The following is a 56,362-nucleotide window of genomic DNA, read 5'->3' as shown; positions in this document are numbered from 1 at the left end:
CAATGGCGTGGTCGATGGTCGTCTCGATCTTTCGGTCGCCCTTTCCAATCTGCCACTGGCTCTCGCCAATACGTTCAAGCCGGAACTGGGGCTTGGCGGCACGGTCAACGGCACAGCCCGCATCACTGGTACGAAAGAAGCGCCCAATGTCGCTTTCGACATGGCGGCGCGAGGCGTGACGGCAGCAGAGCTCAAAAAGCAGGGCATTGCGGCTCTCAATGCCGATGCCAAGGGCACCTCGGCCAATAATCGGCTCAATGTCGATGCGCATGTAACCGGAGGGGGCGGCATCGATGTCCGCGCCAATGGCGGCGTGCCGCTCAGTAAGGGCGATCTGGCCATCGACGTCAATCTCGCCAATCTTCCGCTGACGGCGCTGAACGGTGCGGTCAAGGGACAGGATCTCGCGGGCAATGTGACCGGAACGGCGCGTGTCACGGGCCCCCTCACCAATCCTGCGGCAACCTTCAATCTGCGCGGTACAGGTCTTGCGGCCAAGCCGCTGCGCGATAACGGACTTGCGCCGCTCACCCTGCAAGCTGCAGGCAGCTATGCGGCCATGGCTATCGACTTCTCGTCACTGACCGTCGACGGTCCGCGCGGCCTCAATGTCACCGCCAATGGCAAGGTTCCGTTCTCGGGGCAGGGGCTTGGAGTCAATGTCAATGGCAGCATTCCGCTGGCGCTCGCCAACCGCTTCCTGGCGGATCGCGGTGCGCAGGTAAACGGTACGCTGACGCTGACGGCCAGCGTTTCGGGCGGCTTCAACCGTCCGCAATTGCGCGGCATGTTCTCCACCAATGGCGCAACCTTTGTCGATCCGGACACCAATGTTCGCCTGAACAATATCAATGTCATGGGCAGCCTGGATGGCGAAACCGTCACGCTGCGTCAGGTCAATGCCGCGCTCGGCAGCGGCGGATCGGTTTCCGCCAGCGGTACGATCTCGACCAATGCCGAAGCGAGTTTCCCGGCCAATATCGAGATCAAGCTCAATCGTGCCCGCTATGCCGACGGCAAGCTGGTTGTGGCGACCGTCGACGGCGGGATCACGATCAGCGGGCCGCTGATGCGAGATCCTTTGATTTCAGGCCGCATCGATGTCGACAGGGCTGAAATCTCGGTGCCGGAAAATCTGGGCGGCGGCGCAGCCTATGTTCCGGTTCGCCACAAGAACACGCCGAAGAACGTTCAGGTGACGCTTGATCGCGCCAAGGTCGAAACGCGTCGCAGCAAAGTGCCGACGCCGACAGCGCGTCCGACCGTGCCGCGCCTCGACGTTGTCATCAATGCGCCCAACCAGATTTTCGTGCGCGGTCGCGGCCTCGACACGGAGCTGGGTGGACGTCTTCGCCTGACCGGGCCTGTGACCGATATCAAGCCGGTCGGCGCATTCGACATGATCCGCGGCCGCATCGGCATTCTCGGGCAGCGCATTACCTTCGATGAAGGCAATGTCACGCTGGTGGGCGATCTTAATCCGCAGCTCAACTTCGTCGCCCGTTCGGAAGGCAATGAAATCACCGCAATCGTGACGGTGACGGGCACGGTTGATAATCTCGACATCAAATTCTCGTCGACGCCGGAACTGCCGCAGGATGAAGTGCTGGCGCAGTTGATCTTCAAGCGCTCCATCGGCGAGTTGTCGGCCTTCCAGATCGCACAGCTTGCCGCTGCCGCCGCCGAACTTGCGGGCGGCTCCAACAACTCGCTCATGAACAAGCTGCGCGCCGGGACAGGTCTCGACGATCTTGATGTCGTGACGGATGACAAGGGCCAGACAGCAGTTCGTGCCGGTCGCTATATCCGCGACAATATCTATCTGGGCGTGGAAGCGGGTTCAGGCGGTTCGACCAAGGGCACCGTCAATCTCGACATCACCCGTAACCTGAAAGCCAAGGGTTCACTGGGAGCGGAAGGCGATTCAAGCGGCGGTATCTTCTACGAAAAAGATTATTGATCGCCGCAAATTATTGAAGGCAATCAAGGCCGGGTTTCATGACCCGGCCTTTTGCTATCCGGCTACAATTCAGAATAGCGGTTTTGAGACAAAGCCACATTTTCGCCAATAAATAGCCATGAGATACATACGTTCACCGCATTTGCCATGAAGCTTAAATCGATTGAATTTTCACATTCACTGCAATTTATGCTTTCAAACGGAATTTTCAGACACGTTTGCGCGAGTTGTTTAACCGTTCTTCAACCATAAGAACGCAAATTGCTGTTGAGTATGGCGGTCGCTTGACGGCTGTGTTTCACCCCTTCTGTCCGGGTAATTTGCATGACCAAGTTCATTGACGATCTGAGCCGCCGCCGCTTCCTTTTCGGCACCGGTGCCGTCCTCCTCACCGGTGCTGCCGGTTGTAACCAAACGATGGATATGTCGGCCTTCCAGATGAATGTCGATCCGATGTCGACGGGCGGGATTACGCCGATGCGTCCGCAGATCAGCGTCGACCGCGATATCACGACGCCGGATGTCATGTACGCCGCCGTGCAGGAAGGGCCGTATTCACTGCCCGCAATTCCATACGAGAAGGTGCCGAAGCAATTCCGCCGTCAGATCGTGCCGGACCCGACAGGGCAGGCGCCGGGAACGATTGTTGTCAGCCTCAAGGACCATCTTCTCTACTACGTTCTGCCGGGCGGAGAAGCGCTGCGCTACGGCATCGGGATCGGCAAGGCGGGCTTTGAGTGGTCGGGCACTGCCAATGTCCAGTACAAGAAGCAATGGCCGGTCTGGACGCCTCCACCGGAAATGATCCAGCGCAAGCCGGAACTGGCAAAATATCGTAACGGTCAGGAACCCGGCCCGCAAAATCCGCTGGGTGCGCGCGCGCTCTACATTTTCCAGAATGGGCAGGACACCGGTTATCGCATCCACGGCTCGCCGGAATGGTGGTCGATCGGCCAGTCCATGTCATCCGGCTGTATCCGCCTGATGAACCAGGACATCATCGATCTCTATAACCGCGTACAGGGTAAGGCTCCGATCATCGTCGGATAACCGGACCGGATGAATTCCGGCTCTGACGGCCTGCAAATGGCGTTGTGCTGCGCTTCCGGTGCTCATGTACCTAAAAGTACACTCCGTTCCGGTGCTCGCACTCCACCATTTTCGGCTCGTCATAACCGAAATCTCAACGGTCCGCACGGTGCATCAGCGTCTGTTGGAAATTGAAGCGTTTCTGCTGCAAATAAAAAGGCCACGCCAGATCTGGCGCGGCCTTTTTGTATCAGGTTCGATACGATTACTCGTAGCGCACCGACTTCGGCATGGCTTCGCCGAGATTGACGAAATGGCGTAGCTCGGCGCGCAGATTTTCTGCCGAAGCCATATGAATCTGGCTCTTTGGCACCACATCGTTCTGCACGATCTGGGTGGATACGCCCGGCATGACAAACGCTCCTGCGGTCAGGACGAGGGCGGCGGCAATGCCGAGGCGTCGTTCGGTTCTGGCCTGCATTTCTATCTCCTTGCGCCGGGTGACGGCGACTTGAAATCTGGAATCACATTCATTCGCAAAACGCTGGGACTTTCCGGCCAAGGATCGATCTGGGGCCAATCAGTGAAAAGTCGCGCGCGGCGTAAAATTCAAAGCGCTGTCGATGGCATGGATCGGTATTGGCAACAAAGTCTGGCCGAAATCAGCCAGCGTGTCGGCAAAATTGCGGGCAGCCCCTGCCACATCGTCGCAGCGGCGATGACAGGCAATGGCTTCAAGGCAGGTATCAAGCAGCAGCGCGTCCTGATTCTGGATGCCGGAAATCAGCCCCAGCGTCAGGCATTCCTCGCGGCAGACATGGTGCGAGTCGAAAGGGAAAGCACGCAACTGGCAGCTGGCGCAATGGCGCAGCACGCGGATGAAATGCGACAGCTCGCCCACCGCGCGTTTTGCTTCCGAAGGCCCAAGCACTTCCGAATAGAGGCCCCAGGTCATTTCCCACGGGATGATCGAGCCTGTCTCGAAACCCGCAGTCCAGCGGCGATAACCTTCCAGCACCAGCTTTTCCGGCAGGCGATCGAAATAGCCCGCAGTGTTGGCGCCGTTCAGTTGGGATATGCGCATATTCATGTCCGCCTCCCGTAGAAGCTACGGAATGAAGACATGCATGCGGGGCGTGAACCCTGCATTTTTACAGAGGGACGTTCGGTTTCCCCCCGCACATTGCAATATCCGGTCGGCAAGAGACTGAGCTGCCAAGGCAGGCCGTCGACATTTGCGGACCGGCATTCGCCGAGACCAATCATAGGGTCCTCCAATCGAAAGGGTTCAAGGCCCAGACATCAAAGGTTGTGAATTTGCACCATGCATAAAAGCCAGAAAATCCATCTGGAGTCAATTACTCAAGTTTAAAATCTTATTAGATTTCAATTGTTTGGAATTATTCTAGACTTTAATACTCATGTTTACAGCATTCGAGAAGGAACGCAACCGCTGTGGGGGAGCAGCGGTTGCGGCAAACGGGCGCATAATGCGCGAAGGAGAGAGGACGCGGATCATTCGCCCCTTTGCTAACACCACAGTCGCATTCTTCGTGATGCCGGGTTGCAAAGAGCAATCTTCCCCGTTCCGGTGCTCACGTAGCTTTCTCTGGCGCTTAGCCTTATCCGAAAAGTCCGCAACTTTTCGGGACTATGCCTGGAAGCACGCTCCGCTCCGGTACTCGAAAATCACTCTTCTCGCCACGGCCTGACGAATTTGCAACTGTAGTGCTGGAGCGCATCCCGCAAAGTATGAAACGGTTTTCAGGATGCGCTTTAGAACAAAAAGCCGAGACGCGCTGATCTGATTCAGTCAGATCGAAACGCGCTCTAGTGACCCGAATGCTCTCCATCTTTCTGGCCGCCCTTTTGACCGCTTTGGGCGGTGACGGGGAAGTCGATTGTGACCTTGCCGGCCTTTTCGAATTCCAACGTGACAGGAACGGTCTCGCCTTCCTTGTATGGCTTTTCCGGCTGGATGAACATGAGGTGATAACCACCGGACTTCAGCTCGACCTTCTCGCCTGCCGGAATATCCAGACCGCCTTCAAGCTGGCGCATCTTCATCACGTCGTTCTGCATCGACATCTCATGGATTTCGACGCGCTTGACGCCACCGGTGGTGACGGAAACCAGTTTGTCGGCATCCTTGCCGTCATTGGCGATGGTCAGGAACCCGCCTGCAACCTTGGCACCGGGAACCATGGCGCGCACCGAAGGGGCCGTGATTTCCAGTTCGCCAAGCTTCGTCGGCATTGCTGCCTGCATGGAGGCCCCATCCATCTGGCCCATCTTGTCGTGCCCACCATGGCCGCCGTGCCCATCGTCAGCGCCCGCGGCCTTCACGAGCAGCTGCGGTGCCGGATGCGCCAGATCGTGCGGGTTCTGGCCATCCTTGGGCACTTCCGTCCACGCAACCGAAGCGTCGCTTCCGCAGACCTGCGTCACGGGAAAGGAGAGGGTGGTATCCTTGTCGAACTTGGCGAGCTGGCCGACAACGGTGAACTCGTCGTAGAAATCACCGGGCAGGTTGCCATCGGTGAAGCGGACTTCGCGGACGCCGGAAGTCACATCCTTGCCGTGCACCTTGTAGCTCTGGGCATAGTCACCCTTGACGGTCTCGATCTTCCAGCCCGCCTTGACCTGCGGCTGGGCTGAAATGAAGCCTTCAGGCAGCTCGACCTTTACTTCGGTCGTGGCCTTGCCATCGCAGCCATGCGGTACGCGGAAGGTTGCCTTGTAGAAGCCGCCTGCCTTGGCTTCGCTCTGGTCGAGGGAGGAGTGGGCTTGGGCCAGGCCAGCAGAGGCGCACAGTGCGGCAATCGAGATGGCAGAGGCGAAAAGACGATAGTTCTTCATTGTGTCAAACCTGAATAATCATTGGAAGGCACACCGGTACCAAGTTCGGGGGAACAGGGTTCGGGCGTGTTTCATTTCCGAATGCGATCCGGGGAACGCATTCGCTCAAACGATATTATTCAGGCGAGAGGCGGCGCTTGCGGCGGTGCCGATGGCGGATAGGTGTTGTGCTGCAGGATCGGTTGCGGCGGCACGATGCCATCCGCCATGGCGATATGCGGGGCAGCACCGGTTGAACCCGCAGGCGCAGGGCACAGGAAGGCCGATGAAATCCGGCAGGCTTCGCAACTATTGTTGCTCAGATGCTTGTCGTGACCCTGATGGTTGGGATCGGAACCATGATCGCCGATGCAGAGCACCGGGTAGGTTCCGTCAGGCAACTGGTATTGGGCAAGCAGGTAGCTGTCGGGCGCATTGAGGTCGATGGGCTTGTGCGCAAAGGCGACGAACATCAGGGCGAATACGCTAAGGACGCGTATAGCCAGGGATATCCGATATTGGCCGATGCTTGTCTTCAACTCAAAGCTTCTCCATTCAAGCCGAATTTACCTAGCCTAAAGGAGCTGTCTTTGCCAAGCATCAAACAGAAACGGCGCGAATTGGTCGCGCCGTTTCTGTTTTCCATCGGTCGGGAGAATAGATATGGAGGTCAGATCGCCCGCTTCTTCATCTGTTCCGCGATGTAATCAGCCTGACGGATAGCGAGAGCCACGATGGTCAGGGTCGGGTTTTCCGCGCCGCCGGTTGTGAACTGGCTGCCATCGGAAACGAACAGATTCTTGATGTCATGCGTCTGTCCGTGCTTGTTCACGACGCCATCCTGCGGCTTTTCGCTCATCCGGTTGGTGCCCAGATTATGCGTTGACGGATAGGGTGGGGTCGGGAAGGTACGGACGGCACCCACGGCCTCATAAAGCGCCTTGCCCTGCGCATAGGCATGATCGCGCATGGCGATATCGTTCGGGTGATCGTCGTAATAGACGTCGGGAACCGGCAAGCCGTGTTCGTCCTTCACGTCCTTGCTCAGCGTGATGCGGTTTTTCTCCTGCGGCATGTCTTCGCCGACGATCCAGAGACCGGCCATGTTGACATAATCGTCGAGTGCCGAGGTGAAGCTGCGCCCCCAACCGCCCGGATTGAGGAAGGCAGCCATGAAGGGCAGGCCAAGCGAAACGGTTTCCATCTCATAGCCGCCGACGAAGCCTCGTTTCGGATTATGCGCAGCCTCATCGCGGATGATGCCTGCCATGGTGGTGCCGCGATACATATGAACCGGCTTTTCAAACGAGGCATAGACCGAACCGGTGGTGTGGCGCATATAGTTGCGCCCGACCTGTCCTGACGAATTGGCGAGGCCGTCCGGGAATTTCGACGAAGCCGAATTGAGCAGAAGGCGCGGGCTTTCAATCGAATTGCCTGCCACGCAGACGACGCGCGCCTTCTGCAAGTGCTGCTTGCCATCCTTGTCGGCATAGAGCACGCCCGTCACCTTGCCAGCTGCATTGTGCTCGATCTTGAGCGCCGTGCATTCCGGGCGAACTTCCAGCCTGCCGGTTTCCTCGCCCTTGGGAATTTCCGTATAGAGCGTCGACCATTTCGCGCCCCATTTGCAGCCCTGAAAGCAGAAGCCGGTCTGCTGGCAGGCCATGCGGTCGTCGCGCGGCGCTGAATTGATAGCCATGCGACCCGTATGGCATTCCTTGTAGCCGAGCTTGTCGGCACCGGCTTTCATAACCTTGAAATTATTGTTGCCGGGCAGACCCTCAATGCCGTTGGTGCGGGTGACCCCCATCTTGTCCTCGGCCTTGGCGTAGTAAGGCTCCAGATCGGCCAGCGTGATCGGCCAGTCGAGCAGATTTGCCCCTTCGATCTTGCCGTAATGGGTCAGGGTCTCGAACTCGTAATCCTGAAAACGCAAGGATGCACCAGCCCAGTGGGTGGTGGTGCCGCCGACAGCCTTCACGATCCATGCGGGCAGGTTCGGGAAATCGTGCGCCACGCGCCAGCTGCCCGATGTCGTGCGCTTGTCGAGCCAGGCGAGCTGGGCAAAACTATCCCATTCATCATTGATAAAATCTTCGAACTCGTGGCGTTTTCCGGCTTCGAGAATGACGACGTCGATGCCTTTCTGGGCCAGTTCGTTGCCGAGCGTGCCGCCGCCAGCGCCCGAGCCGATGATAACGACGACCTTGTCGTCCTTGAGATTGTATGGAGCAGCCATTGTTTCCTCCCAATGCTTTCCCGTTTCCGCAAAACGCAAGGCGCTTGCAGGACGGTGGTGCCGCTTTGAAATTGGTATGTCCTGCGCCGGGGGCGCCTAGAGCCATTCGATATCGTCGAAGCCGCGCTGGATGTAACCGCCCTTGGAATAGGCTTCGCCCTCGTAGCCGAAGAGCGGCCAGATATCCTTCTGGTTATAAAGGCCGGTCACAAGCCCGCTGCGCACCTTCTGGAAGAAGGGGCTTTTCTCGATCTCGCGCAGGATCGCGACGCGCTCTTCCTCCCAGCCAAGCCCCAGATAGCCTCCGGCTCCAGCCCGCTTGTTCAAATCGGCAACACCGTCCTCGATCAGCTTTTTGAGCGTCTCGTCCTTGGCGGAATCCGCGTCATAAGGTTTGACGGCAATGGCATAGAAACGGTCGGGAAGCTTGTCATGCGGATAGATGTCGCGCGCAAGCTGGATCAGGGTCGCCATGGTTTCGGGCTTGAGCGTGGTGGTTTCAAGCGCCCATGCGAATTGCGGGCAGATAACGGCATTGCCGCTGACAACGAGCATGGCGCCGAGGCTGAGGCCTGCGCCGCGCTTGAGAATATCGCGGCGGGACAGTGTCTTTTTCTCTCGGGTGGAAAGACCGTCAAAAACGGTAGTCATTCGGTTCTCCTCCTTTGCTTGCCCGTCCGGAATGGGCGGGCTGGCTATGCGTTCCCGGAGATTCTCACCACCGGGAATGCTGGCTTTCCCGTCTTCCATGGCCGCTCCTCCCGGCCAGAAAAGACGATAGGGAGCGGCTCACTGGTAGCGGCCACCCCGTTGCAGAACTTCGATCTTGTAGCCGTCCGGATCTTCGACGAAGAAGAAGCGGGCAAGCTGCACGCCGTTATTCTTGAAATCGACAAGCTTGCCGACCTTGAAGCCAAGTTCCGTGAAACGGGCATGTTCGGCATCGACGTCATCGACCGCCACGGCGAGATGACCATAGCCGTCGCCCAGATTGTAAGGCTCGGTACGGCCCTTGTTGACCGTCAGCTCGACTTCGAAATCGGCTTCGGCATTGCGCAGATAGATCAGCGTGAAGGTTTCGAAATCAATGCGCTCGGCAATATCGAGGCCAAAAGCTCGGATATAGAAGGAAACGGATTTTTCCTCGTCGAGAACACGGATCATCGAATGAATGGCTTTAGCCACAAGCTACTCCTGTTTCTTTTGCCGCTTCCTCAAAAGCGGCTTGCGATTGTCTTGCTGGTTGTCGATTATGAAAGAAAAAGCGACGGCGTGGTGGCAATCGGCTACCACAGCCAAGTTCGTGCTCTTAATGAAGGGAGGAACCCATGTGCAAGGTTTTCGCCGAGCAGGACCCGGAAGGCTACCGGCAGATCAATCGCTCCGTGCGCATAGGCGGCCATTCCACCAGCATTCAGCTGGAGGCCACCTTCTGGCGCCTGCTGGATGAGATCGCGGCCAGCCAGAACCTGACCACGCCCCGCTTCATATCGACGCTTTACGACGAAGCGCTGGAGGCCAATGGCGCGATCCCGAATTTTGCCTCCATGCTGCGCACCACCTGCGCGCTCTATCTCATGGGTCATCGTCCCGAGGCTGCCGTCTGCGAGGAGGCAGCCTGACAGAGGCCTGAAACGGGCATTGGCCTTTTGATGAAAAGGGAATAGGGGAGTAGGGCAATATGTTCTTACATCGGACATACTTCCTTACTCCGGTATTCCCTTGCTGCCTTCATTAAAGGAATCGAAATGACAAGCGTAACACGCGAACAGGTTCAGGAACGGCTGAAGACCGTGACGGGACCGGATTTCGAAAGCGATGTTGTGTCGCTCGGACTGGTGTCGGATATCTTTATTGCCGACGGCAAGGTTTTCTTCTCCATCACGGTTCCAGCAGCGCGCGCCGATGCGCTGGAGCCGATGCGGCTTGCCGCTGAAAAGGCCGTGAAGGAAATTCCGGGCGTCACTGGCGCGCTGGTCACGCTCACCGCCGAAAAGAAAGGCGGACGTACCAGCGACGATGCGCCCCCACCACCAAAGCCGCAAGCCAGACCTGCAGCCGCACCGGCGCAGCATCGCCACCCGCCACAGCCGCAGCGCGCAGCGACGAAGCCCGGCATTCCAGGTGTTGGCGCGATCATCGCTGTTGCATCGGGCAAGGGTGGCGTCGGCAAGTCCACCACCGCAGTCAATCTTGCGCTCGGTCTTGCCGCCAACGGGCTGAAGGTCGGCATTCTCGATGCCGATATTTACGGACCATCCATGCCGCGCCTGCTCGGCCTTTCCGGTCGTCCGGAAACGGTTGAAGGCCGCATCCTGAAGCCGATGGAAAATTACGGCATCAAGGTCATGTCGATGGGCTTCATGGTCGATGAGGAAACGCCAATGATCTGGCGCGGGCCGATGGTCATGTCGGCGCTGACGCAGATGCTGCGCGAAGTGGCCTGGGGCGAACTGGACGTTCTGGTGGTCGACATGCCGCCGGGCACCGGTGACGCACAGCTCACCATGGCGCAGCAGGTGCCGCTGGCGGGTGCCGTGGTCGTTTCGACACCACAGGACCTGGCGCTGATCGACGCGCGCAAGGGCTTGAACATGTTCCGCAAGGTGGATGTCCCGCTTCTGGGCATCGTCGAAAACATGAGCTACTTCATCGCGCCCGATACTGGCGCGCGCTACGATATTTTCGGCAATGGCGGAGCGCGCAGGGAAGCGGAGCGTCTCGACGTGCCGTTCCTGGGCGAAGTGCCGCTGCATATGGATGTGCGCGCCTATTCGGATGCGGGCACGCCGATCACCGTCCATGAACCGGACAGCGAACACGCGAAAATCTATCGCGAGATCGCCCGCAAGGTCTGGGACAACATGAAGGGCGGCAAGGGGGCTGGAAAGCCCGCGCCGGCGATTGTCTTCGAATGAAAAAAGGGCCGGAAACGGCCCTTTTTCTTTTGTCAGGTGATAACGCTCGGCTCTGTCCGCCCGCTGCGCTTTTTCACCTCGGCGATCTGTTCTGCCGCGTCGATGAATGGGGCCAGCGTTTCCTGCGTGTCGAGATTGTGCCTGGTGGTATCCGCTTCATAGCGCTCGACATAGATGCGGATGGTAGCACCTGACGTACCGGTGCCGGACAGGCGCAGCACCACACGACCGCCATTCGGGAAATAGATGCGGATGCCCTGATGTTCGCTGATCGAGCCGTCGACCGGATCGTGATAGGCGAAGTCGTCGGCCTTCTCGATTGTGAGGCCATTGACAGTCGTGCCGGGCAGGCTTGCAAGCTTGCCGCGAAGATCGGCCACCAGTTGTTTGGCGATATCGGAATCGACAGCTTCATAGTCGTGGCGGGTGTAATAATTGCGCCCGAAGCGCGCCCAATGTTCCTCGACGATGTCTTTCACGCTTTCCTTGCGCACCGCCAGAATATTGAGCCAGAGCAGTACGGCCCACAGGCCATCCTTCTCGCGCACATGGTCGGACCCGGTGCCGGAGCTTTCTTCGCCGCAAATCGTGACCTTGCCATTGTCGAGCAGATTGCCGAAGAACTTCCAGCCCGTCGGCGTTTCAAACATGCCGATGCCGAGCTTGTCAGCCACGCGGTCGGCGGCAGCACTTGTCGGCATGGAACGGGCAATGCCCTTGATGCCGTCCTTGTAGCCCGGCGCCAGATGCGCATTGGCGGCCAGCATGGCAAGCGAATCGGATGGCGTGACGAAGATGCCGCGCCCGATGATGAGATTGCGATCCCCGTCGCCATCGGAGGCGGCGCCGAAATCCGGCGCATGGTCGGACATGAGCAGATCATAGAGATCTTTTGCGTAGACGAGATTCGGATCCGGATGGTGGCCGCCGAAATCCGGCAGGGGCACGAAGTTCATCACGCTGCCTTCCGGCGCGCCGAGACGGTGCTCGAAGATTTCCTTGGCGTAAGGCCCGGTCACTGCATGCATGGCATCGAATTTGAGACCGAAACCGCCCTTGATCATGGCGCGGATTGCGTCGAAATTGAACAGGCTTTCCATCAGCTCGGCATAATCGGCGACAGGATCGAAGATGACGACTTCGGTGTCGCCGATCCGGCTCGTGCCGATCGTGTCGATATCAATATCGGCCACATTGGCAATCTTGTACTGGTCGATCACTTTCGAGCGGGCGAAGATCGCCTCGGTGATCTTTTCCGGTGCCGGTCCGCCGTTGCCGATATTGTATTTGATGCCGAAATCTTCATTCGGGCCGCCGGGATTGTGGCTTGCCGAAAGTATCATGCCGCCGAAAGCCTTGTATTTGCGGATCATGTTGGAGGCGGCAGGCGTCGAAAGAATACCGCCCTGACCTACCATGATGCGCCCGAAGCCATTGGCGGCGGCCATCTTGATGAGCTTCTGGATCACTTCGCGATTATAGAAGCGTCCGTCGCCGCCCACCACAAGCGTCTTGCCTTCAAACCCCTCCAGCACATCGAAAACCGACTGGATGAAGTTTTCGGCATAATTGGGCTGCTGGAATACAGGAACCTTCTTGCGCAGGCCTGAAGTGCCCGGCTGCTGGTCCTGAAAAGGTTTGGTCGCGATCGTCTTGACGGTCATATCTTTCCCGTTCGATTCAATGAATTAAGCAGTCAATGTGTTGGCATTTGCGGTCATTGCAAGACAACATAGATCAAACTTATTGATTGAAAATAACAAAGCGTGTGTTTGTGCAGCGATGTGCTACAAATTTATCCGATGACCGACACGAACCACCATGGCCATGACGCCCGCGACATCATGCGCCTGAAACGCGACGATGCAACCGGCCTCGAAGCCGTTGCCGCGCGTTTCCACAGCCATGCCTATGACATGCATTTCCATGACGAATGGCTCGTCGGGGTGACCCATGAGGGCGTACAGGACTTTTTCTGTCGCGGAAAACGGCGGCAGAGCACGCCAGGGCGAGTGATTCTCATCGAGCCGGGCGAACGCCACGACGGGCAGGCGGTCGCGGCGGACGGTTTTGCCTATAACATGCTTTATATGCCGCAATCGCTGGTCAGAAGCGCGATGGGTGGCAATGATGCGCATATCGGTTTTCGCGAGACGCTGGCCGATGACGGACAGTTGTTTCATGCGGTCGCCCGCGCCTGCGAGGCAATCTTCCTCGAAGCGCCGCGCCTGATGATTGAAGACTGCCGCGATCAGGTGATGAACCATCTTGCCCGACATCTGGCCCGGCATCTTGGGCAGGACGTGACAGAAAAAGGGTCGGCTCCGCATCCGGTCGCAGCACGCGCGATGGACTATCTGCGGGCGCGCTTCGACGAGGAGTTCGGCCTCGATGAACTGGCGGAAGCGGTCGGGGCCGCCGACCGTTTCCAGCTTTCACGCGGGTTCCGGCGTGAATACGGCACCTCGCCACATGCCTGTCTGGTGCAGTTGCGCCTTGCTGAAGCACGGCGCCTGTTGCGCGAAAAAGTGGCGCCAGCAGAAGCATCCGCGCTCAGCGGATTTGCCGACCAGAGCCATATGGGGCGCTGGTTCCGCCGCGCCTATGGCATGACGCCTGCCGCTTATCGCAAGGGACGCACAAACGTTCCAGAAATTGCAGCGAAAAGCCGTTAGGCCTGTCCTCGAAAAGAGGAAAAGCTCATGATTTTCGATACAAAAGTAGCCATTCTTGTCCTGCATGATCTGCCTGTCTGGCAGAAGCTGAACGTGACTGCCTTTATCGCGACCGGCATATCCGGCGCTGTGCCGCACGCCATGGGCGATCCTTATGAGGATGCGGCAGGCCGCAAGCATACGCGTCTGCTCGGCCAGCCGATGCTGATCTTCTCGGCAACACCGGACGTTTTGCAACGGGCATGGCAGCAATCGATCCAGCGCGATCTTATCCGTGCGCCCTATGTGCGCGCCATGTTCGAGACCGGGCATGACGTCGCCAACCGCGCTGTATTCATGGCGGAAAATGCCGACGCACCCGATCTGGTCGGCCTTGCGCTTTACGGTCCAAAGAAAGATATCGACAAGGCGATCAAGGGAACTAACCTGCATCCTTGAACAGGACGCTCTGGTCGAACAGATAGCGGTTGGAAAGCGGCAGGCTTGCCGCGCCCATCGCCTTGGCGTGGACGCCAACCTTGCCCTCGATGATCTTCGGCGCGCGCAGGCCCTGCAAGTCGAGGCATGAAAGCTCCACGCGGGTCGCTTCCACGATGCGGTGACGCACATTACCCGGCAACCAGCCATCGATGACGGCGGCGGGAAAGTCGATCACGGAGGCGGCAGCTACCGTTGCATGGGCCAGCCCGCGTGCGGCAAGCGCTACCCATTCGTCGAGCGGCGTACCAAAGTTGCGCCAGTTTTCCGGTGAAAGCCACAGATCGTCGGAGGGCAGGTGCCGCTCCTGCAACATGCGTTCGAGGACGAACAGCGAAGCCGTATCGATGAGCTGCAAGGTTTCGCCGCGCTCCCACGTGCCGCGCATCCGCATCGGCATGGAGCCGAGCGCGCCCGCATTGCCCGTGCGGCCCGGATAGAGTGTGTTGTTCAGCACCACACCGCCGCCGATGAACGAGCCGATGAAGAAATAGACGAAGTCGGTGAATTCAGGCCCGCGACCAAAGGTCAGTTCCGCACCACAAGCAGCCGTTCCGTCATTCTGCACGAAGACCGGAAACGAAAACGCCTTGGCGAAATCGCCGACGAGATCGGCGCCGAGCCATGCATCCAGATCTTCGGCAGGTGCACCCACTTCCTCGACCCAGTTCCACAATTCGAAGGGTAATGCGATGCCGAGCCCTGCAATGCGGTCGCACTTGGCCGGTTCGAGGGCTGCCGTGAAAGCGGCGACGCTCTCGACGGCGAAGCGGCGGATTTCACCCGGTACAGGCCAGCGATAGGTAATGTGCCGCCGTTCGCGGATCGCTCCCAGAAAATCCATCAGGATGATTTCCGCGCTGCGCCGCCCGATCTTGAGACCGAAGGAGAAAACCCCGTCGGCGGCAAGGCGCATCGGCATGGAAGGCTGGCCGACACGACCGCGCACCCGTTCGCCCTGCGTAATGAGGCCGTCTTTTTCCAGCGCACGAATGATGACGGAAACCGTTTGTGCCGAAAGTCCGGTCAGGCGCGCAATTTCGGCGCGGGCCAAAGCGCCATGCCGGCGCACGAGCGCCAGAACCAGCCGCTCATTATAGGCGCGCACGCCGATCTGGTTTGAACCACGATTGACGCTCGCGCCCGGCCCGGCGAATTGCAGCATGGCAGGACCCGGAGTGCCGGAAAGGGTACCAGAAAGGGTGCTGGAAAGCGTATCGGCAGACCCGTTGTCTGGTTCGCCTTCAACTTTATGCCTGACCATAGCCTCTCCCAGATTCCGTGCCATGGAATGCAATCTCGAAATGCAGCCATGGAATGCCGGAATTCCTAAACCAACCATCGAAGGAGAAAAAGCCCTCATTGTGAGGGATATAAAATAAAAACAAACGCTTAAGATGGACCACGTAATGAAACGACCAGCCTGCTGTTCGCTTTGCCGGTCCTCTCTCCTCCGTCTCCCAGAGTGACACAGCATATTAATAAATCAAGTGGATTTATTAATTGACTCTGTTTTGAAGCCGTGTTTTGCTTCTCTTCTGCCGGGGGAAGAGGACCGGTTTCAATCTGGGAGGAGTCCATGAAGAAGACAGTTCTGTCGGCAGCCTTTGCTGCCTTCGCGCTTGGCGCTGCCGCGTTGCCTGTTGCTGGGCCAGCGAATGCCGCCGATGTCGGTGCGTGCCTCATCACAAAGACCGATACCAATCCGTTCTTCGTCAAGATGAAGGAAGGCGCTATCGCCAAGGCGAAGGAGCTGGGCGTCAATCTCAAGACCTATGCGGGCAAGATCGACGGCGATTCCGAAAGCCAGGTTGCAGCTATCGAAACCTGCATTGCTGATGGCGCCAAGGGCATTCTCATCACGGCTTCCGACACCAAGGGCATCGTGCCGTCGCTGCAGAAGGCACGCGATGCGGGCCTGCTCATCATCGCGCTCGATACGCCGCTTGAGCCTGCCGATGCGGCGGACGCAACCTTTGCAACCGACAATTTCCTGGCCGGTGAGCTGGTCGGCAAATGGGCAGCGGCAACGCTTGGCGACAAGGCCAAGGATGCGCGGGTTGCCTTTCTCAACCTCACCGCGTCGCAGCCGAGCGTCGACGTTCTGCGCGATCAGGGTTTTGCCACCGGTTTCGGCATCGACCCGAAAGACAAGACCAAGCTCGGTGACGAGGATGATCCGCGCATTGCCGGTCGCGACCTGACCGATGGCAACGAAGAAGGCGGACGTCGCGCGATGGAAAACCTTCTCCAGAAGGATCCGAACATCAATGTCGTCCACACCATCAACGAACCTGCCGCCGCCGGTGCCTATGAGGCGCTGAAGGCTGTCGGGCGTGAAAAGGACGTGCTGATCGTCTCCATCGATGGCGGTTGCCCCGGCGTGAAGAATGTCGAGGCCGGTGTGATCGGCGCGACTTCGCAGCAATATCCGCTGCAGATGGCGGCACTCGGTATCGAGGCGATCAAGAAGTTTGCTGATACGGGTGAAAAGCCGAAGCCGACCGAAGGCAAGGACTTCGTCGATACCGGCGTGTCGCTTGTCACCGACAAGCCGGTGGAGGGCGTTCCGTCCATCGACACGAAGACCGCACTCGACAAGTGCTGGGGCTGATCCCCTTTCTGAAACTCGGACCCGGCAGATCGGAAGATTTGCCGGACCTTTCTGCAGGTGAAGGCAGGAGACAGACATGAGTGAGCCACAGGCGGCTTCCGCTGCACAAAAACCGTCTATGCAGGACTATGAAAAGACGCTGGCGCAGAGCGCGGCCGATGTCGCCTCTTTCGATGCGGGCGACCAGTCGCTGCTTTATCGGATGCGGAATTTCCTGCATCACAATCCCGCTGCCGTGCCGCTGATCGTGCTCGTCCTGTCGCTGCTGGTGTTCGGCATCACGCTTGGCGGCAAGTTCTTCTCCGCCTTTGCACTGACCCTCATTCTGCAGCAGGTCGCCATCACCGGCATCATTGCCGTGGCGCAGACGCTTGTGATCCTGACCGCAGGTATCGATCTTTCGGTCGGCGCCATCATGGTCCTGTCGTCGGTGGTGATGGGCCAGTTCACCTTTCGCTATGGGCTTCCCGCCGAACTTTCCGTTCTGTGCGGCTTTGCCACGGGCGCGCTATGCGGCTTCATCAACGGCTTTCTCGTGGCCTATGTCCGCCTTCCGCCCTTCATCGTGACGCTCGGCATGTGGCAGGTGATCCTCGCCACAAACTTCCTCTATTCCGCCAACGAGACGATCCGCGCGCAGGAAATCACGGCTGAAGCGCCGATCCTGCAATTTTTCGGCGAGAGCATCCGCTTTGGCGGCGCGGTCTTTACCTATGGCGTCATTGCGATGGTGCTTCTGGTTCTGCTGTTCTGGTATGTACTGAACCACACCGCCTGGGGACGGCACGTCTATGCCATTGGCGACGATCCCGAAGCGGCACAGCTTTCCGGTGTCTCGGTCAAGCCGATCCTCATGTCGGTCTATGTGCTGGCCGGTATCATCTGCGCGCTTGCAGGCTGGGCGATGATCGGCCGTCTCGGTTCGGTATCGCCGACCGCAGGCCAGTTCGCCAATATCGAATCCATCACCGCAGTGGTGATCGGCGGCATTTCGCTGTTCGGCGGACGCGGTTCCATTCTCGGCACCATGTTCGGTGCGCTGATCGTCGGCGTGTTTTCGCTGGGGCTACGCCTGTGGGGCACCGATCCGCAATGGACCTATCTCCTGATCGGCGTTCTCATCATTGCCGCCGTCGCCATCGACCAGTGGATCAGAAAGGCTGCCGCATGAAAACGAACACCACGCCTGTTCTGTCTGGCAAAGGTCTGGTCAAGCGCTATGGTCGCGTCACCGCACTTGATCATGCCGACTTCGATCTCTATCCCGGCGAAATCCTCGCGGTCATCGGCGACAATGGCGCAGGCAAGTCCTCGCTCATCAAGGCGCTGTCGGGCGCGATCAAGCCCGACGAGGGGGAAATCCTTCTCGACGGCAAGCCGGTCAGCTTTCATTCACCGATGGAAGCGCGACAGGCGGGCATCGAGACGGTCTATCAGAACCTTGCCCTGTCGCCCGCGCTTTCCATCGCCGACAATCTGTTTCTGGGCCGCGAAATCCGCCGCAAGGGACCGCTTGGCTCGCTGTTCCGCATGCTGGATCGCGGTGCGATGGAAAAGATCGCGCGCGAAAAACTGTCCGAACTGGGCCTGATGACGATCCAGAATATCGGCCAGGCGGTGGAAACCCTTTCGGGTGGCCAGCGTCAGGGCGTTGCGGTGGCGCGTGCCGCCGCCTTCGGCTCCAAGGTGGTCATCATGGACGAGCCAACGGCCGCGCTTGGCGTCAAGGAATCGCGCCGCGTGCTGGAACTCATTCAGGATGTGAAGCGGCGCGGCATGCCTATCGTCCTCATCTCGCACAACATGCCGCATGTGTTCGAGGTTGCCGACCGCATCCACATTCACCGACTCGGACGCCGCCTGACGGTCATCGACCCGAAGGAATATTCCATGTCGGATGCCGTGGCGCTGATGACCGGGGCGATGAGACCGAAGGAAGCGGCTTGACCACTTGCGCTTGAACAGGGTTGCTGCGCCTTTAACACGGTGACAGGACGAATCACGGAAACCGGACATGACGCCTATTGAGCGCGAAGCCCTGCCTTCGGAAATTCTTGCGCGGCTGACGGAAACCGACAAGCGCCTGATCGTGGCCATCGCAGGCCCGCCGGGAGCCGGGAAATCCACCATTTCCGACTATCTGCTCCATGCCATCAACAAGGGCGGCGAAACGCCGTCCATCGTCGTGCCCATGGATGGGTTTCATCTTGATGACGGGATTCTCGATCAGCGCGGATTGCTGGGCCGCAAGGGTTCGCCGCCCACTTTCGACTGCGCCGGGTTTGCAGTGCTGCTGCAGCGTTTGAAACAGGCGGAGGCCGAAGTTTTCATCCCGGTCTTCGACCGTTCTCTGGAGCTGTCGCGCGCTGCGGCATCCGTGGTCGGCCCGGAGCATCGCGTGCTTCTGGTCGAAGGCAATTATCTGCTGCTCGATCAGCAACCATGGGCGCAGCTTGCGCCTTTTTTTGACATGACGCTCTATCTGGATGTGCCCTTTGCAGAGCTGGAGCGTCGCCTGATCGAACGCTGGCTCAGCTTCGGTTTCGATGCCGAAACCGCCCGAAACCGCGCCCTTTCCAACGACATTCCCAATGCCGAACTCGTGGTAGCGCAGTCGCGCAAGGCGGATTTTGTCGTGGTCTCGGACGGGCGATAACAGGGAATTGCACCTTTCAAGGGTTGCGGCGATGCGCTTGCGTCTGCATGATGGGAAAATCGCTTCATCAGTTTCCGACCGGAATAGTTCCCCATGACGACTTATGTTTTTGCGCCGCCCCCGCAGCCTTTTTTGCCTGTGAAGGGAACGGACGCGCGCTTTCCCGTGCACCGCATCTATTGCGTCGGCCAGAACTATGCCGATCACGCCATCGAAATGGGTGGCGATCCGACCCGCAATCCGCCTTTCTTCTTCCAGAAGAACCCGGACAGCCTCGTGATCGAAGGTGGTGATTTCCCTTATCCGCCGAAGACCGAGGACGTGCATCACGAGATCGAACTTGTGGTGGCGCTGAAGGCCGGCGGTACCGACATTGCTGTCGAAAAGGCGCTGGACCATGTTTATGGCTACGCCGTTGGCATCGACATGACACGTCGCGACCTGCAGGCCGTGGCCAAGAAGGCCGGGCGCCCGTGGGAAGTCGCAAAAGCTTTTGAGCACTCCGCACCCTGTTCGGCCATCGTGCCGGTGTCTGAAATCGGCCACCCGGAAAAGGCTGTGATTTCGCTCGCCATCAATGGCGAAACCCGCCAGTCAGGCGACCTCAACCAGATGATCTGGAAGGTGGCGGAAACCATTTCCTACCTGTCTTCGCTCTTTGAGCTGCAACCCGGCGATCTTATCTTTACGGGTACGCCTGCGGGCGTCGGGCCGGTGAAGCGCGGCGACCGCCTGGAAGGCAAGGTCGACGGCGTGGCAACCCTCACCGTAACCGTAGTCTGATTCTCTTCACGTGGAGGAGCATGAATGAGCATCTATCTTCCCGATGACGTGCACGACGCTCTGGAGCGCTTCATCGCCGAAAAGCATCCTGGTCTCAACCAGACCGAGGCGATGACGCTTATCCTGCGCAAATGGCTGGTGCGCGAGGGCTATCTGTCGGCAGAGCCCGAACACGGCACACCGCCGGATGAACTGAACGCGACCAATGACGATTGAACAAGGCAGCAATTGACTATGGCCAAACAGCCGCCGGAAGGAGCGGGTCGCAAGACCGCGCTCGGGCGACGCCTTTTGATTCTCATGATTCTGGCAATTGTGCTCGTGATCGCGCTCGTCTGGATGAGCATTTATCTCTTCGATCCAAATGGCGGTCTGGACTTTGATGATCTCGGTATTTTTGCTTTTGATTTCAATGTGGTAGATGCAGTGTCGCCGCGCATTTTGTGAGTGCGTTAATCTTTTTGTTACCATTTGAAATATTCATTTTGGCAGAGCCCCGACGTTTAGCGCTTCCGTTTGCCGTCTTTTGCATGGTACATGATCCTCATCGACCGAAAGAATATTGACTGAAACGGGCGCTTTCCGATGCCCGTAAAGCCAAGAGGATCTGGATGGCATTCGAGGACATCAAGGCGGAAATTGCGCTGCTTTTCGAGCAAATGGTGAATCAGCCGCAAGACGCTCATGAAATCCGTGAAACGGTTCGCGAGAAGCTCAATACGCTGCGGGCCAGTGGTTTGCCTCTGCCTGAAGATCTGGTCGAGCTTGAAAAACGCATCGAAAAAGATTTCGATTCCTGAGAACGGATCCGGTCATGCGTTACGCGCTTTCCTCTTCTTCCTCCGCTGGTCTGGTCCGCAAGGGCCTCATGCTTCTTGGTTGTGCCGTGGCGCTCAGCGCCTGCAACACCACCAATGACGGCAAGCCCGTGAAAACGGCGCTGATCACGCAGACCGATACTTCCAGCCAGACCGCTTCCGCAGCAGGCAGCGCTGCCAGTGCCACGGCCAATACCGCAGGCACGGCGACTGCCGATGCGGGCGCTGCTGCCGGAACGCAGACCGTCGCAGCCGTGAGCGATCCTTCCGATCCGGTCCTGCCTGCCGTTGTTCCCATTCCCGGCATTCGTGGCCAGTCCGAACCGATGATGGCCTATGCCGGTGCGCAGGCTGCCGCTTCGCCGGCATCCGTTGCTGCCAATATGGCGTTTGAGACACCGGATCATGCGCCGGAAGAACTCGATGCGCTGATCACCAAATATTCCGTCGCCTATGATGTGCCGGAACGCCTTGTGCGCCGGGTCGTGCATCGCGAAAGCCGGTTCAATCCGGGCGCCCGTAACGGACCTTATTGGGGGTTGATGCAGATCAGCCATCCGACTGCGCGCGGCATGGGTTATACGGGCGCGGCCAAGGGCCTGCTCGATGCGGAAACCAATCTGAAATATGCGGTTCGCTATCTGTCCGGCGCCTATAAGGTCGCGGGCGGTGATGAAAGCCAGGCAGTCCGCTATTATGCGCGGGGCTATTATTACGATGCCAAGCGCAAGGGACTGTTGCAGGAAACCGGCCTCGACGGAAGCTGGAAGCGCAGCGGCCCGACCCGTGATGCAGCCGCTTCCATCCAGCCGGTATCCTTGCCGGAAGGCGGGGCAGCACCGCTCCCCGGCGTCGCTCCCATTCAGGCTTCCTACGCACCGGCGGGGCAATAAACTAACTGTCATCTTGACGCTGCAAAGTGATGGCAGTTTCCTGTCCTGAACCGACGACAGGGAAATTTCATGAATGTAAGACTGCCTCATCCAGTCAAATGGAAATATGACCGGGCCGAATTGTGGGCCGATGGCGTCATCCATGTTCTGGGTGTCGGGCTGGCGCTTGCAGGCGCCATTGCCATGCTGATCTATTTCCTGCCGAACATGCCTGCAGCGACCTCGATTTCGTCGGGTGTCTATCTCGCGAGCCTTCTGGCAGCGCTCGGCATTTCGGCTGTCTACAATATCTGGCCGGTTTCGCCGACCAAATGGTTCCTGCGCCGTTTTGACCACTCGGCGATCTATCTTCTGATCGCCGGAACATACACGCCTTTTGCCATGCATATGGGCGACCGTGCTCTGCCGCTGCTTCTTTTCGTCTGGAGCGTGGCTTTCGTCGGCATCATGCTGAAACTGTTCATGCCGGGTCGTTTCGACCGGCTGTCGATCCTGCTTTATCTGGCGCTCGGCTGGAGCGGCGTCATGGTCTACGACACCATGGTGCAATCGCTGCCGCCAGCCGTTTTCTGGCTGATTGCAGCCGGTGGCATGGTCTATTCGTTGGGGGTGATCTTCCATGTCTGGGAGCGCCTGCGGTTTCAGAATGCCATCTGGCACGGCTTTGTCGTGGTGGGCGCGGCACTGCATTATTGTGCGGTGTTTTTCGTTGGCGCATGGAACTGAAGCCCGCTCTATTTCGGCTTTGACGGTCTGCAAATGGCGCACTTCTGCGCTTCCGGTGCTCATGTACCTTAAAGTACACTTCGCTCCGGTTCTCGAATTGCACCATTTTCGTCGCGTCATAGCCAAAATAGCGAACGGGCTTCGGAGCGCGTGATTGCTCAATGAAAGTCTCGCGAGTTCGGCATGATTTTTACATTCCGCGGATGATGCGCCATCTGGGATGGAGCGACGAGGCGCTGCGCTTCGCGTCCGCTCATTTCGATCAATGCTGTCGAACGGTCCTGCAGCTTTGACGCCACCAGATGCACGACCCCTTCGGGGCTGCGCTGGAGGCGACCTTCGATATGGATCAGCCGCGCACCCATCACTTCGCGGCGAAATGCTTTCATGACCTTCGGCCAGACGACAATATTGGCGATGCCGGTTTCATCCTCGATGGTGAGGAACACCACACCCTTGGCGCTGCCGGGGCGCTGGCGGACGGTGACGACGCCCGCCACTTTCATGCGGCGTCCGTCGGCACCTTCCTGCACTGCACGACAGGTTGAAACGCCTTCCGCCGCCAGACCCTCGCGCAGATATTGCAGCGGATGCCCTTTCAGCGAGAGCCGCGTCGTCTCGTAATCGGCAATCACATGTTCCGACGCGGCCATTTCAGGAAGTTTTGTGCGCGGTTCCTCCGCCAGTTCGCTGGTTGCGGCGGCGCGGAACAGCGGCAGTGTTTCGTCATTGGGCAGACGGCGCACGGCCCACAGTGCTGCGCGGCGGTCGATGTCAAGCGAGCCGAAGGCATCGGCATCGGCCAGAAGCGTGAAGGCGCGCCGGTCGAGCCGGAGCCGTCGATGCATGTCCTCGATGGTACGGTAAGGCTCCTGCCGGTCGGCAATCAGGAGTTCGGTGTCCCGTTTGGAAAAGCCGTCGATCTGCCGGAAGCCGAGCCGGAGCGCTGGTCGAATATCGAGCGTATCCTCCAGAATATTATCCCAGTGACTGAAGTTCACATCGACGGGCAGCACCATCACGCCATGTTCGCGGGCATCGCGCACAATCTGGGCGGGGGCATAAAAACCCATGGGCTGGGAATTCAGAAGTGCGGCGGCGAACACTTCCGGATGGTGGCACTTGATCCACGCGGAAATATAGACCAGATGCGCAAAGCTTGCCGCATGACTTTCGGGGAAGCCATATTCGCCGAAACCCTTGATCTGGTTGAAGCAGTTTTCGGCAAAGGTCCGGTCGTAGCCACGATTGACCATGCCTTCGATCATCTTTGTCTCCATCGTATGGATGGTGCCCATCTTGCGGAAAGTGGCCATGGCGCGGCGCAACTGGTTGGCCTCATCCGGTGTGAATTTTGCAGCCTCCATGGCAATGCGCATCGCCTGTTCCTGAAACAGCGGCACGCCCTTGGTCTTGCCGAGAATCTGCTGTAACTCATCCGCCGGCCCATGTTCCGGTGCCGGTGACGGAAGGAGTGGTTTTTCCTGTCCGTTCCGCCGCCGCAGATAAGGATGCACCATATCGCCCTGAATGGGGCCGGGCCGCACGATGGCGACCTCGATGACAAGGTCATAGAATTTACGCGGGCGCAGCCGCGGCAGCATGTTCATCTGGGCGCGGCTTTCCACCTGAAACACGCCGAGTGAATCCCCCTTGCACAGCATGTCGTAGACGACTGCATCTTCGCGCGGCAGATTGGCCAGCGTCAGCTTTTCGCCGCCATAAAGCTGCGGCTTGTGCTGGTGAATGAGGTCGAAAGCCTTGCGGATGCAGGTGAGCATGCCGAGCGACAGCACATCCACCTTCATCAGCCCCACCTCGTCGATATCGTCCTTGTCCCATTCGATGAAAGATCGCTTGTCCATTACCGCCGGGCCGATGGGCACGGTCTCGTCCAGACGGTCGCGGGTGAGCACAAAGCCGCCGACATGCTGCGACAGATGACGCGGAAAGCCGATCAGCGTGATGGCCAGTTCCACCGCGCGCCGGATGATGGGATTGTCGGGGTCGAGACCCGCCTGTCTGATATGCTGCTTGTCGATGCCGCCGCCCGATATGCCCCAGACCGTATTGGCGAGCGCTGCCGTTACATCCTCAGTCAGCCCCAGCGCCTTGCCGACATCGCGAATGGCGCTGCGGGACCGATAGCTGATGACGGTTGCGACAATGGCCGCGCGATCTCTAGTGTAGCGGTCATAGACATATTGCATCACCTCTTCGCGCCGCTCATGCTCGAAATCGACGTCGATATCCGGCGGTTCCTTTCGCTCGACCGAAAGAAAGCGTTCGAACAGGAGGTCAACCTGTGTCGGGTCTACACCGGTGACGCCAAGGCAGAAGCAGACAACGGAATTGGCCGCCGAACCGCGCCCCTGACACAGAATGCCTTTCGAGCGGGCATAGCTCACAATGTCATAAACCGTGAGAAAGTAAGCCGCATATTGCAGCTTTTCGATCAGCGCCAGTTCCTTGTGGATCAGCGCCTGCACCTTCGGCGGGATGCTGTCCGCACCGTAATGACGGGCAGCACCTGCCCAGGTGAGATCATGCAGATGCTGTTGCGGCGTCTTGCCGGGTGGCACCGGCTCGTCGGGATAATCATATTTCAGCTCATCAAGCTGGAAGGTGATGGGCGCGACGAAATCGGCGGTCGCTTCGACGGCCTCAGTGTAGTCGCGAAACAGTCGCAGCATTTCCTTTGGTGGTTTCAGGTGGCGTTCGGCATTCTTTTCGAGAAGCCGACCGGCTGCGAAAACAGTTGTGTGGTGGCGGGTTGCCGTCAGCACGTCCTGAAGCGCGCGGCGGTCGGGGTGATGATAAAGAACATCATTGGTGGCGAGCAGCGGCACATTGGCTTCGGCTGCAAACCGGGCGATGCGTTCGGCCCGGCGTCCGTCATGGCCCTGATGCGGCATGGCGAGCGCCAGCCAGACCGAGTCGGGGGCAGCTTGTGCAATCTCGGTCAGGCGTGCGGCAAAATCCGGCCTGTCGTCTTCAGGCGGAAAGACCGCGATCTGGAACTGCCGGGCGCGAAACAGCAGATCACTCCATTCGAGGTGGCATTCGCCCTTGATGGCGGCGCGTACCTTGCCCTCCGTCAGCAGGCGGCACAATTGCCCATAGGCAGCGCGATCACGCGGATAGACGACCATATCCGGCGTGCCGTCGATGAAAGACAGGCGGCAGCCGATGAAAAGCCGGAAATCGCTCTTGTCGCGAAAATCCTTCCATGCCGCATGTGCCCGCACCACACCGGCCAGCGTGTTGCGGTCGGCAATGCCGATACCGGACAGGCCAAGCTCATGCGCACGCGCTACCAGTTCCTGCGGATGCGAGGCGCCGCACAGGAAGGAAAAATTGCTGGCAGCAGCCATTTCGAAATAATGAGTCATCACGCGAACAGTCCGTGTAAAAACCAGCGCGGATGATTGGCGCCGTCATAAAGGCCTTCGCGAAAAATCCAGAAGCGCTGGCCGTTCTCGTCTTCCACCCGGTAATAATCGCGCAGCTCCGGAACCGCGTGACCAATTGCGAGCCACCATTCCGGTTCGATCCTTTCAGGTCCTTCGGCAAGGCGTACATGATGGCGCACCCGCCGCCACAGGAAAAACGAAGGCGGACTGTCGGGCACTTCCGCCACGCTTTCGATCAACTGCGGCGGGCGAAACAGTTTTATGGGGCGCGCTGGCGGGTCACCGGGAAGCACTGGGGGAAACGCTGGGGGAAGTGCTGCCGCACTCTCATAATCGGCTTCGCCCTTGCCATCCGTGTGAAGGGCAGGGCGCAGGCCGAAGGCCCGTTCAGGAATATGCGTGTTGCGCGAAAAGGAAACGAGAACGCGGTTCTGTCCAAGCCGCGCCGAAAGCCGGTCGACAAGCTGACTAAACCCCGCTTCATCTTCCTCATGCTGGTCGAGCCCCGTCTGGCGCTGGGCGATTGCCGCACTGCGCAGCGCTGCCAGCCGGATCATGTCGAAGCCGAAACCTGCATCGAGCGGGTCGGTCAAGGCGTTGAGCCTTTCACGCGCAAGGCGCAGGAAAACCTTGTCGCTGCGCAAGGGCTGGCCGGTTTCGATGTGGATATGACGCACTTCGCCATCGACACGGAAGAAGAAGGCCTCAATCAGAAGCGCGCCTTTTCCCTCCGGTTCAAGCTGCGTAAAAAGCTCCTGCGCCAGTTCCTGCAAGATGCGTTCGACCAGTTCCATTGCGGTAACCGGCTCTGACAGGCGGCGCTCGACGGCACTGAGCGGCATGATGCGCAAGGGGGAAATCGGCGCGCGCTCGCGCCGCGCCAGCCGGTCAAGCCTGGTGGCAAGATCGGTGCCGAAGCGGGCGGTGAGTGCGGCGCGCGGAAGCCCCATCACATCACCAATGCGTTTCAATCCGGCGCGCTTGAGGCCGGTTTCGGCAGCTTGCGCCAGTTCAAGCGCGGAGAGCGGCAGGCGGGGAAGCAGCCGGTCGGCCTCCGCCCTGCTGAAGACACCGCCCTTCGTTCCCCGTGCCAGAAGCCGCGCGGCAAAACTGTTATCGGCAACCGCCGCCTGTACGCCAAGCCCGGCTCGTTCCAGACGCCGGATTGCATCGGCACGCATGGCGTCGAGCCCGCCAAAAAGATGCGCGCAGCCGGTTATGTCGAGCATCAGCCCATGCGGCTCATCGAAGGCGACAAGCGGCGTGTAGCGCTCGCACCAATGGGCAAAACGCTTGAGTAATGCCGCATCATGTTCCGGTGCTGCCGTTGCCACTTCAAGCCTTTCCACGCGGGCGCGCGCATCCGTTAGCGCCATGCCGGGAAAAAGGCCGAGCTTTGCCGCTCCGGCATCCACTGCTGTCAGGCGCAGCGCATTGGTCGTGCGTTCGGTCACAACCAAAGGCAGGTGCGGTTTACCATCAGGCGGAGTGCTGCTGCGAAGCCGGTCGGTCGGCAGAAACGGAAACCAGAGGGCGAGAAACAGACGTTCTGCCATCCCGTTCGTTAGCACCAAATTCCTGGGTTTCATTGTTCCATTCCATGATCCATTGCCCGCATGTGCCGTGGCGATTGCGTTCCAGAACCGCCGAAAAGACAGGCTTGCCGGGTGCGTTCGCTCCACTTGAACGGGACGGCGCGGGCGCCACCCGCCAGCGGCTGACGGCAGCGCTTTGCACAGCCGTCCGGTGGCTCCGGAGCAGGATGACGGGCAGCTGCGCGGTTTCGGTTGCCAGAAGCAGACGACGCGAAGCGGTCAGGTCGAGGCATTTCGGCTGGCCTGTCACCGAGGCGACAACACCGGAAACAAGATGCGAAGCCTTGCCGCCGCTTCCGGCTTCCAGCGCATCGTTTGCCGCCTTCAGGACATCCTGTGCCGTGGGGCAGCGCACGATCAGAAGTCGCGACGGATCGATCCCGAAGGCATGAAGTCCCGGCGGATAAAGCCCGCCATATTCACTTGCAGCGCTTTCTTCCTCGATCCAGATAATCGGGCGACGAGGCTCTGCGGCGCGTTCTGCCGCACGGGCGGCAAAGGCTAGCGCAAAGCCGGTCGCGGCCATATGCGCGCCGGGGTTTTCGGCAAAAACCTCATGCAGCGCGTCGCCTGCAAGGCCATGCGGAAAGGCGGCATCCGCCCCGGCAAGGCCGAGCGTGAAACTGCGCGCCCGCCCGAAGCCCGTTTGCCCCTGATTTGCAAAACTGCCTTGCGGATCGTTGCCTTCAATGGTCGTAACCATGCGCCGCAGCGCCGCGATGTCGATGCCGCTCACGTCTAGATTCCATCTTTTTGTTCTCTATATGTTCCAGTATTGAATCGAGCGAGGCAAGAGTCAAGCGGGATCAGAAATCAGTCCAGTGGACTGATTTCCTTGCGTAGGCGTTTCACACTTTTCGGGATACGCTCTATCATCGCGATAGTGGTTTTGGATTAGGCGGCGTCCCTGAAAGGCACGCCTGCCAGTTGCGCCAGATGGCCGGGAAGGTCGGTGCCTGCACCAGCCGCATTGATCGTGTCGAAATAATCATGCCAGCCGGTGGCGGTGATTCCGGCAATCAGCATGTCGAGAGCTGCTTCATCCGGGAAACGCCAGATGGCGAAGAAGCTCTGGCTGGGCGCAAAAGACTTTGTCGCGTCGACGGGACCCAATGCCAAAGCCTCGATACCGAGCGCGCCAAGCCCGCCCATACCCGCGCCGACTTTCTCAAAGAAGGACTGCCTGCCTTCAGCATCAAGCGCGTGCCAGCTCGATTTCGGGGAATAAAGCTCGGCGAGGTAATAGGTCATGTCATATCCCTTAGGGTTTCATTGATCTTGAAAGAGCGACCGGCATCGGTGCGGCTCCAGATGCGGCGCAACAAGGTGCTGAGAAGCTGCTGTTCACCTGATGAGAGATCGCTCATCAGGCTTGCAATCCATGCGGTATGTTGTTCGAAAAGCTGTTGCGCCAGCAGCATCCCTTCGGATGTCAGCCGGACAGTCAGTTTGCGGCGGTCCTCGCTATCCGCGTGACGCTTGAGGAAACCATCGCGCTCCAGCCCGTCCAGCAGGCCGGTGATGGTGGCGCGCGTTACGCCTGCGCGTTCTGAAAGCTCGTGCGGCGAGAGGCCGTCGGGCGCATTGTGCAGCAGAAACAGCAGGACGAACTTGCCCTCCGAAAGCTTGTGCGGAGCTAGCCGGTTGGCGCAATCCCGGTCAATGGCCGCAGCAAGTGACAAAACTTCAAAGCAGGCTTTCAGCGCGTCGGTGGACGGGCTGTGCCGGCGTTCCATTTCGCCCAGAAGGGCGTGGTGCTTTTGCTCGATTATTTCCATACGGCGACTTATAGTATGGCACCATACTAAATGCAAGTGACTTTGATTGCTTGAGCAGGAACAGTGGAGAGCTTGATCGATGGGTATATACGGTTTATATATGATCCGTATATGAACTATATGGTCTGGACAATACTATGGGTATCGTGAAAATCGGCGACGAGCTGCATGAGGAACTGCGCAAGGCGAGTGACGTCATGTGCCGGTCGATCAATGCGCAGGCTGAATACTGGATGAAGATCGGCATGCTGGCACAAGCCCATCCCGACCTGTCGTTCAACGAGATCGTGCAGATGCAGTTGCGCGCAGCACGGGTCGAGCTGCCGGTTCTGCCCGTTCTTACTGTGCAGTCGTCATGACCAAAACCCCTGCCGAAGTGGAGAAAATGGCGACATCCGGCGCGCTGCTTGCCTCTGTTTTTGCGCTTCTCGACCGCACGCCGCTGGCGGGCATGACCACGATGCAGGTCAATGATCTGGTCGAGGATTATATCACCCGCGAATTGCAGGCGCGGCCAGCCAGCAAGGGGCAATATGACTATCCCTATGTGCTGAACAGTTCCAAGAACGAAGTCGTCTGCCACGGCATGCCGTCGGATGACGAGATCATTAAAAACGGCGAGATCATCAACTTCGATATCACGCTGGAAAAGGACGGCTATATCGCTGATTCCAGCAAGACCTATATGGTCGGTGACGTTGCTCCCTTTGCCTCACGGCTGGTCCGTGTGACCTATGAGGCCTTGTGGAAGGGGATTGCTGCCGTGCGACCCGGCGCGACGCTGGGCGATATCGGCCATGCCATCGAGCGTCACGCCAAGCGGCATGATTACAGCATCGTGCGGGAATATTGCGGCCACGGTATCGGTCGCGAGATGCACGAGGAACCGCAGGTTCTGCATTTCGGCAAGCCGGGCACCGGCGTTCGTCTGCGCGAAGGCATGGTGTTCACCATCGAGCCGATGCTCAATCAGGGAACGGCCAAGGTGAAGACAGAAAAGGACGGCTGGACGGTGGTAACGCGCGACGGAAAGCTGTCAGCGCAGTTCGAGCATACGGTCGCAGTCACCGCGAATGGCGTGCGGGTGCTGACTTTGCGTCCCGGTGAAGAAAAGATGCTTGCTGGTATAAAACACGCCGCTTGATCTCATGCGATCTTGCCTGCCATCCAGAGCACAAAGACAATTGTTCCTCTCTAAAAACAAAAGCCCGCCGGAAGGCGGGCTTTTGTCCGGATTGGATATGCTTATTTGCGGTCGCGTGCAGCCAATGTGCGCAGACGAAGCGCGTTGAGCTTGATGAAGCCTGCTGCGTCCTTCTGGTCGTAAGCACCCTGATCGTCTTCGAAGGTGACGAGCTTGTCGGAATAGAGCGACTTGTCCGATTCGCGGCCGATCACCATCACATTGCCCTTGTAGAGCTTGAGCGTGACTTCGCCTTCAACATGGCGCTGGCTGTGATCGATTGCCGCCTGCAGCATTTCGCGTTCCGGCGAGAACCAGAAGCCGTAATAGATCAGTTCCGCATAGCGCGGCATCAGCTCATCTTTCAGGTGCGCCGCACCGCTGTCGAGCGTGATCGATTCGATGGCGCGGTGTGCTGCCAGCAGGATCGTGCCGCCCGGCGTTTCGTAGACGCCGCGCGACTTCATGCCGACGAAGCGGTTTTCCACGAGGTCGAGACGACCGATGCCATTGTCGCGGCCATAGTCGTTGAGCTTGGCAAGAAGCGTCGCAGGCGACAGACGTTCGCCATTGATCGAAACGGCATCACCTTTTTCAAAGCCGATCTTGATGATCGTTGCCTTGTCGGGCGCGGTTTCCGGTGAAATGGTGCGCATATGCACATATTCCGGTGCCTCGACAGCCGGGTCTTCCAGAACCTTGCCCTCGGACGAGGAGTGCAGCAGGTTGGCGTCGACGGAGAATGGCGCTTCGCCCTTCTTGTCTTTCGCAACCGGAATCTGGTGCTGTTCAGCAAATTCGAGCAGATGCGTGCGGCTCTTGAACGACCAGTCGCGCCATGGGGCGATGATTTTGATGTCCGGGTTCAGCGCATAGGCCGAAAGCTCGAAGCGAACCTGGTCGTTGCCCTTGCCGGTCGCGCCGTGCGCGATGGCGTCGGCGCCGGTCTTTTTGGCGATTTCGATCAGGTGCTTGGAGATCAGCGGGCGGGCAATCGAGGTGCCGAGCAGATAGACGCCTTCATAGACGGCATTGGCGCGGAACATCGGGAAAACGAAATCGCGCACGAATTCTTCGCGCACGTCCTCGATGAAGATTTCCTTGATGCCCAGCATTTCCGCTTTCTTGCGGGCTGGCTCAAGTTCTTCGCCCTGACCGAGATCGGCAGTGAAGGTCACAACTTCCGCGCCGAGTTCTGTCTGAAGCCACTTCAGGATGATCGAGGTGTCGAGGCCGCCCGAATAGGCGAGAACGACTTTCTTAACGTCTTTCCACTTGCTCATAATAAACTTCCGTCTCATCAGGCGCTCCAGAGCGGCGCCCAAAATTTGTCCGTAGTTCTTTTAGCAGTTGCCAAGCAGCGTGCAAGCCGAAGGGCTGCGACTTATCGCGAAAACTCATGCGGATTACGTGATCTGTGGTTCGCCAACTTCATAAACAACGAGATTGCGGTCGCCAATACCAAGCCCAGGCCAGGCCGCACGCCATTCGGCAATATGGGCGGAGGCAAAATGCCGGTCGAGCGAAGCACGGTCGCGCCACATCTCCTTCACATGGATGAGACCCGGTTCGAGAATATCTGCGGCATAGCCATAGTCCACACAGCCATCCTCCGCCCGACTGGCGGAGATCATGCGCTGCATGGCTTCACGCGCTTTGGCGAAGTTTTCCGGCGGCAGGCGGACGGTCCCTACGATCAGCAGCATTTCTGTCTCCATTCCACTGTTTCATTTGCCCGGAAATTATTCTAGCGTGCGCCATCTCTTGGAGCACATTTCGATGTCTTTTCTGACAAACCTGACCTTCATTCCCGAATGGACGATTTTTGTCCAGTTCGCGATAGCAACCGCGATCCTTTCCATTACCCCCGGTCCTGACATGACGCTTTTCGTCGGGCGCGCCCTGTCCGAAGGCAAGGCCGCAGGTTTTGCCTGCATGGCTGGCGCCAGCACCGGCATCGTCATTCACACAACCATGGTGGCGCTCGGCCTTTCGGCGCTCATTCTGGCGTCTCCTGCAGCCTTTACGGCGCTGAAAGTGGTGGGGGCGGGCTATCTGGTCTGGCTGGCCGTGCAGGCGATCCGCAAGGGATCGGCCTTCTCGCCGGAAAAGAATGGCGGCAAGAAGCATACGCTGTTCCAGAACTGGCTGACCGGTCTTGGCATCAACCTTCTGAACCCGAAGATCATCCTGTTCAACATGACCTTCCTGCCGCAGTTCGTCTCCGCGCATGACCCGCATGCCATGGGCAAATTGTTCTTCCTCGGCCTGTCGTTCATTCCGATGGCGCTGCCCTTCACCATTCCGATGGTCGTGGCGGCAGATCGTTTCGCCGGGCTCCTGAAAAAGAACCCGACCGTGACGCGCATCGTGGACTGGATGTTTGCGGGTGTATTCTCGGCCTTTGCGCTGAAGATCATCACCGCACAGGCAAAATAGAGCATTTCCAGCAAAAGTGCGAAGCGGTTTTGCGTAGGACAATGCGAATGAAAAAGCCATTTCCAGCAAAAGTGCGAAGCGTCTCCGCGGGGAAATCAGTCCACTGGACTGATTTCTGATCCCGCTTCGATGCGTAGGACAATGCGAAAAAGAAGATGGATTTTATTCAACCGGGCGGGTTAAAAACCGCCCGGCATTGCGCCCTGCCAGCAGCCAGTAGACGAAGCTGCCGACGACACCGGCTCCTGCAATGGCTGCGATCCAGAGCGAGCTTTCCGGCACGCTCCGGCCATCGCTGAACGGAAGCGATGCGCCTGCGGCGGCAAGCCCGATCAGGGCGCCCGCAACGCAATAGAACAGGGATGATTTGTAACCGCGCGCTTCAGCCAGAATGATGAGGATGAGGGCGGGCACAAAGCTGAACCCGCCAGCCATGGCTGCAATGGCAAAACCGCCAACGAAGACGGTGCTCCAGAAGCTGGTGGCTGCAAAGAGCGAACCGGCATCCGCATCGCTTGCCATCATGACGAAATCGCTCATGAAGGAATCGATCCCGAGGGTGCGGAAAAGGATGGCGGCGAGAAACCAGCCTGCCGTCAATACACCGCAGCAATAGCCGAATACCACGATGGCGAAGCGCGTTATGTAATCGAAAGTATCGTTCAAGCGCGCTCACCCATCGGTTTATTCACCCCGTTATTCACCATGCCCGGCAATCATCATGGCTTCGAGTGCAAGGCGCTCGCTCTTGCGCATGCGCTCCGACTCCGACTTAAGCTGGCCGCAGGCCGCGAGAATGTCGCGACCACGCGGGGTGCGGATCGGCGATGCATAGCCAGCTGCGTTTACATAATCGGCAAATTTCTCGATCTGCTCCCATTCCGAGCACTGGTAATTTGTGCCGGGCCACGGGTTGAACGGGATCAGATTGATCTTGGCCGGAATGCCCTGCAAAAGCTTCACCAGCAGCTTGGCATCCTCAAGGCTGTCATTGATGTCCTTCAGCATCACATATTCGAAGGTGATGCGCTTTGCATTGGACAGGCCCGGATATTCGCGGCAAGCCTTGATGAGCTGTTCCAGCGGATACTTCTTGTTGATCGGCACCAGAATGTCGCGCAACTCGTCGCGCACGGCGTGCAGCGAAATGGCGAGCATCACACCGATCTCGTCGCCGGTGCGATAGATTTCCGGCACGACGCCGGAGGTCGAAAGCGTGATGCGACGCTTGGAAAGCGACAGGCCGTCGCCATCGGAGGCGATCAGCAGGGCCTTCTTCACTTCCTCGAAATTATAGAGCGGCTCGCCCATGCCCATCATCACGATATTGGTGATCTTGCGGCCCTCGGCGGGCACCATGGCGCCGTCTGGTGTATCCTTGTCCGGGAAATCGCCGAGCCGGTCGCGGGCGGTCAAAAGCTGCGCCAGAATTTCTTCAGAGGTCAGATTGCGCACCAGCTTCTGCGTGCCGGTATGGCAAAACGAGCAGGTGAGCGTGCAGCCGACCTGAGAGGAAACGCAGAGCGTTCCGCGCCCTTCTTCGGGAATGTAGACGCTTTCGATTTCGACCGGACGGCCTGCGCCGCGCGGCGGAAAACGGAACAGCCATTTGCGGGTGCCGTCCTGCGAAATCTGTTCTTCGACCACTTCAGGCCGCGCAATGGTGAAATGCTGCGCCAGCATAGCGCGCAAATCCTTGGAAATATTGCGCATGTCGGCGAAATCGGAAACGCCGCGCACATAGAGCCAATGCCAGAGCTGGCTGATGCGCATCTTCACCTGACGCTCGGGCACACCGGCCTTGACGAGCGCTTCGGCCATTTCCTCGCGCGACATGCCGATGAGCGACGGCTTTGCCTCCAGGCTGGCGCGCGCATGGCGGGCAAGCTGGTCGCGCGTATCATCAATGGTAAGGTCGAACGAAATGGACATCTGTTTTCAACTGTTGGAGACGACGGCTGAAGCGCGTCGATAAGCTTCGCCAGATAATCTGGCCCGAATGCATGGATAAATAGGGTCCGGCACTTGGCTTTGCGACCCCTGTTGCGCGCGCTCTTAGCACACAATATCGCATTCGTCATCCCACATGAAATCCGGCCACATGAAATCCGGTCTGCTATGCATGACGGCGGGGAGCAAGGCTGCAAAAGAAAAAGCCGGGCTTGCGCCCGGCTTTGAAAGTTGTCCAATCGCGAGGATTACTTGCACTTCTGGATGGCTTTCAGCGCATCCGAAATACCCTTCAGCGAATAGGTATAGTTGGTCTTGGTGCCGCGCTTCGACTGTGCCTGCACCTTCATTTCCGAACCGCCGCGCATGGCTGCGATGAGCTGCGGCTCTTCTGCTGCATTTTCCATCCAGCCGGACTTGCCGTTGACGAACATGTTGAAGTTGCGGTTGCCGATGGAGACGACGACCTTGGCATTGGTATTGAGGTCGTAACCGGCCATGAATTGCGGTTCGAACGAGATGTTCTGGCCGGGCTTCTGGCTCACGAGGAAGAAGTTGTCACCGTGATCGACGTTGGCCGGAGCCTTCTGGGTCGGTACGGAGAGGACATAGCAGACCTTGCCGTTGCCCGACTGATAGCTGTAGGCGCCCCAGGCATTGAACTGGCTGATCTGGCTCGGGGTCTGGGCGAGTGCCGAACCCGCCATCCCAATCATGAACACAGAAGCCGCGACGATCGATTTTCCAAGCATTGGTTTTTACCGGTTCTCTTTCGTTTGCTTCAAACTTGAATATCGGGATGCCGCCGTTCATCACGCCGTCCCGCTCAGTTGCCGATTAAATTGCCTTAATCTGGGTTACCAAACGGTGAAGTTTCGAAAGAAAACTTGAATGAGCAGCTAAGTCGCCCCGCCATCCCTTGGCTCCACTTGAATTAAAAGAAAGCGGCGAGAGTGTGTTCGTGGGGATAAGGCAATAAGGCAGCAGTGGATTAAGGCAATATGTTGAAAGGGGGATAGGATGTCGGAATTAGGGAAATAAGGAAAAAAGCGGAGGGCAATTGAAGCAAAGTAGCCGGAATCACATAGCTGTGATCAGCCGCCGCTATTCCCTTGCTCCCTCATCCTCAAGTGCCTGTCGCGCGGCCAGCCGGTGCGCCGGTGTGATATGGGCACGAACGGCTGTCAGCGCTGCCATCAGCACGGCAACGTCATCGGTGAAGCCGATACCGGCCAGAATATCGGGAATGGCGTCGAAGGGCAGGACGAAATAGGCGAGCGCCGCCATCAGGGTCATGCGCACACGGGTTGGGGTCCTCTGGTCGAGCGCGCAGTAATAGGCTGCCACCACCTCATCCATGAATGGCACCATGCGACCGGCGCGGCGCGCGGCCTTCCAGAATCCGTTCTTCACCCGTTCGCTGCGCTTCTTGAATTCGCTCTCGCTGCCGGGTTCGAGGATTTCACCGATTCTGACGTCATCCATTCTCGTTCAACTCCTGTCGTCCCGATTCCAATCGTCGAATGCGGGTTCTGACCGGTAAAAAATGGGGAGTTTGTATCGCTCTTGCAAGGCCAGTTCGATTTCCCCGTAGTCCTATCCTGCAAGAACCATCAGCTACAACGCCCTCGTCAAATCCCCAAAATACAGATTCGACCGGATTGCTCACCAAACGGCTTGGACCGCGCTGGAGCGATGCCGAACGAATGGAGGTTTTGATGCATTTGACCGGCTATGGGGAAAATTTCATCCGCAGCGACCGTTCAACACGGCTGTTTCGCGGCAACCAGCTACTGGCTGCTGGAAGCGAAGATAATTACATCACCGTCGATCTGTCGGAGGCGGGATGCTACGATGCCGCCGTCTATCTGCGGTTTCTCTTCGGAGCCGGAATTTCGCTCAACACTTTGCGCGGCACATCCAGCCAGAACTGGATACCGATCCTGAATTTCAGGGCGGGCGAACAATGGAACGGTTATTCGGCTCTACCCTTCGGTCAGGCAATCGGCTTTTATGACGTGCAGGCGGGGCACATTTTCCATGCTGCAATTTCGCTCGGCGATGTTCATATCCGGGGTGTCCATGGCGGCAAACTCGGGCAGAACTGGCAGGATCGCATCAATCTTACCCGCGTTCTACCCTATTCGAGCCGCAATCCAGATGGCAGCTTCAATTATGATCGCCGGAAGATTTACGTCTATATTTCAAAGCTCTAAATTCAGGCTATCGCATTCATCTTGCGCGCAAGCTTGATGTCGAGTTCCGTAATGCCGTTCTCGCTATGGGTAGCGAGCGTGACATCGACGCGGTTGTAGACATTGAACCATTCAGGGTGATGGTCGAGCTTTTCCGCATGGAGCGCTGCGCGCGTCATGAAACCGAAGGCGGCATTGAAATCCTTGAACTTGAAGCTCTTGGCAATCGCCTCGCGTCCGTCGACCTTCTGCCAGCCATCCAGTTCAGTGAGCGCTTCGTTCAGTTCATTTTCTGTCAGCCGGTTGCGTGCCATCGTCTTTCGCCTATGTTGCGGTTCCTGAACTAACTTATCATGAGCGCGAGAGTTCCGTGATCGTATCCGTAGCCGCACAAGCCCCGACCAGCATTCTTTTCGTTTGCGCAGGCAATATCTGCCGTTCTCCGCTTGCCGAAGGCGTGATGGGGCATGTGCTGGAAAAGCGCGGCATCCGCCATGTGCTGGTCGATTCTGCCGGAACCAATGGCTATCATACCGGCGAGGAGCCGGACGAGCGCTCCATCAGCGTTGCAGCGCATCATGGTCTCGATATTTCCGCACAGCGCTGCCGACAGCTCATCGCCGGTGATTTCAGCCGTTTTGACCTGATCCTTGGGATGGACCGTTACAATATGCGGATGATCGCTGAGCGCAGGCCTGCAAGTGCAGACGCGCATATCGGGCTTTTCGCGGAGATTGCAGAAGGGCGGGCAGTTGAAATCCCCGATCCCTATTATGGCGGGACCGGGGACTTCGAAAAGGTTTACCGGATGGTTCTGGCAGCCTCCATCGCGCTTGCCGACCAGTTCTGGCCGGAACGGGCAACCAAAGGCCAGGCTTCCTCCACGATATAAGGTCCGCCACCGACGGAATCGCGTGACGACATCAGCACGAACCGTCCCACCTTGAAGGGCAGCGTCGCGAAGTTGCCACGTGAGGAGAGATAGCGCACCACATCCTCGATGCGGGGATTTCTCAGCCGCGCCAGTGTCACATGGGGCGTGAACTTGCGCGGGTCGGCGGGAATGTGAAGTCGCCGGCAGATCCGTTCGATTTCCGCCTGCAATGCGTTGAGCTCAGGCGAGGGGGATACACCCGCATAGATGCTGTGCGGCTTTTTGGAACCGAAAGCATTGACACCCGACAGGTTGAGCATGAATTCCGGCCGCCGCACGCGATCAAGCGCATTGGCAACCTCGTCGGCCACGTGGCCTTCCACATCTCCGATAAAACGCAGCGTTATGTGGTAGTTTTCGACATCAATCCAGCGTGCGCCGGGAAGACCGCCTCGCAACAACGAGAGCGAAAGCGCGGCGTCGCGCGGGATTTCGAGGGCAGTGAAAAGACGCGGCATAGGGCATCCTCCTCGAAGCGTTCCATGCCAGAGCGCCGGGCATCCAAAGGATGCGTAAAGGACACTCTAGCCTAGAGAGTCAGTGCATCGTACCTGCCGAATTGATTCGGTTAAGTTGATGCAACTGCAGCGAATCAAAGTTTGAGTCCGGGAGCAAGCTGTTTATGCTCCCGACCGGCGTCAGCCTCCCGATGTCCCCTTGTTTTGCATATCTGTCAGGCTCTTTTCGATAGTGGGCATAAAGTTAGACACCATCGTTTCGACGCCCTTTTCATTGGGGTGCATTCCGTCCTCGAGCAGAAAGTCCTTCTTGGTTGCTACACCGTCGAGGAAAAACGGGTAGAGCGGCACGCCATATTTCTGTGCCAGCTTCGGATAGATCGGGTTGAACTTGGCGGCATAGTCCTTGCCCATGTTGGGCGGGGCCATCATGCCGGCAAGAATGACCGAAATGCCGCGCTGCTTCAGGCGCGCCAGCATCTCATCGAGGTTCTTTTCGGTAATGTCGGGTTCGATACCGCGCAGCGCGTCATTCGCTCCCAGTTCAAGGATGACCAGATCGGTGCCATCGGGGACGGACCAATCGATGCGCGAAAGCCCGCCCGTGGTCGTGTCGCCCGACACGCCCGCATTCTCGATCGAAACCTCGACACCCTTGTCGTTGAGTGCCTTTTCAAGCTGCTGCGGAAAGGCGGCATTGGCCGGCAGCAGATAGCCCGCCATGAGGCTGTCGCCGAAACCGACAATTCTCACCTGCGACAATTGCTCGGTCGGCAGTGCGTCTTCGAGGCCGGTCGGATCTTCCTGCGCCTGCGCCGTAGTGATGGGACTTGCCGCCATAAAAGACGCCATCATCGCAAAAATCGGGAGCCATGCCGGAATTGAGAGTTTGAAACGCATCGTCGAAAACCCATATTTGAGGGGCTGTGGGCGAATGGCCCGCCGGACTTCTCTTCAATAATTGGCGCAACATAAGTTCAAATTTGTGGCGCGCTGTTTGGTTCTAAAGATTCATATAGGATAAAAACCGCGTGACGGAACAGGTTGTTGGCCCGATTATCGAACTTGAGAACGTTCATCTAACCCTTGGTCACGCCGCCTCATTGGTGCATGTGCTGAAGGGCGTTTCCCTTCATATATCGCAAGGACAGTCGGTTGGCATCGTTGGTCCGTCCGGTTCCGGCAAGTCCACGCTGCTGATGGTTCTGGCCGGTCTGGAGCATGTCGATAACGGAACTGTGAAGATTGCCGGTGAGACGATCAGCCAGATGAGCGAGGATCAGGCCGCCGCTTTCCGTGGCGCCAATATCGGCATCGTGTTCCAGTCCTTTCACCTTATTCCCAACATGACCGCGCTTGAAAATGTCGCCGTGCCATTGGAACTGGCCGGGCGTCGCGATGCTTTCGAGGTGGCGGAACGCGAATTGCGCGCTGTCGGCCTTGGCGAGCGCCTCACCCATTATCCATCGGAGCTTTCCGGCGGTGAACAGCAGCGCGTTGCGATTGCCCGTGCTCTTGCGCCAAGCCCGAAAATCCTGATCGCGGATGAGCCGACCGGCAATCTCGATACCACGACGGGGCGCCAGATTGCTGATCTTCTGTTCGCCAAGCAGCGCGAAAACGGCCTCACCATGGTGCTCGTCACGCATGACCCGGCGCTTGCGGCGCGCTGCGACATCGAAATTCCGGTGCGCTCGGGCCGGATCGAGGAGCCTGCACAGGGCGGCTCCGTTCTCGAATCTCTGGCAGCTGGCGCATGAGTGCGGCAAAATCGTTCTCGCTTGCTCTCCGCTTTGCGCTGCGTGAAATGCGCGGTGGCCTGTCCGGTTTCTATATTTTCCTCGCCTGTATCGCGCTTGGCGTTGCCGCTATCGGCGGCGTCAACTCGGTGGCGCGCTCGGTCAGCACCGGCATTGCGTCGGAAGGCCAGAGCATTCTGGGCGGTGATGTCAGCTTCGCGCTCAATCAGCGGGAAGCAACGGCGGAAGAACGCGCCTTCATTGCAAAACAGGGCAGAATGGCGGAAAGCGCCACCATGCGCTCCATGGCGCGCATGCCCGATGGCTCCGACCAGTCGCTGGTCGAGGTGAAGGCTGTCGACGCTGCCTATCCGCTCTATGGTCAACTGAAAGTCCAGCCGCAGCAATCGCTCGCTGACATGACCGGCGAGAAGGGTGGCCTCTATGGTGCTGCCGTCAGCCAGGACTTTCTCAATCGCATGGACCTGTCGCTTGGCGCAAAAGTGCTGCTCGGTTCGCAAGTGTTTGAGCTGCGTGGCCTGATCGAGAGCGAACCGGACCTGCTTTCCTCGGGTTTCAATTTTGCGCCGCGCTTTCTGGTTTCGCTGGATGGCCTGCGTGCTTCCGGTCTCATTCAGCCCGGAAGCCTTGTCGATCATATCTACAAGGTTGCCCTTCCGGACGGCGCGCCGGATGCAGCAATTGCCGAAGTCAGGCGGCAGGCCGCTGCCGATTTCCCCGATGCAGGCTGGAACATCCGTTCCCGCACCAATGCCGCTCCGGCGCTGAGCGCCAATATCGAGCGCTTCTCGCAATTCCTGACACTGGTGGGCCTGACAGCCCTGATCGTCGGCGGTGTCGGCGTCGCCAATGCGGTGCGCGCCTATCTTGACGGCAAGCGCGGTGTGATCGCCACCTTCAAGTCGCTTGGCGCGCCAGCGCGCTTCGCGGTGTTGGTTTATCTCGTGCAGATTATGGTGATCGGCTTCATAGGCATTGTTCTCGGGCTGATACTGGCGGCGATTATCCCGTTTGCTGCCGCGATGGCGCTTGCCAATTATCTGCCGGTCGCCGGTGGTGGCGGTTTCTTTCCCGATGCTCTGGCGCTCGCTGCCGTCTTCGGCCTTATCACCACGCTTGCCTTCGCGATTATTCCGCTGGGCCGCGCACGCGATATTCCGGCGACGGCGCTTTTCCGCGAACAAGGTTTTGAACAGCGCGGCCTGCCACCATTCCTCTATCTCACCCTCGCGGTTCTGCTGATTGCTGCACTCGCCGGTCTGGCGCTCTACGTTGCTTATGACCGGCGTATCGCCGCAATCTTCATCGTTTCGGCCATTGCGGCTTTCGGCGTGCTGCGGCTAGTCGCCGACGGCATCCGCTGGCTTGCCCGCCGGGTTCCGCGCGTGCGCTCGACGTCGCTCCGGCTCGCAGTGGGCAACATCCATCGACCCGGCGCGCTCACGCCCTCCGTGGTGCTTTCACTGGGCCTTGGCCTGACGCTGATGGTGGCAATCGCGCTGATCGATGGCAATCTGCGTCGCCAGGTAACGGAAAACATTCCAGCGCAGGCGCCTGACTTTTTCTTCGTCGATATCCAGAACCGCGACATCGGTGATTTCACCAAGCTGGTCAGCGGCATCGTGCCTGATGGCAAGCTCACCTCCGGTCCGATGCTGCGCGGGCGTATCGTTGCCTTCAACGGCACCAATGTGCGCGACATGACCATCCCGCCGGAAGCAGCCTGGGTGCTGCGCGGCGACCGTGGTATTACCTTTTCCGATACAGTCCCCGAAAACTCGACACTGACGGAAGGCGAATGGTGGCCGAACGACTATAGTGGCGAACCACTGGTGTCCTTCGCGGAGCGCGAGGGCAAGGAACTGGGTCTGAAGCTCGGCGACACGGTGACGGTCAATGTGCTGGGCCGCAACATCACCGCGAAGATCGCAAGCTTCCGTCAAGTTCAGTGGGAAACGCTTGCGATGAATTTCGTCATGGTGTTTTCGCCCAATACCTTTGCCGGTGCGCCTGCGACTTGGCTGGCGACGCTCACCATTCCCGATAGCCAGAAGAATCTTGCGCCTGATGTGCTGCGGCAGGTCACCAAGACATGGCCCGCCGTTACGACGGTCAGTGTGACCGATGCGCTCAATGTCGCGAATGATCTGATCAGCCAGCTTGCAACCGCCATCCGTGCGGCTGCCTCCATCGCGCTCGCCGCTTCGGTTCTGGTGCTGGGCGGAGCGCTCGCAGCCGGTAACCGTGCCCGCGTTCACGATGCAGTAGTGCTGAAGACGCTGGGGGCTACGCGCGGCACGCTGATCACGGCCTATGTGCTTGAATATATGCTGCTCGGGCTTGCAACGGCGCTCTTTGCACTTGTCGCCGGCAGTGTGGCTGGCTGGTATGTCGTGGTGGAAATCATGAAGCTGAAAGCGAGCTTCCTGCCTGATGTCGCGCTGATGACCGTTGCCATCGCGCTGGTGCTGACTGTCGGTTTCGGCCTGGCCGGGACATGGCGCGTTCTCGGCCAAAAGCCTGCCCAGGTGCTCAGGACGATATGAACGATTTGTAATCGTCACCGGCAGAAAAACGTAAGTCATTGGATCGTATGGAGAAAGCGTTTGCATTTCCAAGCTGCTGCATCACGTTTTTTTACAGGTGGTACTTGTACGCGAAGGCCGAAATCCCCATAATGTCAGGCAGGCATGCTGGGGTCCCGCCAGCGGCGCCTGGCGGCGGCTCGACCTTTTGAGCGCCCCCGACACCGGACGGGACATGGCAAGAGGATTTAAGTCATGGCTGACTTTCGCAATATTCAGGCGCAGCAGAGGCCGGTAGGCGGCGCTCGCGCTGATGCAGGCATCGATCAGGGCCTGCGCAGCTATATGCTCGGCGTCTATAACATGATGGCTATCGGCTTGGCCGTTACCGGCCTTGCCGCATTTGCCGTTGCAGCACTCGCAACGACCACGGACCCGTCCGCAGCCGTCGCCCAGCTCGCCAACGGCAAGATGCTCACCGGTCTCGGTGTAGCGCTCTACACGTCTCCGCTTCGCTGGGTCGTGATGCTTGCGCCGCTTGCGGCAGTGTTCTTCCTGAGCTTCCGCATCGAACGTCTTTCGGTCTCGACCGCTAACGCCGTCTTCTGGGGCTATGCAGCTCTCGTCGGCCTGTCGCTGTCGTCGATCTTCCTGGTCTTCACCGGCCAGAGCATCGTTCGCACCTTCTTCGTGACGGCTGCTTCCTTTGGCGCGCTGTCGCTCTACGGTTACACGACCAAGCGCGACCTGTCCGCCATGGGCTCGTTCCTGATCATGGGCCTGTTCGGCCTGATCCTGGCATCGGTCGTCAACATTTTCCTCGGCTCGACCGCGCTGCAGTTCGCGATCTCGGTGATCGGCGTTCTGATCTTCGCAGGCCTCACCGCCTACGACACGCAGTCGATCAAGGAAATGTACTACGAAGGTGATTCTTCGGATGCGCATGGCCGCAAGGTTGTGATGGGCGCGCTGCGTCTCTATCTCGACTTCATCAATATGTTCACCTTCCTGCTGCAGTTCATGGGCAACCGGGAGTAAGGTTCTCTTGTAGAGTTTTATACGGGAAACCCCGCCAAGCTTCCGGCTTGGCGGGGTTTTTTGTTTGCGTCTGGGTGATTGCCATTTCAAAGCATCCAATTGTTTTCGATCCCGGAAAATATCGGTCATGTGGGTGCTGTGTGAAATGTATTCATTCTGATTGTAGTTTTATCTTTTTATTTCAAATATTTATATTGGTTCAGCGTGGCTATGGCATTGAATGATTTCAATCTGAACCCAACAGCAGATGCTTTCCTTCTCATTTGACACCATTTTGAACTCGTCCGGTTAAGGCACAGAACGAATGAAGTCAGAAAACGCTGTGCTTCACGAGCGTTGCAGGGAAAGGAAGGCTGAGGCTATGTCGATTGCAAGAGTATGCAGCTCACCTCGTATCGACAACCGTAGTCAGTCCCGCATTCCTGTGGAGCGCGAGGAAAAGTTTCCAGCTCATATGCTGGCCATGATGTGGCTCGCAATGATCGTTGGCTGTCTTTGGTTCTGGGGAGCCGTGTTGCGCTTCCTGCTTTCCGGCTTTTGAACCTCAAAAGCTCCATTCCGCTGTCCAGAATACGCGGAATGGCTGGTGCTCGCCTTGGTTCTCGCCAAGCGCGATCCTATGGTCTCATGATGCCCCGCATCATTGAGGCCGTAAACTCCCGGCCGACTACAGATGCCCCCGCAACGCCCGTCGGTCGGGAGTGCTAAGTCTGTTGGAAAGTGCGCAATCACTCACACATCATTTCAATGATGGCCATCCAACGGAAAAGTTCCCCAACCACTCCTCCTGTTCTGTCGGTTGATGCGCTGCCCCTGAAGGAGAGCCGTGCCGTGATGCACGGAGGCAATCTTGTTTCAGCCTGCATTCCAGAGGTGTTGGAAAGGCTGAAAACAAGACTGAAGCAAACGTGCCGGATTGTGAGAGTGGCACATCCAGCGTCACCTTCATCGCCCTGGAAATCCGGTAATCGGGAGGCGTTTCATGATTGGCATTATCGGCCGTTCGGGACTGATTGCACTGCTTATGACAATTCCCGCTGCCAGTCATAGCGATGTGGTCTTGTCGGCACAGATAAGGCGGCTGGAAGATACGTTACTTTCCGGCTTGCCTGCTAACGGCCAAAACCGCTTTCGGGAGGCGCAGTCGGCGTGGGTTACTTATAAAAATGCCGAATGTCGCCAACGATATTTGAATTATCCCGCAATGACGGAAATTGAAGAATGTAATAGCGAATTGGATCAGGAGCGCATGAAATATTTACGTCTACAGTTGCGTTGGCTTCATGGTCTTCCAGGGAAAGTTAAATAACCACGCCCGACAAATCCTTTCTCTTTGTTATAAATTATGTGTTTTACTTGTTTGTGCTGATATGCCTGATTTCGGGAAGTCGATGGAACGTCTCACAAAGATTGATCGCAGCACCCTGCGTACCTACTGGCTAGTGGCGGCGTTCGTGGTTTTGATAGCATCGCTTGGCGCTGCAACCATGATTTATCGCGATTATAAGAATCGTATTGATGATACCGGACAGCAGGCCATGTCGTTGGCGCAGGCGCTGGCAGAACATACAACCCAAATTTTTGCCAAGCTGGATGCATTGAGCCGCGCAATCATGGAAGATCGCGCGGACAGGATCGTTTCCGAAGGACTTCTCTCAGAGGTCATGCGCCGCCGCGCCGCTGCCGAACCTGCGGCCATGGGAATAGCTATCATCGACCGGGATGGCCGCGTGTACGCAAGTGGACTGGATGATTATCCGGTGGGGAGAAACCTTAGCGATACACCAGACTTCAAGACATTAAACAGATCAGACGCTCCCGATTTTTACATCAGCAAACCTTACAAATCGGATTTGAATGTGCCCGGAGATTATAGTGGTTGGGCGATGAGCTATGCGCGGCGGATCAGTAGCGAAAGCGGGGGGTTCAATGGATATGTTCTCATCGTCGTCGATGAGGCCTATCTCTACGGCTTTTACACTCAGCTCGATGAGCAGCCCGGCATGGTCATTGGTTTGATGGGAACTGACGGTGTCATTCGAGCGTCCAGCTCGCCTTCAGTCGTAGGTCAGAATGTTGCTTCCTATATTCCCGAGGAGCTGGAAGCGGGGAAGGGTATCAGGATCAATCCATCCGTCCGAAGCGGCATAGAACGAATTTTCGCTTATTATCGCTCCTCGGCAGCACCATTGATGGCTTATGTGGGTGTTCCTACTGCCCCAATTTACGCGGCATGGCTTGCGGCTTCATCGGTCATTGTAGCGGCTCTGGCAGCCTTGTTCGCTGCACTGATCGCGATTGGAATAATTCTCGGCAAATATATGCAAAGTCGGGTTTCCCTTGTTCAGGTGATGATCGAGGCTGCCAATCAGCGTCGGGACAAGGAGTTTCTGGAAACCATCGTTAATACGGGTGGTGTCCTGATGGCTGTCACCGACGCTGAAGGACGTTTCATTGTCGCCAATCAGGCAATGCACGAGCTTTTCCCCGACATTGAAAGCCGAAAATCGGAAGCAGGTGCAATCTCCCATCCGTTGGGTGAAGCCTTCTCAACTGTGGTTGAGAATCTGCCTTGGCAGGCACTGAACAACATCGTGCTGGCAGATGGGCGCAAGCGAGCCCTGTCCTGGTCCGTTTCCCCTATTAAAACCAACGAAGGTGATATCAAGAATCTCGTCGCGGTGGGGCTCGATATCACTGAACAGCGTGATGCCGAACTGGCGATTTACCAATCGGGAAAACTCGTGACGCTGGGTGAAGTTGCCACCGGCATTGCCCACGAGATCAACCAGCCTTTGGCAGCGCTCGCTATGGCCATCGACAATCTTCAGGCTCGTTTATCAGAGGGAAAGCTCGATCAGTCGATGATGATCGAGAGCCTCGAACTCGCCTCCGGGCAGGTCGATCGGGCGGCAAACATCGTTCGTCACATGCGTATTTACGGCCATCGAAGTGACGGCTCGCTCAGACCCCTTGATCCGGCCGACGCGATTGAAGGGGTTCTGACCATTGCCGGCAGACAGATTGCAAATGAGGGAGTTACCATCAATCGCAATTACAAATCTGGCGAATTCAGCGTGATGGGAGATCTCGTTCTGGTGGAGCAAATCATCCTGAATCTGCTTCTCAACGCAAGAGATGCAATTCTTGAAAACTGCGTGTCAGCTGGGACGACTGCCGAGGAGGCGGACGCCGACTATATCACAATCAGTGTTGAGCGGGGACCGGACAATATGATTGCGATTGTTGTGGCCGATTCCGGTCCGGGCATTCCGCCTGCGATCCTTGATCGCCTGTTTGAGCCATTTTTTACGACGAAGCCGGTTGGTAAGGGAACCGGGCTTGGGTTGTCGCTGGGATACGGCATGGCTCGGGACATGGGTGGAAGTCTGGAAGCGCGCAACGGTGCCAAAGGAGCTGAGTTCAGACTTGTTCTCTGTAATGCAGAAACCATTTCCGGGCGGGAGGCGATCAATGAATAGCGCAACAGCTAACACAGCAGTTCTGCTGATCGACGATGAGGAGCCGTTGCTTGAGGTCTTGGGCACGGCGCTGACCGACGCGGGTTACAACTGCCTGCGCGCATCGGCTGCTGTGGGGGCCTTGAAGATTCTGGACAGAACGCCGGAAATTGATGTGGTGGTGAGCGACATCCGTATGCCCGGAATGGACGGGATCGAGTTATTGCGCAATATCCGTGAACGACATGCAGACCGCAACTGGCTGCAGGTCATTTTCGTAACCGGACACGCGACGCTGGACAATTCCGTGGAAGCCCTGCGGCTTAACGCGGTTGATTTTCTGCACAAACCGGTTCGCCGGGTACAGTTCTTGGAATCTGTAGGCAAAGCGGCAGCAAAGGCCCATGAACAACGCACAACGGCAGCTCAGTGGTCGCAGGGAACAGAGCGCCTTTCCCGACTGATGGAGGAAGCACAGCAGTTGGGCACGATGCTCGGGTCGCTGCAATCATTTGTACCCGGCGGTGCACAACCCTTGGCACGGCCAAAGACACAACCGGCGGATATGTCACCGGTCTCGCCCGACAAGGAGCGCCTGTTGGAACTCTTGCGTATCCGTGACATTAAAACGCGCTATTTCTCAGACAAACTCTTCGTCGATCCCGCTTGGCATATGTTGCTCGACCTGATGGAAAACCATCTCCAGGAAAAGCAGGTCTCGGTATCGTCATTGTACATTGTTTCGGGTGTTTCCCCTGCGACGGCATCGCGACGTCTCGATGAGATGGAAGCGGCAGGTCTTGTTCGTCGCTGGCTAGATCCGAACGACGGCAGGCGTCAGCTGGTGGCCCTGTCGGAGCGTTCCGTCGCGTCGATGCTCTCCTATCTGACGGCGCTGGATCGTCAAATGCAGGGTGAGTGAGGCTGATTACGGAGTTTGCTTCACCCGCAGATTGCCCGAGCCGCCGCGTAACTATGCGGAATCTATGCTTGATGCACATTATTAGCTGCATTCTTGAAGCTATATAAAATTAATAAAAACAGATATTTAGATTGATTGCCTTGGCGATGGGGCTGCATCGCTTTCAATCTGAAAGCATCTTCGAGTGAATTCTGTGCGGATCAAAGCCATCTAAGCTCCGAACCGGCACGAAAACTACCCCCCAATTTGTACACTCGATTGCCGGCCAGGTTTACGCCTGATGAGGAATGACGGTTATGTCGATCATGGAAAATACCTTGCCCCGGTCCGAGGTCTGCGAAACTTCGAAGCTGAACGATGACCTGCTGGAGGCCGAAATCCGAGCCCATCTGCGTTTTACGCAACGGCTTGGATGGATCATGATCTACTTTTTTTCCTTCCTTCTTAGCGCAGGCGCAATCCACTTTATCGCACTCAGCCTTTAAAGGACGGCCCCGGATATGCTGAAGAAGTCCATAATTCTCTCTGGGATTGGTATGGCGGCGTTTGCCGCTGCAACGGCCTATGCTGCCGATCCGACGCTTCCCAATGGCGCAACCTCACTGCGGGAGCAATATGCCGACTGGACTGTTCTGTGCGGTATTGCAGCTGACGGCGACAAGAAGACCAAGGTCTGCTCTTTGCAGCAGGAACAGGTGCGTCAGGTCAAGAACGGCCCAAGCCAGCGTGTGCTGGCGGTTGAATTGCAGCCAAAGGATAAGGGCCTTGAAGGTGTGCTGGTACTGCCGCTCGGTCTCAAGCTCGACAAGGGGGCGACGCTGAAGATTGACGACGGTCAGCCTTCGGATGCCAACCGGTTCCGCACCTGCATCTTTGCCGGTTGCGTCGTCGATATCAGGGCTGACGCCAAGATGGCGGCAGCTCTTGGCAAGGGTAAGACCATTGCCGTCAAGACGATCACGGATGAAGGCAAGGATGCCGACTTCACGATCTCGCTCAATGGTTTCCAGAATGCGGTCAATCGTGTCAGCGAACTGATGAAATAATCAACCATTCAGCTTCCGTCCCTCTGCCGAGAGACGGATAGCGACTGGAAGGACGGACATCCCGCCAGGTCGTCTGCCCTTCCAGTCTGCAGACATTCACAAAATCAACGTTAGCGCATCGACCCGACGGCTCGGGGAAAACAGCTGCGCGCCAAATTTCGCCGTCGAGAACGGCGCTTCGAAAGGACTAGACCCATGCCAGCCCCCGACGGCATCAAGAAGCGGAGCAACGTCCGCGCCAAAGAGAATACCAATACGCTCGGGAAGCTTCTTTCCGCGAGCATAGCTTTGTTTGCAGCCTCGACTGTCCTTTCAGGTGTGGCTTATGCAGGCACTGTCGCGCCTGGCGGTTCCGCAGTTGTTGGTGCCGGTGATCCTGCCGAAACATGGAACGTTCAGAACGACGCAACGCTCGATGTGATGGCTGGCGGTAAGGTAAATGAAACCACCGTGTTCGGCACGTTGAACATGAATGGCGCCACGGCATCACCGAGCGGCGCGCCGAGTGGCTATGTTGTTACCGTCTTTGGCGGCAACGCCAACATCACGGGTTCCTCCCTTTCGGGGCAAGGCGGCCTCGGAATTTCCGGTTTCATCGACACAGTTGGCTCGGCTGTCGTGACCAACAGCGACATTCAGGGTGTTTCGCAGGCCGTGCTTGTCCAGCATGGCAGCACGCTGAACATGACCGGCGGTACCGTCAAAGGCGGCACGCACGGCTTTGAACTGATCAATGGTGCCGATGTCATCATCGACGGAACGACGATCACTTCCGGTGGTGTCGGAATATTTGCCTATGCGGGTAGCAGTGCAGGTGCTGTCGGATCGAACGTGGAACTGCGCAATGGCAGCATCACCTCCGTTGGCCATGGCGTTAACCTGCGCGATGGCTCACGCGCCGTTATCAGCGGGTCCAAGATCGAAACGACTGGAGCCAATGCCCGTGGCGTGTTCGCGAATGGCATTGGCACCCATGCCGAGATTACCGACACGGATATTATCACGCGGTCCAATACGGCTCCGGGTATTGAACTTGCTGCGGGCGCATCGGCGAATGCGACCAATGTGAACATCACCACGAGTGGTAGTACGTCGTCGGGCGCCCGCGTGAGCGGTGATGGCTCAACGCTCGTTTACAAGGGCGGCAATATTTCAACGACTGGCGGCACCGCACACGGCATCGATGCGTGGAGCGGCGCTCAGGTGAGCGTCGATAACGTCAATATCAAGACGGGAGGCAGCAACAGCGCCGGCCTGCGGCTCAATTATGCCGGGACCTCGCTTGTCGCAAATGGTGGCACGATCAACACGTTGGGTGCCAATGCCTACGGTGTCGATGTAGCTGCTGGCGCCAAGGCAGAAGTCAACAACGTCGATATCACGACGGCTGGCGGTGGTGCTTACGCAGTTCGTGTATCCAATGTGGGATCGGAAGCTGTTATCAACGGTGGCAACCTTACTGCGTCGGGTGTGAACAGCGCGGGCATAATGGCAAGGGCCGGTGGGCAGGTGGTTGCGAACGATGTGAATATCATCATGCTCGGCGGGAACGGAGCTGCCGTCTGGGCAGGTGATGCAGGTTCCTCGGTAACATATAATGGTGGATCGGTGACCACTTCAGGTGTGACCCGAGCATTCAATATAGAACGCGGTAGCCATCTCGACGCATCGAATGTCGTTGTCTCGACGTCAGCTCAAGATAGCCATGGTGTGGTTCTTTCCAGCAACTCAACCGGCTCGGTGTCTAATCTGGATATTACGACCTCAGGTCTCAAAGCCTATGGGGTCGCTATTCAGCGCAATTCCGAACTCGACGTTGCAAACACAAAAATCGTCACTGGTGGGCAGACGGCTTATGGCTTGACAGCACAAACTGGCAGTAAGCTCGAAGCAACGAATATTCTCGCGACCACAACCGGTGAAGGCTCTTTTGGCATTCGTGTCCTGGACGCTGATACACAGGTTGATGTATCAAGTGGCAGCTTCCGAACCGACGGTGTTGGTGCTGACGGTGTGAACGTGACGACCGGTGCCGTTGTCAACATCGCTCATGAAGACGGTGCGCTGAACACGCGAATTACGACGACGGGTGCCGAGGCAGTTGCTCTTCACGCTCTCAACGGCGGTACGATCAACGCATCGGGTGCAGATGTGAGAACGCTGGGTAACGGTTCGCACGCTGTGGTTGCCGCAGGCGGCAGCACCGTCAACCTGACCGGTGGCGGGTTCAATCCGAACGGAACCGGTGCTCATGGTGTGGTGGCGTCCGGTGGCAGCACTGTCACCATGAACAGCTCGATCTTCCAGGTGTTTGGTGCAGATAGCCATGGCGTTTCTCTGGCGAATGACAGTATCGTCATCGCGGAACGCTCCTTTATCGGCTCTTATGCTCCGGCCCTGAAGACGGAAAGCGGCAATGTCGTTTACGATCTGCGTAATGGAACACAGGTGGTCGGTACTTACGGTACGGTTCTCTCTGCTGCGTCTGGCTCGACGACCTTGACAGCTGACGGTAATGTTCAGTTGTCGGGTGATATGGTTGTCGAGGCCGATGGTGCGGTGATCGATGCAACCCTGTCGAACAAAAGTCAGTGGTATGGCGCGGCCAAGGGCGTGACGAGCGCATCTGTTGATGGTTCATCATACTGGGCGATGACGGGTTCGTCGGATGTCGGTGCGCTGAGCAATGACGGCGTTGTCGACTTCGATGCGGCTAATCCGTACAAGACACTGAAGGCTGGCAGCCTTGCGATGAATGGCGGTTCATTCATTCTCAACACCAAGCTCAATCAGGGCGGTGCGGCAAGCGAAACCGACAAGATTGTGGTTACGGGCGATGCAACCGGTAACGGCCTCATCAATGTCCGCAACAATGGCGGTGCAGGCGCCTTGACCGGAACTGGTGCAACCGATGGCATTCAGGTTGTTGAGGTCGGTGGCGCAAGCGACGCCGAGTTCAAGCTCGGTTCGGCAGCCGTTGTCGGTATCTATGATTACCAGTTGAAGAAGGCCGATGGCCAGAACTGGTATCTGCAGACCGAAGGCAGCGATGTCGTTGATCCGCCTGCCTGCGCGCCTGGCGTCGATTGCCCAGGTGACGGTGGAGACGATGGCGATGGTACCGGTAATCCTGGTCCAAGCACGGGCCATGTTGTCGATATCGTACCGGGTTACAACATCGCGCTTTCGGCAGCCCAGAACCATGTCCTGACCTCGCTTGACACGTTCCATGAGCGTCTGGGTGAATTGCGCGCCGAAGAGCTGCAGGATGGCTACCATGCCTGGATGCGCGGCATTGGCAAGACGGGTTCCTATTCGCCAAAGAGCATCACCGGTTATAATGGCCATGGCTTTGACATGACGACTGCTGGCGTTCAGATCGGCGCTGACTATTCGAAGAGCGATGTGTTTGTTGCTGGCGACAAGCTCACCATTGGCATGTTCGGCGAATATGCCAATTCGAGCTTCGATGTGCGTGGCCGTACCGCTGACGGTTCGATCTCATCGAAAGGTCTGGGTGGCTATGTGACCTGGCAGCAGAAGGCTCCAACCGATCGCAAGCCTGGTACCGGCGCTTATGTCGACGCCGTGGTGAAGCAGGACTGGCTCGAATTTGGTGTCAACGCCAAGTCTGTCTCCGGATTTGACCTGCAGAACGGTTATAAGGGCAAGGCTACCACCGCGTCGATTGAAACGGGATACGGCTTCGATCTTGGCAACGATGTCGTGCTGCAGCCTCAGGCTCAGCTGACCTGGTCGAAGGTGAAGGCCGACAGCTTCACCGACAGTTACGGCATTGCCGTGCACGGTCAGGAAGCTGAATCGCTGATTGGTCGCGTCGGCGTGCGTCTGGAAAAGACCTTCTACTTCGGTGATGAAGAAGAGACGGTTGAAGCAGCCCCTGTTCCTGCACCAAAGGCGCAGAAGCAGGTGAAGGGCAAGAAGGGCAAAGCCGCCAAGGCTGTTCCTGCTGTCCTGCCGGACGCGCCGAAGAAGAAGAAGTTTGTCAAGTCGGTTACAACTTATGCGGACGCCAATGTGAAGCATGAGTTCAAGGGGAAGAACGGTCTTGTTGCTTCCAACACCGGCATTGGCAATGACATGGGTGGCACGCGGTATGACGTCGGCGTTGGCGTGGTTGCCCGTGTGTCGGAAAATGTCAGCCTGTTCGGGCGTGGCTCTGTCGAATTCGGCGGCTCCACCAATGTTGCAGGCAAGGTCTCTGGCGGTCTCAAGATTACCTGGTGATCGATAAGCTGCCAGTTCCCGGGCACACAGTTCGCGACCGGGAGGCCAACCATAGATTTCCACCCATTGGTGGAGGTCTATGGGACAGTGAAACCGGAGTGGGGCCGTTGATTGTTCCCTCTTTGGTATCTCTTTCAAATAAAAGCCCGCCCGACTGCTGATCGGGCGGACTTTATCCGTCAGGAAGCCAATCCAACATCTATTTTAAAGTGATAATTCTCTTTCCCTTCATGCCATGGCCAAAAGCCAAAGCGGTAAACCGGTCTGTCGATTGTGCTGGCGATCAAATCGAATGAAGGATTCGCTTACTGGGCAAAAGCTATCGAGCCAGCCTTTGCGGCGTGCGTTGACTACTCCGACGCCGCTATTATCGAAGCATCACAGTTGCCGGTGCCTAGTTCCCCTTACTGATTTCTGGCTCTGCCTCGATCAAATAAGATGGGCTTAGAAAGAGATAGACAGAGTGGTTCTTTTGGAACCATTCTGGCAACCGTCCAACAATTATCCTCCGGTTCCTCCCATGCCCGTCATTCGTGATTTCCAGCCTGCCGATATTGAAACGATCACCACCATCTATACGGAAGCCGTTCTGACCGGCGCGGGCTCCTATGAGATCGAGCCGCCGACAATGGACGAAATGGTGAAGCGTTTTGAGGCATTCGTGGAGCAGGGCTTTCCGATCCTCGTCGCGGAGGAGGATGGTCGGATTCTGGGCTATGCCTATGCGAGTTATTTCCGCGTCAGGCCTGCCTACCGCTGGCTTGCGGAGGATTCGATCTATATCGCCCCGGATGCGAAGGGAAAGGGTATCGGCAAGCTTTTGCTGCGGGAACTCATCGACCGTATTGCTGCATTGGGGTTCCGGCAATTGCTGGCGGTCATCGGCGATGGCGAACACAATATCGGTTCGGTCAAGCTGCATGAGAGTCTTGGCTTCACCCATTGCGGACGTATCGAGGGCTCCGGGTTCAAGCATGGACGCTGGCTGGACACGGTGTTGATGCAGCTACCGCTCAACGGCGGGCGTTCAATCGAGCCGGGGACGCCGCCGCTTTCATGATCCTGTAGTCGCTGCCGAAATCAGCTTTCGACGAGCTTGAGGCTCTTGTCGAACACGCGCAGCACGCGTTCCAGCTCATGGCCGCGCTTCATGATAAGCCCGCTTGCAGCGATGACCGAATAAGCGCCCTGTTTCTGCGCCAGCTTCGGATTCTTCTCGATGCGGAAGAGCGGTACTTCGCTTGCGCGGCGAAAGATGGAAAACACCGCACGGTCAGCCAGATGATCAATGGCGTAATCACGCCACGTGCCGGAGGCAACCATGCGGCCATAAATGTTCAGGATTTTGGCAAGTTCATGCCGGTTGAAACTGATGGGAGCCGGTCGCACACGGTCGATAGGAACGACCTTTGGCGAAGCAGACGAGGGAGAAGGGGATGACAAATCCTCATTCGCCACGCTTGACGTATTCATGTCGTTCCTTTCAGCCTTTTGCAGAGCCGGACCGAAGACCGGGCGGGATCAAGAACAAACTGCGCGCAACCGGTTTGGATATTCGGCAATGGCGACGAAGCGAACCGAACCGGCGCATGACAACAGGGTGATGCTTTTGTGAAGCAATTTCAAGGGGAGGCTTTCGCAGGCCGGTTTTCATCGCCAATTATCTGGCGGGGAAAGCCCCAATAAATAGGGATTATGGGCTCTATATTAGTTATTCACGAAAAGAGAATGCCTGTTTGGAATGGTGATTGTCGGCCACATTTTCGCCTTGTCAGCTTCGCATTCCAGCCTGATTATGGCTTCAGCATCTACACGTTGCCTGAGACGGTTCGGTTCGGGTATGTCCGACCCCAAGCCCCCCGCCCAAAGGACTGCCCGAGCCGAACCAACCTTTTCCAGCCCCCGCTGAACCAAGTTGCAACACTCGCCCAGATGCCAGACGCTACATCAGCCCAAAATGAGAATCTGTTCGATCTGATCGAAACGCATTTCTTGCTGTAAATCGCGCAAGAGCGATGAGGATCGCAGAAAGCTCAAAGGCCGATCGGCTTCTTCTGCTTGAACATGGCCGCGCCATGGATGGGGCCGAGCGAATTGTCATCGCGCGTTTCCTGCAGCACCACCGCACAGCCTGAAACATCCTTGCGTTTCAGTTCCGACGCCGGGATTTCGATCTTCAGCGGCTTGCCGTCCCACATGCCGATCGTATTGGTATCGCGGACAGTGTTGCGATAGGTGACAGCCTCACCGGCATTTTCACCTTCGGTGATCGGAATGGTCACGGAATCGCGGAAATAGAACAGCACGACATGCACCGGCGCTTCCGGCTTCTTGCCTGCACCGATATCGATGGACAGGCGTCCATCATCGAGCTGTGTGATCGAAACCGGCACATCCAGCTTGTTGGCCGCAATCTGCGCCTGAACGGCTTCGCTGTCGCGACCGTTCACTTCCGTCGTACCATTGATGATGGCTTGCGGCGTATAGATCATGCGCGCATTGAAGGAGTTGCGATAGGCGTTCTGCCGGTCGGTGTTTTCCTGGGTGGCAAGCGTGTCGCGCCATCCCATATAATCCCAGTAATTGACATGGAACGACAGCGCCAGAACATTGGGATCGTCGGCATATTTCGCGAAATTCTGGTCAGCCTTGGGGCAGGACTTGCAGCCCTGGCTGGTGTAGAGCTCCAGAACGGCGGTCTTCTTGCCGCTGTCCTGTGCCTTGGCGGGCCCCTGCATGGAGATGCAGCCGGTGAATGCCAGCCCCAGAACGGCACAGATGCTACGCC

The 56,362-nt window shown here is 57.8% G+C and carries 56 protein-coding genes (1 of these 56 cut by a window edge); 31 read left to right on the top strand and 25 right to left on the bottom strand.

Annotation, left to right across the window (positions count from 1 at the left end; translation table 11 throughout):
* Positions 1-1,960 carry the 3' portion of a translocation/assembly module TamB domain-containing protein gene (locus tag AC1RHM_RS17825; protein WP_029375835.1) on the top strand. It extends 2,777 nt beyond the left edge of the window, so the window shows 1,960 of its 4,737 coding nt (coding positions 2,778-4,737); its start codon lies beyond the left edge, outside the window; its stop codon occupies positions 1,958-1,960.
* 324 nt (positions 1,961-2,284) lie between these two features.
* Complete coding sequence (locus tag AC1RHM_RS17820; RefSeq protein WP_010657860.1) at positions 2,285-3,010, top strand: L,D-transpeptidase; 726 nt, start codon at positions 2,285-2,287, stop codon at positions 3,008-3,010.
* A 244-nt stretch (positions 3,011-3,254) separates the two neighbouring features.
* Here AC1RHM_RS17820 and AC1RHM_RS17815 read toward each other — a convergent pair whose 3' ends face one another.
* The 7 genes from AC1RHM_RS17815 to AC1RHM_RS17785 all read right to left on the bottom strand — a co-directional run bounded on the left by AC1RHM_RS17815 (position 3,255) and on the right by AC1RHM_RS17785 (position 9,254).
* Positions 3,255-3,470 (bottom strand): hypothetical protein, encoded by a 216-nt coding sequence (locus AC1RHM_RS17815; RefSeq protein WP_010657861.1) that lies wholly within the window; start codon positions 3,468-3,470, stop codon positions 3,255-3,257.
* A gap of 99 nt (positions 3,471-3,569) precedes the next feature.
* Entirely contained in the window at positions 3,570-4,079 is a 510-nt protein-coding gene (locus tag AC1RHM_RS17810) for a hypothetical protein (protein ID WP_011982289.1), read from the bottom strand.
* A gap of 740 nt (positions 4,080-4,819) precedes the next feature.
* Positions 4,820-5,848 (bottom strand): DUF1775 domain-containing protein, encoded by a 1,029-nt coding sequence (locus tag AC1RHM_RS17805; protein WP_010657863.1) that lies wholly within the window; start codon positions 5,846-5,848, stop codon positions 4,820-4,822.
* A 119-nt stretch (positions 5,849-5,967) separates the two neighbouring features.
* Positions 5,968-6,366: a hypothetical protein gene (locus AC1RHM_RS17800; RefSeq protein WP_010657864.1), complete on the bottom strand. Its 399-nt coding sequence runs from the start codon at positions 6,364-6,366 to the stop codon at positions 5,968-5,970.
* A gap of 131 nt (positions 6,367-6,497) precedes the next feature.
* Positions 6,498-8,069 carry a GMC family oxidoreductase gene (locus AC1RHM_RS17795; protein ID WP_010657865.1) on the bottom strand — a complete coding sequence of 524 codons (1,572 nt, stop codon included), beginning with the start codon at positions 8,067-8,069 and terminating at the stop codon, positions 6,498-6,500.
* A 96-nt stretch (positions 8,070-8,165) separates the two neighbouring features.
* Positions 8,166-8,720, bottom strand: a complete 555-nt coding sequence (locus tag AC1RHM_RS17790) for a hypothetical protein (protein ID WP_029375836.1) — start codon at positions 8,718-8,720, stop codon at positions 8,166-8,168.
* Between the two features lie 138 nt (positions 8,721-8,858).
* Positions 8,859-9,254, bottom strand: coding sequence for a VOC family protein (locus tag AC1RHM_RS17785; RefSeq protein ID WP_010657867.1), 396 nt, complete (start codon positions 9,252-9,254; stop codon positions 8,859-8,861).
* A 143-nt stretch (positions 9,255-9,397) separates the two neighbouring features.
* Here AC1RHM_RS17785 and AC1RHM_RS17780 point away from each other — a divergent pair, with 143 nt between their 5' ends.
* A complete protein-coding gene (locus AC1RHM_RS17780; protein ID WP_006471202.1) occupies positions 9,398-9,691 on the top strand; it encodes a ribbon-helix-helix domain-containing protein in 294 nt (97 codons plus the stop codon).
* Positions 9,692-9,817: 126 nt separating this feature from the next.
* The gene (apbC, locus tag AC1RHM_RS17775) at positions 9,818-10,987 is read left to right on the top strand and encodes an iron-sulfur cluster carrier protein ApbC (protein ID WP_010657868.1); all 1,170 of its coding nucleotides are present in this window, start codon (positions 9,818-9,820) and stop codon (positions 10,985-10,987) included.
* Between the two features lie 32 nt (positions 10,988-11,019).
* Here apbC and AC1RHM_RS17770 read toward each other — a convergent pair whose 3' ends face one another.
* A complete protein-coding gene (locus AC1RHM_RS17770; RefSeq protein WP_010657869.1) occupies positions 11,020-12,651 on the bottom strand; it encodes an alpha-D-glucose phosphate-specific phosphoglucomutase in 1,632 nt (543 codons plus the stop codon).
* A 138-nt stretch (positions 12,652-12,789) separates the two neighbouring features.
* Between AC1RHM_RS17770 and AC1RHM_RS17765 the strand changes: the two genes are divergently transcribed.
* Together AC1RHM_RS17765 and AC1RHM_RS17760 are read left to right on the top strand one after the other, a co-directional pair.
* Positions 12,790-13,662: an AraC family transcriptional regulator gene (locus tag AC1RHM_RS17765; RefSeq protein ID WP_010657870.1), complete on the top strand. Its 873-nt coding sequence runs from the start codon at positions 12,790-12,792 to the stop codon at positions 13,660-13,662.
* 27 nt (positions 13,663-13,689) lie between these two features.
* Positions 13,690-14,100 carry a DUF2000 family protein gene (locus tag AC1RHM_RS17760; protein WP_010657871.1) on the top strand — a complete coding sequence of 137 codons (411 nt, stop codon included), beginning with the start codon at positions 13,690-13,692 and terminating at the stop codon, positions 14,098-14,100.
* Here AC1RHM_RS17760 and AC1RHM_RS17755 read toward each other — a convergent pair.
* Positions 14,084-15,403: an ROK family transcriptional regulator gene (locus AC1RHM_RS17755; RefSeq protein ID WP_010657872.1), complete on the bottom strand. Its 1,320-nt coding sequence runs from the start codon at positions 15,401-15,403 to the stop codon at positions 14,084-14,086. The two genes, AC1RHM_RS17760 and AC1RHM_RS17755, sit on opposite strands and share 17 nt — an antisense overlap.
* Before the next feature lie 315 nt (positions 15,404-15,718).
* Between AC1RHM_RS17755 and AC1RHM_RS17750 the strand changes: the two genes are divergently transcribed.
* From AC1RHM_RS17750 to trhA, 10 genes are all read left to right on the top strand, one after another.
* Complete coding sequence (locus tag AC1RHM_RS17750) at positions 15,719-16,753, top strand: sugar ABC transporter substrate-binding protein (RefSeq protein WP_010657873.1); 1,035 nt, start codon at positions 15,719-15,721, stop codon at positions 16,751-16,753.
* A 76-nt stretch (positions 16,754-16,829) separates the two neighbouring features.
* Positions 16,830-17,924 (top strand): ABC transporter permease, encoded by a 1,095-nt coding sequence (locus AC1RHM_RS17745; RefSeq protein ID WP_010657874.1) that lies wholly within the window; start codon positions 16,830-16,832, stop codon positions 17,922-17,924.
* Positions 17,921-18,700: an ATP-binding cassette domain-containing protein gene (locus AC1RHM_RS17740; protein WP_010657875.1), complete on the top strand. Its 780-nt coding sequence runs from the start codon at positions 17,921-17,923 to the stop codon at positions 18,698-18,700. The genes AC1RHM_RS17745 and AC1RHM_RS17740 overlap by 4 nt, the downstream gene beginning before the upstream one ends.
* Positions 18,701-18,767: 67 nt before the next feature.
* The gene (locus AC1RHM_RS17735) at positions 18,768-19,409 is read left to right on the top strand and encodes a nucleoside/nucleotide kinase family protein (RefSeq protein WP_010657876.1); all 642 of its coding nucleotides are present in this window, start codon (positions 18,768-18,770) and stop codon (positions 19,407-19,409) included.
* Positions 19,410-19,502: 93 nt separating this feature from the next.
* On the top strand, positions 19,503-20,192 hold the full coding sequence (locus tag AC1RHM_RS17730) for a fumarylacetoacetate hydrolase family protein (RefSeq protein WP_010657877.1): 690 nt from the start codon (positions 19,503-19,505) through the stop codon (positions 20,190-20,192).
* Positions 20,193-20,216: 24 nt separating this feature from the next.
* Positions 20,217-20,408, top strand: a complete 192-nt coding sequence (locus tag AC1RHM_RS17725; RefSeq protein ID WP_010657878.1) for a ribbon-helix-helix domain-containing protein — start codon at positions 20,217-20,219, stop codon at positions 20,406-20,408.
* A gap of 18 nt (positions 20,409-20,426) precedes the next feature.
* The gene (locus AC1RHM_RS17720; RefSeq protein WP_029375838.1) at positions 20,427-20,639 is read left to right on the top strand and encodes a hypothetical protein; all 213 of its coding nucleotides are present in this window, start codon (positions 20,427-20,429) and stop codon (positions 20,637-20,639) included.
* Between the two features lie 164 nt (positions 20,640-20,803).
* Complete coding sequence (locus tag AC1RHM_RS17715) at positions 20,804-20,992, top strand: hypothetical protein (RefSeq protein ID WP_010657880.1); 189 nt, start codon at positions 20,804-20,806, stop codon at positions 20,990-20,992.
* Between the two features lie 14 nt (positions 20,993-21,006).
* On the top strand, positions 21,007-21,903 hold the full coding sequence (locus tag AC1RHM_RS17710; RefSeq protein WP_010657881.1) for a lytic transglycosylase domain-containing protein: 897 nt from the start codon (positions 21,007-21,009) through the stop codon (positions 21,901-21,903).
* A 69-nt stretch (positions 21,904-21,972) separates the two neighbouring features.
* Entirely contained in the window at positions 21,973-22,629 is a 657-nt protein-coding gene (gene trhA / locus AC1RHM_RS17705; protein ID WP_010657882.1) for a PAQR family membrane homeostasis protein TrhA, read from the top strand.
* A 158-nt stretch (positions 22,630-22,787) separates the two neighbouring features.
* Here trhA and AC1RHM_RS17700 read toward each other — a convergent pair whose 3' ends face one another.
* The 5 genes from AC1RHM_RS17700 to AC1RHM_RS17680 form a co-directional block, all read right to left on the bottom strand.
* Positions 22,788-26,021 carry an error-prone DNA polymerase gene (locus AC1RHM_RS17700; RefSeq protein ID WP_010657883.1) on the bottom strand — a complete coding sequence of 1,078 codons (3,234 nt, stop codon included), beginning with the start codon at positions 26,019-26,021 and terminating at the stop codon, positions 22,788-22,790.
* Entirely contained in the window at positions 26,021-27,586 is a 1,566-nt protein-coding gene (locus AC1RHM_RS17695) for a Y-family DNA polymerase (protein ID WP_029375840.1), read from the bottom strand. Before AC1RHM_RS17695 ends, AC1RHM_RS17700 begins: the two co-directional genes overlap by 1 nt.
* Positions 27,522-28,373 (bottom strand): ImuA family protein, encoded by an 852-nt coding sequence (locus tag AC1RHM_RS17690; protein ID WP_010657885.1) that lies wholly within the window; start codon positions 28,371-28,373, stop codon positions 27,522-27,524. Before AC1RHM_RS17690 ends, AC1RHM_RS17695 begins: the two co-directional genes overlap by 65 nt.
* 158 nt (positions 28,374-28,531) lie before the next feature.
* Positions 28,532-28,888: a DUF6616 family protein gene (locus AC1RHM_RS17685; RefSeq protein ID WP_010657886.1), complete on the bottom strand. Its 357-nt coding sequence runs from the start codon at positions 28,886-28,888 to the stop codon at positions 28,532-28,534.
* Positions 28,885-29,415, bottom strand: coding sequence for a MarR family winged helix-turn-helix transcriptional regulator (locus AC1RHM_RS17680; RefSeq protein WP_010657887.1), 531 nt, complete (start codon positions 29,413-29,415; stop codon positions 28,885-28,887). Before AC1RHM_RS17680 ends, AC1RHM_RS17685 begins: the two co-directional genes overlap by 4 nt.
* A 137-nt stretch (positions 29,416-29,552) precedes the next feature.
* Here AC1RHM_RS17680 and AC1RHM_RS17675 point away from each other — a divergent pair, with 137 nt between their 5' ends.
* A complete protein-coding gene (locus tag AC1RHM_RS17675; RefSeq protein WP_010657888.1) occupies positions 29,553-29,774 on the top strand; it encodes a ParD-like family protein in 222 nt (73 codons plus the stop codon).
* Complete coding sequence (gene map / locus AC1RHM_RS17670; RefSeq protein WP_029375841.1) at positions 29,771-30,559, top strand: type I methionyl aminopeptidase; 789 nt, start codon at positions 29,771-29,773, stop codon at positions 30,557-30,559. Before AC1RHM_RS17675 ends, map begins: the two co-directional genes overlap by 4 nt.
* A 101-nt stretch (positions 30,560-30,660) precedes the next feature.
* Here the strand turns inward: map and AC1RHM_RS17665 are convergent, their stop codons facing one another.
* Entirely contained in the window at positions 30,661-31,881 is a 1,221-nt protein-coding gene (locus AC1RHM_RS17665; RefSeq protein WP_010657890.1) for an argininosuccinate synthase, read from the bottom strand.
* A gap of 123 nt (positions 31,882-32,004) precedes the next feature.
* Positions 32,005-32,304: a putative quinol monooxygenase gene (locus AC1RHM_RS17660; protein WP_010657891.1), complete on the bottom strand. Its 300-nt coding sequence runs from the start codon at positions 32,302-32,304 to the stop codon at positions 32,005-32,007.
* A gap of 73 nt (positions 32,305-32,377) precedes the next feature.
* Between AC1RHM_RS17660 and AC1RHM_RS17655 the strand changes: the two genes are divergently transcribed.
* Positions 32,378-33,037 carry a LysE family translocator gene (locus AC1RHM_RS17655; protein ID WP_010657892.1) on the top strand — a complete coding sequence of 220 codons (660 nt, stop codon included), beginning with the start codon at positions 32,378-32,380 and terminating at the stop codon, positions 33,035-33,037.
* Positions 33,038-33,199: 162 nt separating this feature from the next.
* Here the strand turns inward: AC1RHM_RS17655 and AC1RHM_RS17650 are convergent, their stop codons facing one another.
* From AC1RHM_RS17650 to AC1RHM_RS17635, 4 genes are all read right to left on the bottom strand, one after another.
* On the bottom strand, positions 33,200-33,703 hold the full coding sequence (locus AC1RHM_RS17650; protein WP_010657893.1) for a hypothetical protein: 504 nt from the start codon (positions 33,701-33,703) through the stop codon (positions 33,200-33,202).
* A 30-nt stretch (positions 33,704-33,733) separates the two neighbouring features.
* Positions 33,734-34,969 (bottom strand): dual-specificity RNA methyltransferase RlmN, encoded by a 1,236-nt coding sequence (gene rlmN, locus AC1RHM_RS17645; RefSeq protein WP_010657894.1) that lies wholly within the window; start codon positions 34,967-34,969, stop codon positions 33,734-33,736.
* 266 nt (positions 34,970-35,235) lie between these two features.
* Positions 35,236-35,739 (bottom strand): invasion associated locus B family protein, encoded by a 504-nt coding sequence (locus AC1RHM_RS17640; protein ID WP_010657895.1) that lies wholly within the window; start codon positions 35,737-35,739, stop codon positions 35,236-35,238.
* A gap of 352 nt (positions 35,740-36,091) precedes the next feature.
* Positions 36,092-36,472: a YkvA family protein gene (locus AC1RHM_RS17635; RefSeq protein ID WP_010657896.1), complete on the bottom strand. Its 381-nt coding sequence runs from the start codon at positions 36,470-36,472 to the stop codon at positions 36,092-36,094.
* A 233-nt stretch (positions 36,473-36,705) separates the two neighbouring features.
* Here AC1RHM_RS17635 and AC1RHM_RS17630 point away from each other — a divergent pair, with 233 nt between their 5' ends.
* Positions 36,706-37,203 carry a hypothetical protein gene (locus AC1RHM_RS17630; RefSeq protein ID WP_226622377.1) on the top strand — a complete coding sequence of 166 codons (498 nt, stop codon included), beginning with the start codon at positions 36,706-36,708 and terminating at the stop codon, positions 37,201-37,203.
* 2 nt (positions 37,204-37,205) lie between these two features.
* Here the strand turns inward: AC1RHM_RS17630 and AC1RHM_RS17625 are convergent, their stop codons facing one another.
* The gene (locus AC1RHM_RS17625; protein ID WP_010657898.1) at positions 37,206-37,496 is read right to left on the bottom strand and encodes a 4a-hydroxytetrahydrobiopterin dehydratase; all 291 of its coding nucleotides are present in this window, start codon (positions 37,494-37,496) and stop codon (positions 37,206-37,208) included.
* A gap of 56 nt (positions 37,497-37,552) precedes the next feature.
* On the opposite strand from AC1RHM_RS17625, the gene AC1RHM_RS17620 reads away from it, so the two are divergent.
* Positions 37,553-38,074, top strand: a complete 522-nt coding sequence (locus AC1RHM_RS17620; protein ID WP_011982320.1) for a low molecular weight protein-tyrosine-phosphatase — start codon at positions 37,553-37,555, stop codon at positions 38,072-38,074.
* Here AC1RHM_RS17620 and thpR read toward each other — a convergent pair.
* Positions 37,984-38,574 (bottom strand): RNA 2',3'-cyclic phosphodiesterase, encoded by a 591-nt coding sequence (thpR, locus tag AC1RHM_RS17615; RefSeq protein ID WP_010657900.1) that lies wholly within the window; start codon positions 38,572-38,574, stop codon positions 37,984-37,986. The two genes, AC1RHM_RS17620 and thpR, sit on opposite strands and share 91 nt — an antisense overlap.
* A 180-nt stretch (positions 38,575-38,754) precedes the next feature.
* Positions 38,755-39,474: an arylesterase gene (locus tag AC1RHM_RS17610; protein WP_010657901.1), complete on the bottom strand. Its 720-nt coding sequence runs from the start codon at positions 39,472-39,474 to the stop codon at positions 38,755-38,757.
* Between the two features lie 131 nt (positions 39,475-39,605).
* On the opposite strand from AC1RHM_RS17610, the gene AC1RHM_RS17605 reads away from it, so the two are divergent.
* The 10 genes from AC1RHM_RS17605 (at position 39,606) to AC1RHM_RS17560 (ending at position 54,634) form a co-directional block, all read left to right on the top strand.
* On the top strand, positions 39,606-40,334 hold the full coding sequence (locus AC1RHM_RS17605) for an ABC transporter ATP-binding protein (protein ID WP_010657902.1): 729 nt from the start codon (positions 39,606-39,608) through the stop codon (positions 40,332-40,334).
* Positions 40,331-42,880: an ABC transporter permease gene (locus AC1RHM_RS17600; RefSeq protein WP_010657903.1), complete on the top strand. Its 2,550-nt coding sequence runs from the start codon at positions 40,331-40,333 to the stop codon at positions 42,878-42,880. The genes AC1RHM_RS17605 and AC1RHM_RS17600 overlap by 4 nt, the downstream gene beginning before the upstream one ends.
* Before the next feature lie 234 nt (positions 42,881-43,114).
* On the top strand, positions 43,115-43,897 hold the full coding sequence (locus AC1RHM_RS17595; protein ID WP_011982324.1) for a Bax inhibitor-1/YccA family protein: 783 nt from the start codon (positions 43,115-43,117) through the stop codon (positions 43,895-43,897).
* A 361-nt stretch (positions 43,898-44,258) separates the two neighbouring features.
* On the top strand, positions 44,259-44,438 hold the full coding sequence (locus AC1RHM_RS17590; protein ID WP_146113233.1) for a hypothetical protein: 180 nt from the start codon (positions 44,259-44,261) through the stop codon (positions 44,436-44,438).
* 441 nt (positions 44,439-44,879) lie between these two features.
* A complete protein-coding gene (locus tag AC1RHM_RS17585; protein ID WP_029926017.1) occupies positions 44,880-45,206 on the top strand; it encodes a lysozyme inhibitor LprI family protein in 327 nt (108 codons plus the stop codon).
* Complete coding sequence (locus tag AC1RHM_RS17580) at positions 45,181-47,379, top strand: ATP-binding protein (protein WP_080641650.1); 2,199 nt, start codon at positions 45,181-45,183, stop codon at positions 47,377-47,379. Before AC1RHM_RS17585 ends, AC1RHM_RS17580 begins: the two co-directional genes overlap by 26 nt.
* Positions 47,372-48,280: a response regulator gene (locus AC1RHM_RS17575; protein ID WP_051129058.1), complete on the top strand. Its 909-nt coding sequence runs from the start codon at positions 47,372-47,374 to the stop codon at positions 48,278-48,280. The genes AC1RHM_RS17580 and AC1RHM_RS17575 overlap by 8 nt, the downstream gene beginning before the upstream one ends.
* A gap of 500 nt (positions 48,281-48,780) precedes the next feature.
* Positions 48,781-49,326 carry an invasion associated locus B family protein gene (locus AC1RHM_RS17570; RefSeq protein ID WP_036577648.1) on the top strand — a complete coding sequence of 182 codons (546 nt, stop codon included), beginning with the start codon at positions 48,781-48,783 and terminating at the stop codon, positions 49,324-49,326.
* A 195-nt stretch (positions 49,327-49,521) separates the two neighbouring features.
* On the top strand, positions 49,522-53,574 hold the full coding sequence (locus AC1RHM_RS17565) for an autotransporter outer membrane beta-barrel domain-containing protein (protein ID WP_036577649.1): 4,053 nt from the start codon (positions 49,522-49,524) through the stop codon (positions 53,572-53,574).
* 520 nt (positions 53,575-54,094) lie between these two features.
* Complete coding sequence (locus AC1RHM_RS17560) at positions 54,095-54,634, top strand: GNAT family N-acetyltransferase (protein ID WP_010657936.1); 540 nt, start codon at positions 54,095-54,097, stop codon at positions 54,632-54,634.
* 20 nt (positions 54,635-54,654) lie between these two features.
* On the opposite strand, the gene AC1RHM_RS17555 is transcribed toward AC1RHM_RS17560, so the two are convergent.
* Together AC1RHM_RS17555 and AC1RHM_RS17550 are read right to left on the bottom strand one after the other, a co-directional pair.
* Positions 54,655-55,047, bottom strand: a complete 393-nt coding sequence (locus AC1RHM_RS17555; RefSeq protein ID WP_010657937.1) for a DUF2794 domain-containing protein — start codon at positions 55,045-55,047, stop codon at positions 54,655-54,657.
* 560 nt (positions 55,048-55,607) lie between these two features.
* On the bottom strand, positions 55,608-56,342 hold the full coding sequence (locus AC1RHM_RS17550; RefSeq protein ID WP_029375846.1) for a DUF1223 domain-containing protein: 735 nt from the start codon (positions 56,340-56,342) through the stop codon (positions 55,608-55,610).
* Positions 56,343-56,362 lie beyond the last annotated feature (20 nt).

The sequence above is a fragment of the Brucella sp. GW823-FHT04E01 genome (assembly GCF_058796175.1).
The sequence above is the reverse complement of the archived record's forward strand: the minus strand, read 5'-3'. Positions and strand labels throughout refer to the sequence as shown.

Excerpts from the sequence above, each read along its gene's own strand:
- AC1RHM_RS17665 (WP_010657890.1), bottom strand. The coding sequence starts at position 31,881 with ATGAGCAAGTGGAAAGACGTTAAGAAAGTCGTTCTCGCCTATTCGGGC.
- AC1RHM_RS17570 (WP_036577648.1), top strand. The coding sequence starts at position 48,781 with ATGCTGAAGAAGTCCATAATTCTCTCTGGGATTGGTATGGCGGCGTTT.
- AC1RHM_RS17660 (WP_010657891.1), bottom strand. The coding sequence starts at position 32,304 with ATGCTGCTGATCGTAGGGACCGTCCGCCTGCCGCCGGAAAACTTCGCC.
- AC1RHM_RS17575 (WP_051129058.1), top strand. The coding sequence starts at position 47,372 with ATGAATAGCGCAACAGCTAACACAGCAGTTCTGCTGATCGACGATGAG.
- AC1RHM_RS17560 (WP_010657936.1), top strand. The coding sequence starts at position 54,095 with ATGCCCGTCATTCGTGATTTCCAGCCTGCCGATATTGAAACGATCACC.
- AC1RHM_RS17700 (WP_010657883.1), bottom strand. The coding sequence starts at position 26,021 with ATGACTCATTATTTCGAAATGGCTGCTGCCAGCAATTTTTCCTTCCTG.
- AC1RHM_RS17710 (WP_010657881.1), top strand. The coding sequence starts at position 21,007 with ATGCGTTACGCGCTTTCCTCTTCTTCCTCCGCTGGTCTGGTCCGCAAG.
- AC1RHM_RS17680 (WP_010657887.1), bottom strand. The coding sequence starts at position 29,415 with ATGGAAATAATCGAGCAAAAGCACCACGCCCTTCTGGGCGAAATGGAA.
- AC1RHM_RS17765 (WP_010657870.1), top strand. The coding sequence starts at position 12,790 with ATGACCGACACGAACCACCATGGCCATGACGCCCGCGACATCATGCGC.
- AC1RHM_RS17715 (WP_010657880.1), top strand. The coding sequence starts at position 20,804 with ATGGCATTCGAGGACATCAAGGCGGAAATTGCGCTGCTTTTCGAGCAA.
- apbC (WP_010657868.1), top strand. The coding sequence starts at position 9,818 with ATGACAAGCGTAACACGCGAACAGGTTCAGGAACGGCTGAAGACCGTG.
- AC1RHM_RS17585 (WP_029926017.1), top strand. The coding sequence starts at position 44,880 with ATGATTGGCATTATCGGCCGTTCGGGACTGATTGCACTGCTTATGACA.
- AC1RHM_RS17580 (WP_080641650.1), top strand. The coding sequence starts at position 45,181 with ATGGTCTTCCAGGGAAAGTTAAATAACCACGCCCGACAAATCCTTTCT.
- AC1RHM_RS17655 (WP_010657892.1), top strand. The coding sequence starts at position 32,378 with ATGTCTTTTCTGACAAACCTGACCTTCATTCCCGAATGGACGATTTTT.
- AC1RHM_RS17590 (WP_146113233.1), top strand. The coding sequence starts at position 44,259 with ATGTCGATTGCAAGAGTATGCAGCTCACCTCGTATCGACAACCGTAGT.
- AC1RHM_RS17820 (WP_010657860.1), top strand. The coding sequence starts at position 2,285 with ATGACCAAGTTCATTGACGATCTGAGCCGCCGCCGCTTCCTTTTCGGC.
- AC1RHM_RS17625 (WP_010657898.1), bottom strand. The coding sequence starts at position 37,496 with ATGGCACGCAACCGGCTGACAGAAAATGAACTGAACGAAGCGCTCACT.
- AC1RHM_RS17745 (WP_010657874.1), top strand. The coding sequence starts at position 16,830 with ATGAGTGAGCCACAGGCGGCTTCCGCTGCACAAAAACCGTCTATGCAG.
- AC1RHM_RS17720 (WP_029375838.1), top strand. The coding sequence starts at position 20,427 with ATGGCCAAACAGCCGCCGGAAGGAGCGGGTCGCAAGACCGCGCTCGGG.
- AC1RHM_RS17555 (WP_010657937.1), bottom strand. The coding sequence starts at position 55,047 with ATGAATACGTCAAGCGTGGCGAATGAGGATTTGTCATCCCCTTCTCCC.
- AC1RHM_RS17805 (WP_010657863.1), bottom strand. The coding sequence starts at position 5,848 with ATGAAGAACTATCGTCTTTTCGCCTCTGCCATCTCGATTGCCGCACTG.
- AC1RHM_RS17760 (WP_010657871.1), top strand. The coding sequence starts at position 13,690 with ATGATTTTCGATACAAAAGTAGCCATTCTTGTCCTGCATGATCTGCCT.
- AC1RHM_RS17750 (WP_010657873.1), top strand. The coding sequence starts at position 15,719 with ATGAAGAAGACAGTTCTGTCGGCAGCCTTTGCTGCCTTCGCGCTTGGC.
- AC1RHM_RS17740 (WP_010657875.1), top strand. The coding sequence starts at position 17,921 with ATGAAAACGAACACCACGCCTGTTCTGTCTGGCAAAGGTCTGGTCAAG.
- AC1RHM_RS17735 (WP_010657876.1), top strand. The coding sequence starts at position 18,768 with ATGACGCCTATTGAGCGCGAAGCCCTGCCTTCGGAAATTCTTGCGCGG.
- AC1RHM_RS17755 (WP_010657872.1), bottom strand. The coding sequence starts at position 15,403 with ATGGTCAGGCATAAAGTTGAAGGCGAACCAGACAACGGGTCTGCCGAT.
- AC1RHM_RS17730 (WP_010657877.1), top strand. The coding sequence starts at position 19,503 with ATGACGACTTATGTTTTTGCGCCGCCCCCGCAGCCTTTTTTGCCTGTG.
- AC1RHM_RS17600 (WP_010657903.1), top strand. The coding sequence starts at position 40,331 with ATGAGTGCGGCAAAATCGTTCTCGCTTGCTCTCCGCTTTGCGCTGCGT.
- thpR (WP_010657900.1), bottom strand. The coding sequence starts at position 38,574 with ATGCCGCGTCTTTTCACTGCCCTCGAAATCCCGCGCGACGCCGCGCTT.
- AC1RHM_RS17795 (WP_010657865.1), bottom strand. The coding sequence starts at position 8,069 with ATGGCTGCTCCATACAATCTCAAGGACGACAAGGTCGTCGTTATCATC.
- AC1RHM_RS17635 (WP_010657896.1), bottom strand. The coding sequence starts at position 36,472 with ATGGATGACGTCAGAATCGGTGAAATCCTCGAACCCGGCAGCGAGAGC.
- map (WP_029375841.1), top strand. The coding sequence starts at position 29,771 with ATGACCAAAACCCCTGCCGAAGTGGAGAAAATGGCGACATCCGGCGCG.
- AC1RHM_RS17725 (WP_010657878.1), top strand. The coding sequence starts at position 20,217 with ATGAGCATCTATCTTCCCGATGACGTGCACGACGCTCTGGAGCGCTTC.
- rlmN (WP_010657894.1), bottom strand. The coding sequence starts at position 34,969 with ATGTCCATTTCGTTCGACCTTACCATTGATGATACGCGCGACCAGCTT.
- AC1RHM_RS17815 (WP_010657861.1), bottom strand. The coding sequence starts at position 3,470 with ATGCAGGCCAGAACCGAACGACGCCTCGGCATTGCCGCCGCCCTCGTC.
- AC1RHM_RS17790 (WP_029375836.1), bottom strand. The coding sequence starts at position 8,720 with ATGACTACCGTTTTTGACGGTCTTTCCACCCGAGAGAAAAAGACACTG.
- AC1RHM_RS17640 (WP_010657895.1), bottom strand. The coding sequence starts at position 35,739 with ATGCTTGGAAAATCGATCGTCGCGGCTTCTGTGTTCATGATTGGGATG.
- AC1RHM_RS17770 (WP_010657869.1), bottom strand. The coding sequence starts at position 12,651 with ATGACCGTCAAGACGATCGCGACCAAACCTTTTCAGGACCAGCAGCCG.
- AC1RHM_RS17810 (WP_011982289.1), bottom strand. The coding sequence starts at position 4,079 with ATGAATATGCGCATATCCCAACTGAACGGCGCCAACACTGCGGGCTAT.
- AC1RHM_RS17610 (WP_010657901.1), bottom strand. The coding sequence starts at position 39,474 with ATGCGTTTCAAACTCTCAATTCCGGCATGGCTCCCGATTTTTGCGATG.
- AC1RHM_RS17630 (WP_226622377.1), top strand. The coding sequence starts at position 36,706 with ATGCATTTGACCGGCTATGGGGAAAATTTCATCCGCAGCGACCGTTCA.
- AC1RHM_RS17685 (WP_010657886.1), bottom strand. The coding sequence starts at position 28,888 with ATGACCTATTACCTCGCCGAGCTTTATTCCCCGAAATCGAGCTGGCAC.
- AC1RHM_RS17565 (WP_036577649.1), top strand. The coding sequence starts at position 49,522 with ATGCCAGCCCCCGACGGCATCAAGAAGCGGAGCAACGTCCGCGCCAAA.
- AC1RHM_RS17595 (WP_011982324.1), top strand. The coding sequence starts at position 43,115 with ATGGCTGACTTTCGCAATATTCAGGCGCAGCAGAGGCCGGTAGGCGGC.
- trhA (WP_010657882.1), top strand. The coding sequence starts at position 21,973 with ATGAATGTAAGACTGCCTCATCCAGTCAAATGGAAATATGACCGGGCC.
- AC1RHM_RS17675 (WP_010657888.1), top strand. The coding sequence starts at position 29,553 with ATGGGTATCGTGAAAATCGGCGACGAGCTGCATGAGGAACTGCGCAAG.
- AC1RHM_RS17780 (WP_006471202.1), top strand. The coding sequence starts at position 9,398 with ATGTGCAAGGTTTTCGCCGAGCAGGACCCGGAAGGCTACCGGCAGATC.